Raw genomic sequence first — 56,898 nt, forward strand, 5'->3', positions numbered from 1 at the left:
GGCCCACGGCATCGACAACATCCTCGCTGCCGCCCAACTCGGGTTCGACGCGGCCCAGCAACATGTCGTAGGCCTCGAACTGTCCCAGTCGGGCGTTTTCGGCGCGGCGCCGTTCGCCGCGGGTCCGGTCGCGAGGCGCGATGTGGATGAGCGGCTCGGCCCAGACAAATCTGCATGCCGGATCGACCTCGCGCATTGCACGAACACCGGCGATGGCAGCCTTGACGAGATGCCGCTTGAACCATCCCCGCTTGTTCAGCCCTACGCGCGGGAAATAGCCGACCTCGACGGCCCAGGCGAAGAAGGAGATTTCGTTGATCGGACATAACAGAGGCGATGTGCCGGTAATCGAGCGGTGCACCCTCACGGCTTCCGCCGCGAACGAGGCATAGGCATCGATGAAATGGATGGACCCCTGATCGACATGGTCCGGGGATCCATAGTGGAAGATATCCCAGATGACCTGGACACCTGCCGATCGGGCTGCCTCGACCATAGGCATCCAACTTGACCAGTCATAGGTTCCGGGAGCGGTTTCGATCAGGTGCCAGCGTAGCCCATCGCGAATGGTGCGCAGGCCGAGGTCGGCGCAGGCCCGGTAGTCGCCGAGGGCATGCAAATTGTGCGAGGTCGCACGAATAAGGTCGAGGCGGACGCCGTCCTTGCGCCGGTGCGAGGAGCACTCAAAGCCCGCCATGAAAAAACTGGCGAAGCGCGAAGCTCCCGGAGCCGGCTCACCCACTTCGTGCCCGTCCGTGAGTCCCACTTCGTCCATTCGGAGTCTCCTTTGGGCAGTTTCAAACTCGGCCGCCCTGTTCGGACCGCGAATTAGATCGGAAGAGCACACGTCNCCGAACCGACGGGCCGAGCCTTTGTTCCGGTGGTCGACCGCCTGGGAGCTGGGTGGCGATTGGCGACGTCAGGAACAAGGAGGCTTGAGCCAAGTTCGGGGCAATGTAGCACCGGCGTGGCTTAACTCGACCGGCTGCTCGGCAAACAACAGAGGCACGGGATCATATGACCGTTCAAATTCGACTTTCAGATATCGACCATGCCAGGCGCGAGGATCGTGGCGACGGTGCTTGGAGCATCGCACCGGATCTTGGCTATTTGCGGTTTGCAATCGTCAATGTCGTGTTGTTCGGCGCACCGGGCAGCGGAGACCGGAAATGGGTGCTGATCGATACCGGTTTGCCGACGTCCCGGAGCAGCATCCTTGCTGTGGCGGAAAAGCGCTTCGGGACTGACGCGCGGCCGGCTGCGATCATCTTGACGCACGGCCATTTCGACCATGTGGGAACGGTTCTGGACCTCGCGAATACGTGGGACGTGCCTGTCTTCGCACACCCGCTCGAGCGCCCCTATTTGGACGGGACCACATCCTATCCGCCGCCGGACCCCTGGGTTGGAGGTGGACTGATGGCGCTGCTTTCGCCGCTCTTTCCACGCGGGCCGATCGATCTTGGCAACCGCCTGGAACCCTTGCCGAGCGACGGATCGATCCCCGGAATGCCCGGATGGCAATGGCTGCACACACCAGGACACGCCCCGGGGCATATCTCGCTCTGGCGCGAGGAGGACCGCTCGCTGATCGTAGGGGACGCCTTCATCACCACAGGGCAGGAGTCGGTCTATGAGGTCGCCGTTCAGGATCTCGAGATGCACGGTCCGCCACGCTATTTCACGCCGGACTGGGATGCGGCGGAAAGATCGGTGAAGCGCTTGGCCGCGCTGAAGCCCCAGATGATCATCAGTGGACATGGGGCGCCGGCGGCTGGCGTGGGCATGCGTCAAGCTCTTGACAGCCTGGCTGATCGGTTCACGGAGTTTGCCGTGCCGCCGAAAATGAAATTCGTGCGCGAGCCGGCGACGGTTCCAAATAGCTGAGCCTCCGAGCGCAGCGCTCTGCCGCGGTTCTCAAGATCTGTCAAAACCGGGCCAGCTTTGCCGCTCGGCTGCCCAAGACGGGCGGCGGCGGAACAAACGTCACAGGCGCCAGTTAGGGCGTTCGTTGGGCGGCAGGCGACACCGGGCGTATCTCGAATTCTGCGTCAGGGAAGACTTAGATGGAAAACGCGAAGAACGCGTGCCCTCACGACGCGTCCTCCCCGAGATGCGTGGCGCAGCCGCTGTTTTTGCCACCCACCTTCAAGCCGGCGCACTCGCTGCTCGGGATACCCGCGGCCGCATTCTTGCCCGGCTGCGCGGGAGGCGTGCTCGACCCGCAAGGGCCAATTGGCGCGGGCAATCGCACGATCCTTTTGAACTCGCTGGCGGTGATGCTGGTGATCGTCATTCCGACGCTGATCGCACTGCTGGCCTTCGCTTGGAAATTCCGCGCCTCCAACAGCAGTGCCCGTTACGACCCGGAATTCACCTATTCAGGTCGGATCGAGTTGATCGTCTGGTCGATCCCGACGCTCACCATCCTCTTCCTTGGCGGACTGATCTACTACGGTTCCTATCACCTCGATCCGCGCAAACCGATCGCCTCGGCGCAGCCACCGCTCGACATCCAAGTGGTGGCGCTCGATTGGAAATGGCTGTTCCTCTATCCCGAGCAGGGAATTGGAGCGGTCAACCAGCTGGTCATCCCGGCCGGCGTTCCCGTGCATTTCAAGCTGACCTCGGCCAGCGTGATGAACACGTTCTTCGTGCCTCAGCTTGGCAGCATGGTCTATGTCATGAACGGCATGCAGACCGAGTTGCATCTGCAAGCCGACCGCGAGGGCAGCTATTTCGGTCAGTCGGCGCATTTCAGCGGCGACGGCTTCTCGGACATGAACTTCAGCGTGATCGCGGTTTCGGCCGATGCGTTCACCCGCTGGGCGTCATCGTTGCGTGGCGGCGGCGGCGTGCTCAACGCCGACGGGTACCGCGAACTCGCCCGGCAAAGCACAAACCTGCCACCGGCTTCGTTCGGCCATGTGCAGCCCGGGCTGTTCGAAGCGGTTGTCCAGCAGACGCTGCCGCCCGGCCCCGGCCCCGCTGAAAGTACCGGTAGCGGCGAGCCACAGGTCAGTCCGAAGGCGTTACGAGCGGCGGCCATGGCGCACCACCAGCAGGCAGAAGGGGAAGAATGACAATGCTCGGCAAGCTGGATTGGTCGGCGATTCCGTTCGACCAACCTATCCCCCTCGGTGCGGCCTTCGCGGTGTTCCTCGCTGCGGCAGCGGTGCTCTGCTGGATAAGTCTCAAGGGATATTGGCCCTATCTGTGGAGCGAGTGGATAACTTCGGTCGACCACAAACGCATCGGCGTGATGTACATCGTGCTCGCGATGCTCATGCTTTTGCGTGGCTTCGTCGATGCCATCATGATGCGCACGCAACAGGTTCTGGCCATCCACGGTCCAGGCTATCTTCCGCCCGAGCATTACGACCAGATCTTTTCGGCGCACGGCACGATAATGATCTTCTTCGCGGCAATGCCCTTCATCATCGGCCTGATGAATTTCGTCGTGCCGCTGCAGCTTGGCGTCCGCGATGTCGCCTTTCCGACGCTCAACTCAGTCAGCTTCTGGTTGACGGCCACCGGAGCCCTGCTGGTCAACATCTCGCTTGTCATCGGCGAGTTCGCGCGCACCGGCTGGTTGCCCTATGCGCCCTTGTCGGAAACCACCTACTCGCCGGGCGTCGGTGTCGACTACTATCTGTGGTCGATCCAGATCTCCGGCGTCGGCACTCTGCTGACCGGGGTGAACCTGGTGACGACGATCCTTAAGATGCGTGCGCCGGGAATGGGGTATCTGCGCATGCCGATGTTCTGCTGGACATCGCTGGCCTCCAACCTGCTCATCGTCGCGGCCTTCCCGATCCTCACCGCCACGCTCGCGATGCTGACGCTGGACCGCTATCTCGGCTTCCATTTCTTCACCAACGAAGCCGGCGGAAATCAGATGATGTTCGTCAACCTGATCTGGGCCTGGGGCCATCCCGAGGTTTACATCCTGGTACTTCCAGCCTTCGGGATTTTTTCCGAGATCTTCTCGACCTTCTCGTCAAAACCGCTGTTCGGATATCGTTCAATGGTCGCGGCGACGATGTTCATCTGCATCGTCTCGTTCATGGTCTGGCTGCACCATTTCTTCACCATGGGCGCCGGTGCCGACGTCAATGCCGCGTTTGGGATCGCCACCTCGGTCATCGCCGTCGGCACCGGCGTAAAAATCTACAATTGGCTCTTCACCATGTATGGCGGGCGCGTTCGTTTCGACACGCCCATGCTTTGGGCGCTGGCTTTCGTCACCACCTTCACCGTCGGCGGCATGACCGGCGTCCTGCTTGCCGTCCCGCCCGCCGACTTCGTGCTGCACAACTCGCTTTTCCTCGTGGCACATTTCCACAACGTCATCATCTCGGGCGTGCTGTTCGGCGCCTTCGCCGGCTTCACCTACTGGTTCCCCAAGGCATTCGGCTTCCGGTTGCACGAAGGTTGGGGGAAAGCGGCATTTTGGGTCACCTTGGTCGGCTACATGCTGGTCTTCGTGCCACTCTATATCGTCGGCCTGCTTGGCATGACGCGGCGCCTTCAGCACATCGACATGGATCTCTGGGCGCCGTGGCTGGTGGTGGCCGCGTTCGGCGTGCTGGTGATGATCATCGGCGCCGCACTGCAGATCATGCAGCTGGTGGTTTCGGTCCGGCATCGCGACAGGCTTCGCGACGAGACCGGCGACCCGTGGGACGGGCGTTCGCTGGAATGGTCGACATCCTCCCCTCCGCCCGCCTTCAACTTTGCGCGGCTGCCACACGTCGAGAACGAAGAACCCTACTGGAGCATCAAGCAACGGGGGATCGAGGAGCAGAGCGCGGAGACGGAGGCCGCGTACGAGCCTATCGAGATCCCGCGCAACAGCCCGACAGGCTTCGTCACTGCTTTTTTCAGCACGCTGATCGGTTTCGCGCTGATCTGGCACATCTGGTGGCTGGCGATCGTCGGCTTCATCGGCGCCTACGCCACCTTCGTCGTCTTCGCCTGGCGCGATCATGGCGACTACGAGATTCCCGCCGATGAGGTCGCGCGAATAGACCGAAACGGCCGAGCCGCGCAGCTTGCCTTCCTGCGCAGCTGGGAGCGTCCGGTATGAGCGATCACGCCTTCACCAGCGACATCAGCGCCGACCGCCAGACACGCGACCCATACCGGCTCAATCGCACCGGCAGCCATGGTGCAAGATCCGCGACAGGCCACGGACAGGGCGGTCCGGCGTCGAAGTTCGTCACCGTTGCCTACGGGTTCTGGATCTTTCTGCTGTCCGACATCATCATGTTCTCGGCTTTCTTCGCCGCCTATGCCGTGCTCGCCAAGGCAACCGCCGGCGGGCCGACCGGCAAGGATCTGTTCGAACCCACGCGCGTTGCGGTACAAACGGGCCTTCTGCTCAGTTCGAGCTTCACCGGCGGCTTGGCAACGCTCGCGAGCCACCGCAGATCGATGGCTGCCACCCAGTTCTGGCTGCTGATTACGGGCCTGCTCGGGGCAGCCTTCCTGCTCCTGGAGGTGCAGGAGTTCGCGGCGATGGCCGGCGAGCAGGCAGGCCCGTCTCGAAGTGCATTTCTTTCAGCCTTTTTCGCACTCGTTGGTTGCCACGGGACCCACGTCGCACTCGGCCTGCTCTGGCTAGGCACCATGATGGCGCAGCTGTGGGTCAAGGGTTTTCGACCCGATATTTTGCGGCGGCTCCACTGCTTCGGGCTCTTCTGGCACGCGCTCGACATCATCTGGGTTGCCATCTTCACGCTGGTTTATCTGTTGGGAGCATCGCCATGACCGAGATCGGGGGCGGGAGCGGGACCGGCGAGACGCCAGACCGCCGCGATTCAGCGCCGGGCGAGGAACGCATAACCGAGCACGAAATGGCGGGGGGCCTCTCTGGCTACCTGCTCGGCTTCGGCTTGGCCATCCTGCTTACGATTGCTTCGTTCCTGGCGGCTCAGACCAACCTGATCTACCAGCCGGCGGTGATTTCGGCCCTGGTGGTGCTCGCTGTCGCGCAGATGGGCGTGCATCTTGTCTTCTTTCTCCACCTGACGACCGGACGGGACAACACCAATAACGTTCTGGCCCTGGCCTTCGGCGTGCTGATCGTGGCGCTGGTGGTTCTGGGCTCAGTCTGGATCATGGCCCATCTGGATCAGAACATGGCTGCCATGACGGCCCATCAAGCCGGAGTGATGCCTTGAGCGAAGCGCGCGCCGGGCACGGTGTTAGCGGACTTTCATTCGCCTCGTCACGCGTTTCAGGCGGAACTTTGGTTCGGGCAGCAAGTTCGGACGCCATCGGAGACAACAGGCTCGCGGTAGATGGGCGCCCAGATCAATCACTTCGTCAAGGATATCCTCGTTGAGGTCGCTGAAATGCTTCCGGCGGTGACTCAGAGGGAAAGAACGCCGGCTGACGAACTGCCCATCGAAGCGCCGAACTTTCCCCACGATCTGGAACCGGTGATCCGAGCGAACCCATCATGGGCGGCGCCGGGCCAACCGGCCCGCACGCAAGGCAGCGAGCACCGAGCGAACGGCATCGATATCTGAGCCGCGAGACTGGATCGAGGGCCTGAAAATAAGCCGACCGTTGCGGAACTCGAAGCCCTGTGCGTTTTTAAAGCGCCATTTTGATGCCACCGGTTTCTTGCGGAAGGTGATCGCGATCCCTTCTGGTCCCACATCGACTTTGCTGATGTCCAGGTCCGCCGCGGCTATGCGCAACCTGGTCAGTTCCAGTAAATCCGCCACTTCGCCGGGCATGTCTCCAAAGCGGTCCTCAAGCTCTTCGCCGAATGCATCGAGGTCCGTCTCGGCAGCCATACGAGACAGCCTCGCATAGAGGCTGACGCGCACCGTCGGCTCGTTGACGTAACTATCGGGAAAGGCCCCGTTTCCGGCGCCGTTAATGTCGGCAAGCTGCTTGTCGGTATCGGCTCCTCCCGCAGCCAGCGAAACCGCCCGCTGCAGAAAATGTTGGTAAAGGCCTGCTCCGATCAGCTTCATGTGCCCGGCTTGATCTTCGCCGAAAAGGTCTCCTGCCCCGCGCAGGTCGAGGTCCCTTTGGCTGATCGCAAGGCCGGAGCCAAGCCGATCGAGCGCAATCACGGTCGACAGTCGGGCTCTTGTGCCTTCGGCCAGTTCGACGCCAGGTTCGGTCAGAAGAAGGGCAATAGCCTGCACCGCTCCCCTTCCCACCCGGCCGCGAAGCTGGTGCAGCTGTGCCAGACCGAACCTGTCCGCTCGCCAGATCAGTATGGTGTTGGCCCGCGGCACGTCGAGGCCGCTCTCGATGATGTCAGTGCTCAACAGGACGTCGCCGTCACCGTCAGCGAACCCGACCATGATCTCGTCCAGTTGTCTCCCTTTCATTTCGCCATGAGCCGTCTTGACCGCGAGTTCCGGCACCATTCTGTTTAGCTGCAGGCGAACCGGGTCGATGTCTTCAATGCGCGGAACCACCAGGAAGCTCTGTCCGCCCCGGCGAAATTCGCGCAAAAGGGCGGCTCTTGCCGAAGCTGGATCGAAGGACGCCAGAATGGTACGAACGGGACGTCTTTTGGCCGGCGGAGAGTTGAGTACGCTGACCTCCTGGATGCCCGACATTGCCGATTGCAGCGTCCGCGGTATCGGCGTGGCGCTCATGGTCAGCGTATGAAGACGGGGCGCCATGTTTCGCAACGCCTGCTTCAGCTTGACACCGAACCGGTGCTCCTCGTCGATCACCAGCAGTCCGAGATTGGCGAAGCTGACGCTCTTGGCCGCCAGGGCCTGGGTACCCACAATCACCGCGACCTGACCACTCCGCAGCCGCTCCTTCACCGCTCTCGCCTCCGCCGCTCCGACCATTCTCGAGAGGTGGGCGACCTCGAGGCCGGTTCCCGCGAATCTTCGGCTGAACGTCTCATAGTGTTGGCGTGCCAACACCGTCGTCGGCGCTATCACCGCCACCTGCTTCCCGCAGAGGGCCGCGGCGGCGCAGGCCCGCAGGGCCACCTCTGTCTTGCCGAAGCCGACGTCGCCGCAGACAAGGCGATTCATTGTTCTCCCCGACGACAGGTCGTCAAGCACGTCGCGGATGGCGGCAGCCTGGTCGGGCGTCTCCGTATAGGGAAACCGCGCCGCGAACCGGGCAAGGTCGGCGCGAGAGGGTTTTATGATGGCGGCAGGCTGGCTGGACCTGGCATTGGCAAGGTCCCTCAAGCGTTTGGCCAGCCTGTCGATATCGCGCAGCGCAGCCTTGCGTCGGTTGAGCCACCCATCGCTGTTCAAGCGATCGAGCGGCACCGCACCGGGTTCCGAGCCGTAGCGCCATATCCGCCCAAACTCATCGACCGGAACCAGCAAGGAAGCTCCGTCCCGATATTCCAGCCTGACGACATCCTGCTGCTGACCGGCCAACTCGACCTGTTCGACCGCCACCAGCATGGACAGGCCATGGTCCTCATGGACGACGACGTCGCCAATGCGCAACTCGGGTTCGAGTATGCTGGTGGCCGCACCGCCATTTGCTTTCAAGGCGTGGCCAAACAGGTCGGCCGCGGCCACCACCGCGATGCCTGATTGCTCGTCGACAAAGCCTTCGTCGAGAACGATCTCGACCCTGAGAAGAGAGCCCCTTGGGGCCGAACGGATCCGCGGCCAGTCAGCCACCTCCCTCATTCGCCGACCAAGCTTCCGATCGAGCAGACGATCGGCTCGCTGCAGTGCGGAGGCCTCGCCCGCGAATGCCACGGTGAGACCCGACCTTGTCTGCCTTTCCACAAATTCGGCGAACTGATGCCCGGATCGCGCGCGCTGGAAGAATTTGGGAACTCGCGCGGCAGAAACGGCGAGACTCGTTCCGTGGCGATTACGGACTGCGAAGTCCCATTCTTGACGCGATAGGTAAAACTGTTCCGGCAAGGGTTTGGCGGCCGCGGCAACCTCCTGCCTCGCACCACGAGCATCTTCGATCAGGTCCAGGAAGCGGTCGAGCGGCGCGCCTTCGAGACCTTCCGCGATGGAGACACAGGCGCTGGATGCCACATCGAAGACCGACGGCATGCTGCCGTACAACGCGACGAGCCGTTCTTCCATCGACGTCGCGCGCATGGCTGCCAACTCGGGATGATCCCCAGTTGCGAAAATCAGCTCGGATGCCGGCCCAACCGTGACCGACTCTCGCGACTGTTCGCTAAGCTGGCTGATGGGGTCATAGATCTTGAGTTCCCGGATGCAGCTATCTGGACCGATGACGACGCGAACCGGATGATCGGCGCCAGCGGGGAATATGTCCATGAGGTCGCCCCGAAAAGCTATCTCGCCCGGTTCGTCGACTCTTTCGTCGACACCGTATCCAATCGACTCGGCTCTCGTTCGGAAACCATCCGGGTCGAACCTTTGTCCGAGTTCCAGAGTTGTGAAACCGCCAGCAATGACTGGCGCAGGAGGCACCCGCTGGAGAGTGGTCTCGATCGACACAACCACGATGCGCGGACGTTTGGGCTCGCTTGCGATCTCACGCAGAGCGCTAAGCCTCCGCCCCATATTGGCGCGTGTCGGCCATACCCTGTCGTAAGGCAGGCAATCCCAGGACGGCAGCAAGATGACGTCCACGTTCGGCAGAAACCGACGCAAAGCCGCAGCGGTCTCTTCGGCACCGCGTTCCGAGGCGGCTATATGGACAATATGCTTGTTTGGACCGCTCTCCAGCGAGTCGGCCAGCGCCGCCGCGATTGCGGCGGAAGGCAAGACTTCTCTCGCGAGGTCCCCGTCATTCGACGAGTGATCGACTTCTTCGATGATTTCCGTCCGCGAAATGGGTCTGTTCACTGAGGTCTCACCTTGCCACCGTCGGAGAACGTCAGTGGGACCACCCCGTTCCTGAGGCGCGGATTAAAGTGTTGCGGGCAGTGGCAGCGCGTGCGGTCTTGCGTTCCTATGGAGCAACGCACCAACGATGCGGCTCTCGATGAGCCGCTTCTGTTGGCAGCGGTGCCGCCGCGGACGATGGCCGTTTACCCGGCCATGCTCCAGATCTCCCCTATGGCTTGAACGAACTCGTAATAGCGCGGGCGCTACGTGTCAGCCTTGCCGACCAGCGGGCTAGAATGGCCGCCTTGCTCGGAGACCTGGCTGGAACCTGTATGGAAGTCAGAGACGCCGCTGCCGTCCGGGCTCACATAAGAAGTACCGTGGGTGTGTGGCTTCAGGAGCTTCGCTTCCCGGACCAAGGACGGCCAATTGAGCCCTAGGAGCGCTACCAGTTCGCGGGCGTCTTTTTCGCTGATGCTGGTCTCCTTGATCAGGCGATCAATGAAAGCTGCCTTAGGCTCATCCATAGCGAACTCCCCGAAGAGTCCGAGGTAACCGCGAATGCCTGCCCTACGTTCCGGCGGAGCGGCGTTAGGTATGAAAACGTACAAAGCCGTGGGTGCGTTTGCTCCATAGACCGCGGTTTTGATCGCGTCTTTGGCAAACCAGGCCTGCTTACTCGGATTTCACCGCCATCCGGAACTTTTAGCTGGGATAAAAGTTCGGTGGGCAAAATCAGCTAGGTAGCCATTTTGTCCCCCTCTTCATCCTCGGATATACTTATCCGCAAGCTTCAGACCATCTCGGACATTCGAGAAGCTGAAATCGCGGTTTTGAAAAGCATACCCATTCAGGAGAAAGATTTTTCGGCCAACCACGACCTGGTGCGTGAGGGTGACCATCCTGTTTACTCGTTTGTCGTCCTGGATGGTTTGATCGGCTCCACCAAATACACAAGCGAAGGAAAGCGACAGATCACGTCTTTCTTCGTGGGCGGAGACATCCCCGATCTGCACGGGCTGCATCTGTCGGTCATGGACTGTAATTTCTCGACCCTGACGCCGGCCCGAGTGGGCTTCATGCGACACGACGTTCTACGCAGCATTTGTGACCAGCACCCTCGCATCGCCACCGCTTTCTGGCGGTCGACGCTGATCGACGCCGCGATGTACAGGGAGTGGGTCACCAACGTTGGAAGACGTGAGGCTTACACCCGCATGGCTCACATTTTGTGCGAACTCATATTTCGCTTGCGGGCGGTGGGACGCATTCAGGATCACATTGCTGATATTCCCATAACCCAAGCCGCACTTGGCGATGCATTGGGTTTGTCGACGGTCCACGTCAACCGAATGCTTCAGGAACTACGACGTGAAGGCCTAATCGCCACCACGGGGTCGAGAATGCATGCAATCGACTGGCCCGGCCTCACTCACGCAGGGGATTTCGACACGACTTACCTGCATCAAAAGAACCCGGCAGATTAGTGGTGACGGAAGCTCTCCCATGGCACGATTTTTCTTTGACACCGGCGATCGCGATTTGGTCTTGCAGGATGAGATAGGTGTCGAATGCGCTGGCCTAGAAGAGGTGCGCCGAGTCGGATTCGAAGGCCTCATTGACCTCACGAGAGACGCACTGAAAGGCGTTGACGGGCAGAAATTGTTTGTCGAGGTGCGTGATGAAAATGGGGACAAAGTTCTGCGGCTGAGCCTCTCGCTTCAGATCAAATTGATGAGATGAATCCGGCCGATTTTCGCGCCAGTACTGGATCAGCCCCACCCAACCAGCTTCAACATGCCCATCGGACGGCATTGAGCCAGAAGACGTATCTCGAAAGCCCCGGGCCATAGGATCACTCGGTGCTCGGTCATGGAGTAGATCAATCGGTGCAAGTGGCGGGCGCTTTAATCTATGTAAGTGCGCCTAGTCGGCGACCGGATTAATTGGGTCTGTGCGTGCCGGGGACAATGCATCCTTGCTTGCACGCAGGACCCTGCAGACGACGGGTCCGAGTGTCAGCCTGGAGCAAAACATGACAATTGTCGCTTCTTGGACCCTTCGCCCCACCAGATCAGACCGACACGAAAGAGGTCCCATGTCCCTGGAGGATCGGTGTGATGGCTGAACACCGTCGCAAGCTCACCGCGTCCGATCCGGCGCTTGCGGAGCAGACACAGCCCATTACCTACCCAGGAGGCTCGTCCTTACCAAGTTCTGGCGAACAGACGAACCTAGTCGACCTTGTTCCCGCATTGCGGGCATTCGCACGTTCGCTTTGCGGCAGCATCGACGAAGCTGACAATCTTGTCCGAGAAACACTGGTCAAAGGCATTGCAGATCTCGATGGTCTTGACGGAAGCCGGGTAAAGCCCTGGATCTTCGCCACCATGCGCAGGGCTTCCTTGGCCAGGCTTGAAGGCGCAGCCCCCCAGCCTCGAGGACCGGCGAGTTGCTTGTCGGAGCCTTTTGCCACCGACACACAGGAACAGATGGAAACCGGCCCAAGGATAGCGCGTGCCATTGACCTCCTGGCGGATCCGGAGCGGCAGGCCATCGTTCTGGTTTGCATGCTCGGACTATCCTACGAAGACGCCGCCGACATCTGCGATTGCGACACAGCCACCATCAAGGGTCGGATACAGAATGCAAGGACAAGAATGGCTGTCCTGTCGGGTGTCCCGACGGAAGCCACGCCTGAAAAATCGAATTGATGGTGAGCGCGGCAGTGTTCAAAGCAAAAATTCGCGATGCCTGTCAGGCAGCCACGCATCGCTTGCCCTAAAGTAGCCCAAGCTCAACCGCAGGTTTGTTATGCATGACAGGGAACCATGAGGGGATCCGCCGAGTTCGACCTCGGACAAGCTCGGGTTCCCAACATGGAAGAAATCGGCAAGGCGCAACAGAAGGCCATAGCCCGTCTCATTCGTCAGTGGATTGCATCGGACGCCAGCCGTCGCCAGCTTCGCCAGTTGCTGGACCTACCGACTGACACGGACGTGCCACGCCAGCATCGGTCGTTGCTCGACGAACTCGACCGAAAGCTCGACGAATAAGTGCATGCTTGCTTGGGACAAATCCCACAGGTATCCGATAGCGGCGAAGTTTATTCCCCGAAAGGCCATGAAACCGCAGCTTCTCAGAAACCTCCCAACACGGAAGATCAGTCGTCATCTTCCCAGCGGCTGCCGGGATAACTGTTCAAGCTCGTTCTCGTCCGTGATCCCGGCCTGGTAGTAAGCAAGAATGCGCGAGGCGCGCCGTTCTCTCTCGGCTTCAGTCTCGTTCTTGAGATTGCTGCGTGCAAGGACACGGCTCAATATGGCAAGTTCCGATGGGGTATAGGCATCCCTATGCATTTTATCCCGCCCATGCGCTGCAAGAAACCTACAATAAGGATTCCCCGGCACGCCCTAACGCCGGTCGGGACTGAATGTTCCATGGGTTTTCGTGGAGGGAGAAAAAGCTCATCAGCGCTAGATGTGAGTTTCTGGGGCTTGCTGTGCGTTTAAAAGCTGCGAAACGGCGGTTATGATTTGCGGCAGAAAGAAGGGCTTGGTGATGATGATGCTGTTGGGCACTCCTTCCGCTCCCCAGTGTACCGCGCTGTCGCCGCTCATATAGACAACTGGGATGGTCGAGTTGGACCTACGCAAATGCCGGGCGATCTCCCACCCGGATTGTCCCGGCCCCAAACGGATGTCGGTGAGCACGGCCTTGAACCTGGTGGGATCGCGGTCGAAGGCGGCCAGCGCCTCGGCAGCATTTCGAACGCCGACGACCTGGGAGCCAGCCTCCTCCAAAGCTGACTCGAGGTCGAGCAGTATCATCGTCTCGTCTTCGACGATCAGAACAACGCCATCGCTCATCCGGGATATCCCCAAGTCGCCACCGCCACTACGATCTCGGCGTCAACTTGGTTCCATATGACACGCATCGGCCTGTTGTCGGCTGAGTCCCGCCGCGACCTCGCGGCGGAGTCATGAGAAGCCCGCCTCGGAAAGCCGAGACGGGCTGAAGCTGCTTCGACAGCCTCGAAGGCCAAGACAGGGGAGGATTGTAGGCCCGCGACCGAACCTTGAAGTGCAGCGAATGTTCCTCCGGATGTAGGCTCTTATTGGATTAGCCTCTGCGGCAGCCCGCCTCCAATGCGGTCATTTTCGTTTTTGCTCAAGGTTTCTACTGATCTCCAGACGCTTGCTGGATTTCCGTCATCACCTGCCGGGGATCGACATTCTCGGCCAGTTGCGGCAACTCCTCATCGGCCGGTGTCGAGACATTGAGGCGTGCCGTCAAAGCAGCCACCATTTCGATGAGCCGCGTGGTTTCGTGTTCGTTGAGAAGGCTGATCTGCAGATCCAGCTCCGCTCTGCGCTCGCTGTGTTCGGCCATTCTGTTTTGGTTGATCAGTACGAAAGTGGACAGGAAGATCGCCTCGACAGAGGCCACCATGGCCAGGATCACAAAAGTTGGGTCCCAAGCCGGGACGGCCGGTATCAGGCCAAGGTTCGCAAGGATCCAGGCGACCAGAATTGCGAGATGCAAATAGACAAAGGGCATGCTTCCCGCGAAGCGCGAAACGGCGCCGGCAATTCGCACCTGAACGCCTTGGTGCTCCTCCTGTTGTCGCCTGTGGTCGACGAGAGCCTGTATGTTCTCCTGAAGGACCGACTGCATGTCGGCGGGATGCTGATCGTTCATACTTGAAAGCCCGGTTTGGCGGCCAATGTTACGAGCGTTGCTCATCGCCCGCCTGGGACGTCCGGCGAGGCTGCACCGCCTGAACTAGCCGGCTCATAGCCGCTGGTCTCTTTAGACGAGGAGTGCCGTCCTGCAATCGCGTCCACCATGGCGATCACCGCCTCAGGGGCGCTCTGATGAACCATATGGCCGGCGCCCTCAACGACATCGAGGAGGGACCCACCGACCTCCGCATGCAGGCGTCGTGCCTCCCCCTCGGCGTCGAACAGCCGGTCTCCAGAACCTGCCAGGATCCCGGTCGGGACGGCAATGTCCGTGTAGCTGGCCTTCGTCAGCAGGGCCGCCGTCAGCATCGATGCGGATTCCAAACACACCGCCCGCAGTTGGGAAGGGCGGCTGGCGACATCTTTTGCGAGAACGGCGAAGTCGACAGCGACATCCGCTGGGTGGAAGATCTTCTGCATCGTCCAAGGCCAGGCAAGCCTCACAAGCAACGGCAGCAAGGTGTGGCGAAAAGCGGTGCCGACGACTGGCAGAGCCGGGAGGGCGGCCAGCGCAAGATCAAGCCGCGGCGGCGGATAGTAATAGCCGGAGACCAGCACGACGCCGGCAACCCAAGGAGAATGCCTGCGCGCCAATTCGAGGGCTACCCAAGCGCCCCACGAATGTCCAAGCACGATGTAGTTCTCGATACCCAGCCTGCCGGCGGCGGCATGTATGAGATCGGCTTGGTCGCGGGCAGACCACCGCCGGCCGCGCGACCGCGTGCTTCGCCCGAAGCCCGGCCGATCAAATGCGAGTACCCGGTAGGTTTTTGCCGCCTGATCGAAGATGCCGCTCGACTTGAAATCCTGCGCCATGGATCCGTTTCCATGCAGCAGAATGAGCGGCATGCCGGTGCCGGCTTCGATAAAATGCAGGCGAAGACCGTCAACCTCCATGACATGGCCGTGCGCCCGGCCAGCAAGCGCACGTTTGGCGCGGGCGTGATTGTACCCGGCAAGTGCCGACAATGCGGCGACGAACAGCACGGTCGATAGCTTCGGTCCATCCCTGTCGAACGCCATGCCAATGCCTGCCAGCAACTGTCCTGCCCGGTGCCCTCCGTGCCAAACCTTCGGAGTGGCGGCTTGTTCCGCTGGACAACGACGTTGCTTTGTAGCCGGCTCAAACAGCCTAGGCGGTAAGCTCTCTATGGGCATGGGATGCGGCGATGGCAGCTTGTCCAAACGCGACCGCTATCTGATTTAGCGCTTTCACAACGTCACCGATGGCGTACATGCCGTCGACGGAAGTCTGCTGGTGCTCATCGACCGTGATGTAGCCCTCCGCGCAACATCTCGCGCCGACGGCCAGGGCGAGTTGCGAGCTCACCTTGCATCCCAGGGCCGCGTAGACTGCATCGAAGCGGCAGGTCGCTCCATCTTGCAAAATCGCCGCACAACCGTCAGCAGCCGGGCTGAGCCTGTCGAGAGTGTGACGGATGGCTATCCCTCTTTCGCCGGCCGCGCGACGCGTGCTGGTTGGAAAGTCCGATGCGTGGGTGCCCAGCATCGTTACATGCGGTGTGAATCGACTGAGGAAAATGGCCTCGTGCAAGGCTCTGTCACCCTGCCCCACGACCGCTATCTTCCGGTCGATCACCTCATACCCGTCGCACACCGGACAAAGCCGAACGACACCTGCCGCAATCGCCTCCGCCAAGCGAGGCAATTCGGGTGTCGTGTCGACAATCCCGGTCGACAGGAAGACCTTACGCGCGCGGATTGCGCCGATCGAGGTCTCAGCATCAAAGCCTCCCTCGCCAGCGGCCAGCGAAAACACCTGCCCCCGTATCAAGGTTGCTCCGTACAAGCTCGCGTGACGTCGAAGCCGATCGAGAAGGTCAGGGCCACTTATCCCTTCGGGAAAGCCCGGACAGTTATGGCTTTTCGGGATCAGAGCGGCACGGGGATGGCCGGCATCGACCACCAGCACGCGATGGCGAAAGCGGGCGAGATACTGGGCCGCTGTCAGCCCCGCTGGCCCGCCACCGACGATCAGCACATCTTCGGCGTCGGCGAGCGGGTGGCCGGCATGGCTTTCATCGAAGGTTTGCTCCATCAGCGGCGAACTATCTGGTTCGTTCGATGTTCCAGCACGACACGCCGAGGGACCGCATTAGCCCGCCGGCATCAGCCGCAACCAGAGAGCTTCGATCTCGTTGTCACACCGCTTCCTACTCGGGGTCGAAACCTTCTTGCCGCTTCGCGGTTAATCCTAACGGACAAGGTGAGCACCTGCGAAACACAACCGAAGACTCATCCTCGAACGACGTCGGGCGGCTGGCAGGCGATAAATGATATGAGTGAAGAGCTGAGGCAGCCGACAAAAGGCACTGCCGAACTCGCTCAAACGGGGAGCGCCATTTTATGAATAGATGCCTCAAGGCTTCAGATGATCCGGGTCGCTACCTTTAACGTAAACGGCGTCAACGGTCGATTGCCGGTTCTGCTCAAATGGCTAGGTGAGACGCACTACGACATCGTTTGTCTCCAGGAATTGAAGACATCGGACGAAAAGTTTCCTGCCGATGCCATCAGCAACGCCGGCTACGGGGCGATATGGCACGGACAGAAGTCGTACAACGGCGTAGCCATTCTCGCTCGAGGCAAGCAGCCGCACGAGCGTCGGCGCGGGTTGCCCGGTGACGCCGATGACACGCATAGCCGTTACATCGAGGCGGAGATCGACGGTCTCGTTGTTGGTTGCCTATACCTGCCCAACGGCAACCCGGCGCCTGGTCCGAAGTTCGACTATAAGCTCCGCTGGTTCGAGCGGCTGATCGACTACGGACGGCTCCTGATCAAGGACGCGCCCGCCAGCCTGCTTTGCGGCGACTACAACGTGGTGCCGGCGCCGATCGACGCCGCGGTTCCGGCACGATGGCTGGGCGACGCCGTCTACTTCCCGGAGAGCCGACAGGCTTACGCCGACCTGCTTGCCGATGGCTGGACCGACGCCGTCAGGCTGATCCGTCCCGAGAGAGGCGTCTATACCTACTGGAATTTTTCCTACCGGGGCGGTTACGACCGCAGCTCCGGCCTCCGAATGGACCATCTTCTCGTGAGCCCCTCGCTCACGGACAGGCTGGGCGGCGCGGGCGTGGATGAGTCGGTACGAGGATGGGACAAGCCAAGCGATCACGCGCCGGCCTGGATCGAACTCGACTGGCCCCGGTGAACTGAGAATTCGGGCTTCAGCCGGACCGCATGACGCCAGGTTCGTCCGCCTCTTTTAATCGCTGCGAATCCTCGGGGGCGGCGACCAGATCCTGGAATCCAAGTGTGACGACGAGATAACCCGCCTCGTCGTAGACTTTCGTCACCCAACTGGTCGGGTCCGCGCCATCGATAATTCCGTCAAGCATGGCCTCCTTGGCTGCGCGCTTCGCCTCTTTGATAGCCTCATCCCGATCAGCCATGTCGGCGAAGATTGCAGGCTGGGACATGCCCTCGATAAACTCGAAACGAAATTTCGGCATCGATCCCTCCTGTCGGTGGTGATAACGGATCGGCCATTGCTGGCAGGGTGACGGTCAACGCCACCGTTTCGAAAAGGATGCACCGATTGTGCGCCTGCACCGGTCAGGCAGCGTTGCTGGCTTCCTTTTGCCAGTCGTCCTGCCAACGCGCGCGCACGGCAATCATCAGCATGGCCGATTCCGTGATCCCGGTCTGGAAAAGCCTGATCAGCTCTCTCGCGATGGAGTGAGCCGCCGCGGTGTCCGGCAAAATGGCAAACTCCTGGCACATCGCGTCGAAGACCGCGCGAAGCGTGTCCAGGTCATTCGGGTAGAGGGTATCCGTGCGAATGGGTCGGTCAAGCATCAAGCGTCTCCAAACGAGCGAGAGTGCGATGGTCTCCCAAGCAGCGGAGCGTTACATGCCCGCTGACCTCTCGCTTATGCGGCACAGCGCACGACGTGTCGCTAACCTATGATGGACCGAGGCAAGTTCGCGCACAAAGATCCAATTGCGTATAGCGACGCGGCTAGCGCTACGCGTCCATGGTCCGCCGGAGCGCCCAACGGAACCCGCACGACCGTCGAACCGCGGCACTGTAGAGGTTTCTAAAGCTAAACACGACCAAGGAACATCGTGGATGTTTCTCGCCGTTCAAGCCGCGTCTCATCGTGTATCACCCAAGGTGTTCGCGCGAACCGCCGACCTGCCCGTCAAAGAAGCGTCCTGCCCGCAATGGAACTCTTGGCCGTCAATCGCATTATCCAGTCCGGGCAAAACGGGGGCGATATGGGGGTCACTGCAGGCGATCGTCAATCTGAACTGCAACGCTTCGAGCTGTTGGCGGCGCTGGGCGACCGGATTCGCGAGATTACTGATCCTGCCGAATTGGCCCACGCAGCCGCGGAACTGGTAGGGAGACATTTCGATGTCAGCCGAGCCGGATACGGCACGATCGATCTTGAGAAAGAAACCATCACGATCGAGAGGGACTGGAACGCGCCAGGCATCAAAAGCCTGGCTGGGACCCTGAATTTCAGGAACTACGGCTCGTATATCGAGGACTTGAAGCGGGGCGACACCGTTGTCTTCGAAAATGCCGAGACAGACCCGCGAACAAGGGATCATGCAGAGGCTCTCAAAGCCATCAGCGCCCAATCCGTCATCAACATGCCGGTTACCGAGCATGGCGGTTTGGTGGCGCTGCTGTACCTGAACCACTCCGCGCCCAGACGCTGGGCCAAGGAGGAGGTGGCGCTTATTTCGGAAGTGGCGGATCGGACGCGTACCGCCATAGAGCGGCTTCGCGCTGAGCGAGCGCTGCGTGAGAACGCCGAACGCCTGGCTTTTCTCGACCGTCTTGGAAGGGAGATTGCGCTCGCGGCCGACGCCGACGCCGTCATGGCGATCACCACTCGTCTGTTGGGCGAACATCTTGGCGTCTCGATTTGCGCCTACGCCGACATGGAGCAGGACCAGGACCATTTCACCATCCGTGGCGACTGGAGCGCACCCGGCTCGCCCAGCATCAGAGGGTATTACAGTCTTGCCGATTTTGGCCGCCTGGCGGTCACCAATCTCAGCGCCAATCGGCCGCTCATCATCAACAACAACCTCGAGGAAATTGCGCCCGAGGAGGCAAAGACCTTTCAGAACATCGGCATAACGGCAACCATCTGCATGCCCTTGGTAAAACAGGGCCGTCTGACCGCCCTGATGGCCATTCACGACAAGCAGCCCCGCGTCTGGTCACAGCGCGAACTGTCCTTGCTGACGGAGGTGACGGAGCGGTCCTGGGCTCACATCGAGCGCGTTCGCTCGGAACAGGCGGCCCGGGCCAGTGAGGAGCGCCTCCGGCTTGCCACGGACGCAGCCGCTATCGGGACCTGGGACTACGATCCCGTCACCAAGGCTCTGCGGTGGGATGACCGGTGCAAAGCCCTTTTCGGCCTCCCGCCAGATGCGGAGGTAACATATGAAAGCGCGTTCCTGGCGGGTATTCATCCAGAAGATCGGGCCCGCGCCGACGAGGCCGTACGCCAGGCGCTCGCGCCGGGCACGACTTCCCGCTACGACATCGAATATCGGACGGTCGGCTTGCACGACGGCAAGGAACGCTGGATTGCGGCAGCGGGCGAGTCGCTTTTCCAGTCAGGGCGCGCGGTCCGCTTCATCGGTACCGTCATGGATATCACCGCGCGAAAGCGGGTGGAGCATCAGCTTCAGATGATGAACGTCACCGCTGCCGCGGTAGCGGCCGAGCTCGACGTGGAGCGGATTGTTCAGACGGTAACTGACGCCGGCGTAGCGCTGTCCGGCGCACAATTCGGAGCTTTCTTCTACAATGTAATCGACGACAAGGGCGACAGCTACATGCTCTACGCCCTGTCGGGCGCACCTCGCTCCGCGTTCGAAAATTTTCCAATGCCTCGCAACACGGCGGTGTTCGACCCCACTTTCCGCGGGACAAGCGTGATTCGCTCCGACGACATCCTCGCCGACCCGCGCTACGGCAAGAACTGGCCCCGCAAGGGAATGCCGGAGGGCCATCTGCCAGTACGTTCCTATCTTGCGGTACCGGTTGTCTCGCGTTCGGGCGAGGTGCTGGGCGGCCTCTTCTTTGGTCATGCAGAGATCGGCGTCTTCGCCGAACAGCAAGAGAAGGCCTTGCTGGGGCTTGCGGGCCATGCCGCGACGGCAATCGACAATTCTCGACTATTCAAGGCGCTGCAGACGCTCAATGGCACCCTTGAACAACGTGTCATGGACGAAGTCGCCGAACGCACCAGAGCAGAAGAGCACCTGCGGCAGGCCCAGAAAATGGAAGCTGTCGGACAGCTGACCGGTGGCATCGCGCACGACTTCAACAATATGCTGGCTGTCATCATCGGCGGGCTGAACCTTGTGCAGCGCAAGCTCAGAAACGGCGATACCAACGTCCACCAGTTCGTGACCGGCGCGATCGATGGAGCCCAACGTGCTGCGGAACTTACCAAGCGGCTGCTTGCCTTCTCCCGCCAGCAACCCCTGGCGCCCAAGCGCCTGAATCCAAATCGCCTCGTCTCGGATATGAGTGAATTGCTGAGCCGGACGCTTGGGGAGCCCATCCAAATCGAGACCGTGCTCGCCGCGGGACTATGGCATGTGGAAGTCGACGCAGGGCAGCTGGAAAGCGCGTTGCTCAACCTTTGCGTCAACGCGCGGGATGCCATGCCCGCTGGCGGAAGGCTGACCATCGAGACATCCAATGCCCATGTCGACGACCGGTATGCGAGAGAAAACGCAATACCCTCCGGCCAGTATGTGATGATAGCTGTCACGGACACCGGAACCGGAATGACTGCCGACGTGTTGGCCAGAGCCTTCGATCCGTTCTTCACCACAAAGGGGGTTGGCAAAGGCACCGGGCTGGGGCTCAGCCAGGTTTATGGATTTGTTCGCCAGTCCGGCGGCAGCGTCAAGATCTATTCCGAGCAAGGTATCGGAACCACTTTGAAAATCTACCTGCCGCGCTCGCACGGCGACGTGGTCGACAGCCAGGCCGAGTCCGTCGCGGGCGAGCACCCCGGCAGTGAGGACGAGATCATCATGGTTGTCGAGGATGAAGATCGCGTCCGGCTGATGGCTGCGGAGGCGCTGCGGGAACTGGGCTATTCCGTGTTGGAAATGCAAGGGCCGCGAGACGCGCTGGCGGCCGTCGCAAGCGGGCAAGTGCCGTCGCTTCTGTTCACTGACGTGGTCATGCCGGAGATGTCAGGGCGGGAACTGGTCGATCATGTCAAGAGCATGCACCCGTTGCTAAAAGTGCTCTACACCACCGGCTACACGCGAAACGCGATTGTTCACAACGGCACGCTTGATTTTGGAACGGAGCTTTTGACCAAGCCCTACACGATTGACGAATTGGCGGAAAAGATCCGTAAAGTGCTGGATCGCAAGTGAACGCTCACGGCCCGAGGCACACCTATCCCTCTCCGCTTCAGTTGCTTTACGGAACGCCGCGCTTGGCGGAATTGGCGCATTCGCCAAGACAACTGCCGTACCGCGGACGCTATCGGGGCTTCATGCACCCATCAGTGAAACCTTTTCCCCACTCGCAGCTTGTTCGCGACACCGGAGGAATCGATCGTGTCAAGGCGAGATGGAGAGATGGGGGATCAACCGACCAAGAGGCGTCGTACACGTCCCTTGAAAGGCGAGGACGCGGAGGTCCGGCATGTCGTGGAAACGCACGACCTGTCGCCCGCTCAGGCAAGAGAGCTGGTACGTCGCCACGGCAACGATTGGCGCAAGATCGATGAGGCGGCGAAGTCATACAAGGACAGCACCTGACGGGAGCCTCCAAGTCTCCCGGGAAGACGCTAAATCCTGAAAAGCCTATTTACAGCACGGCTGGTCTCGCCTGACAGGCTTGTTCGCGAGAGGCCGCGATTTCCAAGTGAAAACAAGAAAGCCCGCTGCCTCGGGGAGTGCAGCGGGCTATCGGCTAGGAGTTGAGGGGACATCTCCACGCTGGGGAAACAACAGTTCAACAGCGGATTGGTTCCAACGATGCTCTCTGTTCATTAGCTTCGCAATACGCGCCCGTGGCAAGGGAAGCCGACGCCTAATCTCTTTCCGTGCCTTGTTCATCATCAGAATGATCGATGAATTCCCCCTCTTGCAAGCTCATAACCGGGTATCAACCGCAAACTCAGGCAAGCCATGCTCCCGGCGTATTTGAATGCACCAGCAGCGGATCAGGACCATCACCAGGATTCTCGGCCCTCCCGCAGATGGATAGACGTCCCGGCCTACGCCCTGGATCAAGGTGGCCCGGCGCTGCGCCTTCATCAGAAGTTGGGTCCGGCATTTGCGGATGTCGGGATTGCCGATCAGCTGAAGAAAGTCGCGGCCCAATATTCCGAAAAAGCCGCCGTGCATGACGGCGTGAATCAACTGTCGTACTTCGAGCTTGCAACTGCCGTCGAAGTCCTGTCCCGCCGGATCGCTGCCGTCGTTCCCGAAGGGCAGCCGATCGGAATTTATCAGCCAAACTCCGTCTGGTACATCGTTGCTGTCCTGGCGAGCATGGCGGCGGGAAGGATTTCGGTCCCGCTCAACGCCCGGGACCCAATCGCCCGTGTCAACGAGATCGTGGGCGTCGCGCGGCTCCGCGCCATTGTTGGCGTTGGAAACCGGCATGCGGGTTTGCCCGAGGACATCCGGTGGATCGATGTGACTGTCAGCCCCGCGTCGACGGAGCGGCTGTCGTCAACGCAATTGCCTGCCGTATCGGTCGACGCACCGGCGATGGTTCTTTACACGTCTGGCAGCACCGGATCTCCGAAGGGCATAGTCAACAGCCAGCGCAGCCTGCTCTGGCGGGTGCACCAATATGCCGATGCGTGTCACATCAATTCCGACGATGTCTTCCTCCCCTTGACAGGGCCCGCCACCATAGCCGGATGTCGAGAAATCCTGACTTCGGTCCTGTGCGGCGCCACTTTGCATATGGTCGACGTGGAAGCGATCGGTCTGCGTGCGGTTCGCGAGCGAATGCAGCAGGTTGGCGCGACGCTTACTTACCTCGTGCCCGCGCTGCTTCGCGCCCTCATGGCCAATGCTCCCGCCGATGCGTTCGGATCGCTCAGGGTGGTCCGCGTCGGCGGCGAGAAAGTGCTTTGGACCGACATTGCCCTTTTGCGAAAGGCGATTCCTGCTCATTGCCTCGTACAGATCGGCTACTCGTCAACCGAGACGACCGGGTCACAATGGTTTCTGCCTCGCGTTCAACCAAAGCACCAAACGTCCGTGCCGGTCGGCCGGCTCTTGCCAGGAATAGCGTTTGCGATCGTCAACGAGGACGGTGACAGCGTACCGCGGGGTGGAAGCGGGGAACTCGTCATCAAGAGCCCCTACGTCTTGCTCGGCCACTGGGAAAACGGCACCGTCATTCCTGCCGAGGCGGATCCCGATGATCCACGTCAACGGATATTCGCTACCGGCGATCTCGTCCAATTGGACAATCGGGGCCTGCTGAGGATCGTCGGCCGCAAGGGGCGGCAGATAAAGATCAACGGTCGGCGCATCGAGCCGGCCGAAGTCGAAAGGATCCTGCGCTCCGCCTCGTCGGTCGAGGATGCGGTGACGATCGTGACCGAGGCCAACGAACTGGTCGCTTTCGCGATCCCCAGGAATTCCGCCGGTCCGGCCTTCGCCGACGACCTTCGCCAGCTGCTTGCAAAGACGCTACCGCCGCCACTGCGCCCGCTTCGGCTCCACAGGGTAGAGGATATTCCGCGCCTGGCGGGCGGAAAAATAGATGTGGCGAAACTCGGGAAAATGGATCTTCTGGCCAAGAAGCCTACCCAAGTTGCCGATCCACCGATTTCAGGCAGCGATCTCAAAGCCCATCAAGCAGTACAGAATGCCTGGACCAGGGTCCTCAACACGCGGGCAGCCGTCGGGCGATGGGATGAAGCGGGAGGGGACTCGCTGAAGCTGCTCCACTGCGTCATGGAGATCGAGAACGAAATCGGCCAGGAACTGGATCTTGAGGCATTTACCGTCGGGATGAGCGCCGAGGCGATGGTCAACGCGGTCGCGTCCGCACAAGGCGGCAATGCGCCCGGCCATGTGCTGGAGCATGATCGGCCTTTTCTCTTTCTGTTTCCGGGCTCCGTGGGCTATGGGCCTAGTCTTGCAGCCTTCGCCTCAGCCATGGGCAAAGTCGCGACGGTCCGGCCGATAAGATATCCCAGCCTCGCGACCATTCTCAGCGGCCAGAACGATCTTGCCGCCATGGTGGACGCCGCGCTTGAACAGATCAGCCGCATCCAGCCGTCGGGGCATGTAAGGCTTCTCGGCCACTCCCTCGGCGGAGCCGTCGCGTTCGAAGTTGCCGTGCGCCTGCTGAAAGAGGGAAGGTCCGTGAAGTTTGTCGGCATCCTCGACACCAGCCTGGCTGGCGAGCGGAGCCGTCCCTGGGAGACAATCACCCGCACCTTGCGTCGGGTCCGGTCCAACCGCATGTCACCCTATAGAATGGCTTGCCGTGTTTTGGCGAAGCTCACGGTCAAGGTCGGCCAGGAAGCTCGTCTTGCCCACGCCATCGACCACTTTTCCCGGGGACAATTCAATGCAACCAGCTTTCGCATCAAGCTGGAGTTGCAGGAAGTCTTGCGTGCGCAGGCCTTCTTCCGTTGGTTGGAGCAGCCAAGAACGGTGCTCCCGATCACCGGAACACTGTTCCGTTGCGCGCGACCGGGAATGCCTCTTGCCATCGGGTGGGATCGGGTGTTCGCGGACCTGCAGGTCATCCCGATTGCTGGCAACCACATTGATCTGGTCGTCGAGCCTCACATCGGAGTCAATCGTCCGCTGATCGAGGAGGCGGTCGCTCGCACTTATTCGCCGGCCGAGTCTTCGACCATGAAAGGCAGCTTCGCGTGACTTCGCGGTTCGGCAAGGATGTTCTGGCACTGGATGCGGCCGCGGAGGTCGACCGCATCGTAGCATCCGTGCGCGAGCAGGTATTGGTCACGCTTCGCCGGCGCGGAGTGGTGGTCGGGCTCTCAGGCGGCATCGACAGTTCGGTGGTCGCATCCTTGTGCGTGGCTGCCTTCGGCAAGGACAAAGTGTTCGGGATCTTCATGCCGGAACGTGACTCGTCCGGGGACTCGCTGAGGCTGGGGCGCGTTATCGCCGGTCAGCTGGGCATCGACACCATCGCCGAGGACATTGCGCCGGCGCTCGACGCCATCGGTGCCTACAGCCGGCAGATGGAGGCCATTCGCACCGTTGTTCCGGACTACGGCGAAGGGTGGAAATGCAAGCTGGTGCTGACCTCGGTGCTGGAGAGCAAAGGCCTCAATATCACCCGTCTCACCGTTCAGGATCCCGAGGGGAAGATCGATACCGTGCGCCTGTCAGGAGCGGCCTATCTGCAGATAGTGGCCGCGACCAATTACAAGCAGCGCATTCGCAAGATGACTGAGTACTATCACGCGGACCGTCTCGGCTATGCGGTGGCGGGCACGCCTAACCGGCTCGAATATGATCAGGGTTTTTTCGTCAAGCAAGGCGACGGAATCGCTGACCTGATGCCCATCGTCCATCTCTACAAGACGCAGGTCTATCAACTGGCGGAATATCTCGGTGTGGACGGGGAGATCCGGCGCAGGCCGCCGACGACCGACACCTTCTCCATGGCGCAGAGCCAGGAGGAGTTCTATTTCGCCCTGCCCTATCATCAGACGGACCTATGCCTCTACGGCGTGAACCATGGCATCTGCGCCGATGATGTCGCGGATGTTGCCGGGCTGTCACCAGATGAGGTCCAGAAGGTCTTCAAGGATATCGAAGCCAAGCGTCGAGCGGCACGCTATCTGCACGCCCTGCCTTTGCCTTCGGTGCCAATGACGGTGGACTGACGGATGTGCGGGATCGCCGGAATTGTCGCGCTGAGCGCCACTGCCCCACCTCCTTCGCGGGAAGCGCTGTTGCATATGGTAGGCGCGCTCGCGCACCGCGGACCCGACGAGCGGGGGCTGTACCGCGACCGACGCGCGGGTTTGGCGCATGCCCGCCTGTCCGTCGTCGACCTGCTGCACGGCCAGCAGCCACTCGCCGACGTCAGCGGCCTGACATGGATCGTCTTCAACGGCGAAATCTTCAACTACGTCGAATTGCGCGACAAGTTGATCGCGCTTGGTCACCGCTTCCGTACGCGTAGCGACACGGAAGTCGTGCTCCATGCTTACCAGGCCTGGGGCCAGGCCGCCTTTGAGCGGATGAATGGTCAATGGGCAGTCGCGATATGGGACTCTGCTGCCGGCCGACTGATGCTGTCGCGTGACCGCTACGGGATCTGCCCGCTGTATTATTGCGAGCACGCCGGCCGCGTCTTCTTTGCAAGCGAAGTCAAAGCCATTTTCGCCGCGGAAACAGCGATACCTCGCGCCTTTGATCCGGCAGGGATCGATCAGGCGTTCACATTCTGGACGGTAATCCCGCCCCAGAGCGTCTTCGAAGGCGTCAAGGAACTGCAGCCTGGACATATCCGGCTCTATGAGGGTGGCGTGGCGCGGGAGACGGCCTTCTGGGAGCCGCATTATCCGCGGATTTCCGGTTCGGACCCTGAGTGGTTCACCGGCTCGTGCGACGATGCCGTCGAGGCGGTCCGCGGTGCGCTCGAAGCCGCGACGGCGCTGCGGATGGTGCAGGCCGACGTGCCGGTGGGCTGCTATTTGTCCGGTGGGCTCGACAGCTCACTTGTCGCGGCGCTTGGGAGACGTTTCGCGGGGGAGCGCTTCCAGACATTCTCCTTGCGTTTTGCCGACGCCGAATACGACGAGACCTATTTCCAGCGCCTGGTCGCCGCCGCGACTGCGAGCGAGCACCACGAGGTGGTGATTTCCCGCCGCGACATTGCAGCGGTTTTTCCCGAGGTCGTCTACCACGCCGAGCGGCCAATCCTGAGGACGGCCCCGGCACCGCTCTTCCTCCTGTCCAAGTTGGTCCGCGAGCGCGGCATCAAGGTTGTGCTGACAGGGGAAGGCGCCGACGAGATGTTCGCCGGCTACGACCTTTTCCGCGAAGGCAAGGTTCGCCGCTTCTGGGGGCGCCAACCTGCTTCGAGCCGGCGTGCGCGACTGCTCGAGCGACTCTACCCCTATCTGTCGCGCTCACCGGTGCACCAACAGGCCATGGCGCGACAGTTCTTCGGACGCGATCTTCATGCCTGCGACATGCCCGGCTTTGCACACGACACGCGCTGGCGCACCACGAGCGCCATTAAGCGCCTATTCTGCCCCGACATGCGCGGCGCCTCGCAGCACCGCAATGCGGTCTCCGAACTGCTCACCCCCCTCCCCGCCGAATTTTCGCGATGGAGCTTCCTTGCCCAGGACCAATATCTCGAAATCCGAACGCTGATGTCGGGCTACCTGCTCTCCTCGCAGGGCGACAGGATGCTGATGGCACACTCGGTCGAGGGGCGCTTCCCCTATCTCGACGACGATGTCGTGGCGCTCGCGAATTCGCTTCCTGACGCATACAAGCTGCGTGTCCTCGATGAAAAGCATGTGCTCAAGCGAGCGGCACAGCCGATCGTACCACCGCAGGTCGTTGCCCGCACGAAGCAGCCCTACAGGGCGCCAAACGCGCTTAGCTTCGTTGGCCATGATGCACCAGATTACATTCGCGAGGCACTGTCGGACACGGCATTGCGCGCGGCAAATGTCTTCGATCCGAAATCGGTGGCTATCCTGCTCGGCAAGTGCCGGTCCAAGGCCGGCGACGGCGATCTCTCCAACTCCGACAACATGGCACTGGTCGGCGTGCTGTCGACCCAGATTCTGCATCAGCAGTTCATCGCAAGCCGCCCGGGCGGAGCGGACAAAGCCGAGCTCAGGATCGACGTCGATCACGAGCAGCGGGAAAGGGTCCTGGCATGATCCACGGCGCCATACCACTTCTGCAGGACTACCTCATCCATTCCGCCGGCCGGCTTGGCGGCAAGATCGCGTTGGTGGCCGGCAAGCAACGCGTCACCTACGCGGAGATCGATGAGCGCTCCGACAGGATCGCGCATTTCCTGGCTGCGGCGGGCGTCGAGCGTGGTGACCGCGTCATGATCTTTGCCGACAACACGGTCGAAACCGTCGTCAGCTTCTGGGCGGTGCTCAAGGCGAGCGCCGTGGTCTGCATCGTCAACCCGCTTACGAAAAGCGAGAAGCTTGATTACCTGCTCAACGATTGCCTGCCAACGGCGCTGATCACGGACAGCCATCTGCACTCGATATTCTGCCAACCGTCGCGCGACTGTCACTCACTGCGCGCGGTGATCGTTTCTGGGCCGATCGACGAGGCCGAGTTCAACCGATTGCCGCACGCCGTGCGCTGGGACACGATCGTCGAAAGACCTTCTGTTGCGCCGCCGCGTAAATCGATCGACATCGATCTCGCCGCTATCGTCTACACCTCCGGATCCACCGGCGAACCCAAGGGGGTCATGTTGACGCACGGCAACATGACTGCCGCGTGCACATCGATTGCCTCTTATCTGGAGCTGCGTGAAGATGAGGTGATCCTGAATGTCCTGCCCCTCGCCTTCGACTACGGGCTCTATCAGATGATCATGGCCTTTCGCACCGGCGCACGGCTCGTCCTCGAACGCTCCTTCGCTTTTCCGGCGCAGATCCTTCAGGTCATCAAGGACGAGCAGATCACAGGTTTTCCCGGCGTGCCCACAATCTTCGCGGCGCTTGCGGAGCTCAGATCGCTGAAGAGCACCGATTTCTCGAGCATTCGGTATGTCACCAATACGGCGGCCGCCCTGCCGCTCAAGCAGATTGCCATGCTCAGGGAGCTGTTTTCGGGCGCACGCATCTATTCCATGTACGGTCTCACCGAATGCAAACGCTGCAGCTATCTGCCGCCCGACGATCTCGGGCGAAAGCCCCTGAGCGTAGGCATTGCCATTCCCAATACAGAAGTGTGGATCGTCGACGAGGGTGGCAGGCGGGTCGGTCCGGGCGTCGTTGGCCAACTGGTAGTTCGCGGCGCAACGGTGATGAAAGGCTATTGGGGCAAGCCCGAGGCAACTGCAAGGAAGCTGAAGCCGGGGCCGCTGCCGGGCGAGCAGGTCCTCTACACGGGCGACTACTGCCGGATGGATGCGGAAGGCTATTTGTACTTCGTCGGCCGTGGTGACGAGATCATAAAATCACGAGGCGAAAAGGTCGCTCCCAAAGAGGTGGAAAGCGTGCTGATGGACGTCCCTGGCGTGAAAGAAGCCGCGGTCATCGGTGTCCCCGACGACCTCCTCGGACAAGCGGTCAAGGCATTCGTGGTCATCGAGCAGGGAAGAATTGTCGGCGAAAGGCAGCTCCTGATGGAGTGCCGGAAACGGCTGGAGAATTTCATGGTGCCAAAGACCATCGTAATCGTGCCCAGCCTGCCGATGACCGATACCGGAAAACTCAAGAAAGCGGCCCTGTCGTAGATTGTTTCAGATGCGCGATCGCAAGTCGCCTTTGCAATGGAGGATGGATTAGATGGATTCCATGATATCGGCCGCGGAAAGCGACGACATCCATATCAACCAGATCCGCAGCTTCCTGGCCTCTAATTTCTACATCGCGGACGTCAAGGCGCTATCCCTCACCGCATCATTGCTCGATCAGGGGATCGTCGACTCGACCGGAGTGCTCGAGGTGATCGGGTTCATCGAAGAGACTTTCGGCATCACGGTGGAAGACAGTGAACTCCTGCCGGAAAACCTCGATTCAATTCAAGGAATCGCGCGGTTCATCGTTCGCAAGAAGAAATGATCTGGAGCAAGAAGAAATGATCTGGCGCAACAAGCAATGATCTGGACGGTCGGCCCGGTAACGGCCGAATGCAATCATGCCTGCCGCCTGGCCTCTGCCAGGACCACCCGCACTTCACCGGCTTGGTTGGCGAAAGTGCGTATCTGCGCGTAGCCCTTGCTGCGCTCCAGAAGACTTATGACTTGGCGGTCCTGACCAAGCCCCACCTCGAACAGCAGGACGCCGCCTGGTCGGAGGTAGCGCAGCGCGTCCTTGACGACCCGCATATGAATGCTGAGCCCATAGGGACCGGCCGCGAATGCCTCTCGCGGCTCGAGCACAACCAGATGGCGGCGGTCACCCTCGAGGCGCTTCTCCGAAATGTAGGGCGGATTGCAGACGATGGCATGAAGCGTGCCGTCGAGCTCCAGTCTGGACACCCCTTCGAACAAATCACCCTGATGCACTGAAATCCGGTCGGTCAGGCCATGATGAACGACATTTCGCCGCGCCGCGTCGATACAGCCGTCGGTAAGGTCGCAGGCCCAAACTCGCGCGGATGGGATATGGCTAGCGATCGCGCAGGCCAGGTTGCCGGCGCCGCAGCACATATCGACCACACGCGGCGCCGGCAGGTCCATTGCGCGCAGAACATCTACTGCAATGGAGCCGAGCAGCTCTGTTTCCGGCCGCGGCACCAGCGCACCGGGCGCAACCAGGATCTCCATTCCCATGAAGATAATGCTGCCTTTGTTGTAGGCGCCGGCGACGCTGATCTCTTCGCTCACGACCGTTCTCGCAACGACATCGAAGATATTGCCGCTGCCGGCGGCGCCGGCAGGGATTGTTTATTGCACCGCCGCGCTTTCGAGCGCGCTGCTGAACTTGACCTCGATCGTATCACCCGGCGCCACCGCCGTATCCAGGTCGGCCGGCTGCTTGCGCCATTGCGCATCGACGGAGCGGATGATCGTCACCTGGGCCCGCACGGTTTCGCCGCCGATCGGCTGCGGCAACGCGGATGCTCCCTGCGGCTGCAATTTCTGGCTGACCGCGTGCAGCCTTGCAGTGATGTCGGCCAGGCGCGCGTGTGTATCCCGCAACTCGTTCAACAAACCGGCACGCCTCTGGTTGTCATTGCGCTCGATCTGCCTTGCAAGATCATCCTGCTGGCGCCGAGCCCTCATGAGTTCGACCGATGTTTCAAGCGCACGGCTCGAGGACAGAAGCACCGCGCGCCGGACATCGGCGAGCCGGTTGTTGGTCAGGTTGCCAGCCTTGAAGAGCTTGGTCACCTGCGCCAAATCCTCTTCATCGGCCTTGACTCCATCGGCTTCGTCCTGCTCGCGCTGGAGCAATGCCTGGACCTGGGTCGCTGCATCCTTGGCGCCCTTCTCCAGAAAGCTCTGCTCCTGCTCGAAATTGTCCAGCGAGAGCTTCAGCCCTTCTGCCTCCGCCTGCGCAATTTCGGTTGCAAGGGAAGAAGAGAGCGGAAAGCCCTGGGGGGCCTTCATGTCGAAATCGGGCTGTTTTTGAAGTTCGGCACGTATGCGCGCACTGTGGAAATAGTCCTTGATGTATTCTCCCCAGATCGTCTCATAATCGCGCTGCAAGTCCGTTGGGTCCGGCCCAGCCTGGTTCGCCCGTGCGCGCAAGAGGCTGAAGCCGCCGGCGACGGCTATCGCCTGCCGAACCGTCATGAGCGGACGAAAGGCTTGCTGCCCAGGAGCGAGCACTTCGCCAGTCACGTAGATTGGACGGTATTCAGCGACGATCGCCGTCACGTCGCCGGGTCTGACGACCGCCACCTGCTCACGGCCGTCCGGCATGCGTATGTGGTAGATCTTGGTCGGCAGGATCGCCTGCAAGCGCGTCTGAAGTTCGGACGGGGTCAGGCCGGCGACAGGCACCGTGCCCGCCTCGGCGAGAACGATGGTGCCGTCCATCTGCACCACCGCACGTTGCGTCCGCTCGGGAAGCGAGGTGATTGCGATCTCGATGGTGTCTCCGGGCGAAATTCGATAGATCGTCGCATCGGCTGCCGCAGCCATCGGCAGGGCGCAAAGCATCGCAAGTGTCGCAAGGAAGAATCGGCTAAGGTTGACCATTCGCGACAATCTCCTTCTTATTCTGGTTTTCGGGCCAGTCGACGCGGGTGACGAAGTCGTAAACCGGTCCACCGGCCACGCCCCAATTGCTGGACCAGATCACCTGTGTGCCGTCCGGCGAAGGTGACGCGTGCGTTTCGCTCCAGTAGTCGGAGGGCGCGTTGCGTGTCTGCACGATGCGCCGAACTTCGCCGCTGCCGTCGATGCGCAAGGCGATGACTTCCCGTGCATATGGTGCCCAGCCTGGGTTGGCCGATATCTCCTCAGGGTTGCCGCCATAGGTCAGGAAGACCCAGCCGGGCCGCTTCAGAGCACGCGACGATGCATGCTCTGCTTCGCCGTATCCGGTCAGGGAGGTCACCTTCCCATCGGACAGTCTTCGCTTGATTACGTGATACTTGTCGGGGCTGGATTTGCTGATGCCAACATAGACCTCGCTGCCGTCGTCATCGAGCGTAAGGTCTCCGTGGCCGGGGCGGTGATGGTCCGTCCACCTCTGTCGCAAGGTGCCATCGACACTAAGAATGGCCCTCTGCTCCGTGCCATCTGCTAGGTTTTGAAAGCAAAGGATGTTCGTGCCGAGCGGGGAGATAGTGCAGGAGCTGGTGGTTCCAGGAACCTGAGCGAGATCGATGTCCGGGAATTTGAATCGATCCGCGAGATCGAAGGCGAACACCACCGCTTTTCCATCGTCGCGGACAGCGCGGACGGCTATACGTTTGCCGTCACGGCTTGGATTGCCCTTCGACGGCCCGAATTGCAGATCGTGGTATTGAGCCGTGACGAAGACAACGTCTTCGTGGTCTGTCCTTGGCGCCCATATCGAGATCTTTCGATCCTCCACGCAGATCATCACGTCTGCGTCTCGAGGATGCCATTCGCATTCACCGCCTTTGTCGCGGTGGAATAGCGGAGCATATGTCTTGCCGTCGAGGAAGCACAGCCCGTTGCAGCCATTGGCCAGCACGAGCAGGCTCTGGTCCGCATTCCAGGCTTGAGCGCTCGAATAGCGATGGCTGCAATATTTCGTCCCACACACGACACCTCCCCCAAGTGCGCCTGGTTTGGTGATGCGCATGAAATTCGTGCCGAATGCCGGGTCTGTCGCGGGACGCAGATAATCTGGGAGATCCATCGGCATTGGGGCGACGAACGTCGTGGACATGCTGTTTCCTTGGCTGTCGGCCGCCCGCAGCAGGACAGCAAAGGCGATCAGGAGCAGCGCCAATGGAAACGGGTAAAACCTCATGTCATGTAGCTCATTTCGCGGCGTACCCGACCTTCGCCGAGGCGCGCCCGCCACCAATCGATGGTTCTGGCCAAGCCGTGGCGCAAACTCGTTTGCGCAGTCCATCCGGTTTCACGTTCGAGCCGTGATGAATCGGCCAGCAGAGCGCGAACCTCGGAGTTTTGCGGCCGCAATCGACTCTCGTCGCGGTGGACGGGCTTCTTACAGTCGCTCAGCTCGAGCACGAGATCGAGCACGTCCGATATGGTCACGGCACGCTGGCTTCCAGCATTGTAGGCATGGCCGAATTCGAGTGTGGCTGAACCCGCCCTCAGGAAGGCAGCCGCTGTGTCCTCGACGAAGGTCAGGTCGCGGACCGGGCTGGTATCTCCCACCATGATCGAAACACATTTTGGATCGAGCGCCTGCCGGATGATTGTCGGTATTATGGCTCGTTCGCTTTGCCGCGGCCCGAATGTATTGAACGGCCGGAGGATCACGACGGGCAGGTCGAAGGATTTGGCATAGGACTGCGCCATCATGTCGGCGCCGATCTTGGACGCCGAATATGGCGATTGCCCCTGAAGAGGATGGGACTCGCTGATCGGCATGCTGAGCGCCGTGCCGTAAACCTCACTTGTCGAAGTGTGAATGATCCGTTCCGTCTCCCACTGGCGGGCCGCTTCAAGGACATTCAGCGTCCCCATGATATTGGTTTCCACATAGGACTGGGCGGCCGCGTATGAGTACGGGATCGCGATAAGCGCAGCGAGATGAAACACGACGGCTTGGCCGCGCAAGATGCGGTTCAGGAATGCACCGTCGCGTACATCGCCTCGAACGAGTTTCAAATGACCCCGGATGTCGTCTGGCAGATCATCCAGCCACCCATGGCTGTCGAACGAATTATAGAGGGCCAATGCGGTCACCTCGGCACCGTTGCGGACGAGTGCCTCGGTCAGATGCGATCCTATGAATCCATCCGCGCCAGTGACCAGAACTCTCTTGCCATTGTAACTCATAACCAGGTGTTCCTTCTTTCACCTGAAGCGCTCCGGTTGCCGAGCGCGCAAACAGAAACAGCCTTCAACGCCTGAGCAGCCCGACAGGCATCCAGCCGATTACCGCCAGAAAGCCGAGGATCATCCACACAACATCCGAAGCGATGGTTCGTCGGGGATAATAGGAAAGATCGAACTTGGCTTTGATCGGAAACAGCGCTTCCCTGTAGAAGGACGACAGGTCTCCTGAGGCAGGGTAGAGAGAGGCTTCGTGACGGAAAAGAACTTGCGTCGGGCCGACCAAGCCGGGTTTATATCTTAGGACCGCCTCGAAGCCGCCATGGAAGCAGTCAGCAAAGGCGAGGCTTTCCGGTCGTGGCCCGACGATGGCCATGTCGCCTCTGAGCACATTCCAGAGTTGCGGCAACTCATCCAGTTTGGTGCTGGCCAAAATGCGCCCGATCTTCGTCAGCCGACGGTCGCCTATGCTGGTCAACGCAGGGCCCTGAGGATCACACAGAACCTCGAATTTGCGGAATTTATAGATATGAAACATGCGGCCCCCTGCACCGAGGCGAGGCTGCCGGAAAAGCACGGGGCGTCCGCCCTCGAGAAATAGCCCAAATGCAATCAGCAACATCAGCGGCGCGAAAACCATCGCGGCCAAGGATGCGGCCACTACATCCATCGCGCGTCTGCCAAAACCATGGCTCACGCCTGACACGACGGGCGGGTGGATGGATAGATCAAACGCGTTCATGCGGCGGTTCCCGCGTGGATGCCGCTGTTGAGCGCGGTCGCCAGCACGTCCACCACGGCTTCAACCGCGGGCGCCGTAATCTGAGGATGCAGCGGAATGGTCAACTCTCGTTCCGCGAAATCCTCGGTGCGCGGCAGATGGGTACCCGGGTAAAGCTCACGGTAGAGGGTCATCTGATGAACGGGCGGGTAATGGACCGTGGTTTGTATGTCCTGCGCCCGCAGTTCATCGACGACATGCTGCCTGTTGACGTAGCGCGGCAAGAGGATCGGCATGATGTGGTAAGCCGAGGCTCGCGGTTCTTCGAACGGTATTGTGATTGCCGGACAACGCAACGCGATGAGGCGCCGGTACAACACGACAAGAATGCGCCGTATCTCGTTCCACTCCTGCAGGTTCTGGAGCTGAACCAAACCGATCGCGGCCCGCATTTCGTCCATTCGGTAGTTGAAGCCGAGCATGGTCACATCGTAATGAGCGGTGCGGCTGTTTAGTCGCTGGCGTGTTCCGGTGGTCATGCCGTGCGCGCGAGCCTGGCGAATCCTGTCCAGCAGTTGGGGATCCCGGGCAATTACGGCTCCCCCCTCCGCCGTCGTCATGTTCTTGTTGCCATAGAAGCTGAAGGCGGCGCCCGCTCCAAAGGTGCCAACCGCTTTTAGGCCGGGAGCATGTGCCGCATCCTCGATGATCGAGAGCCCGCGTGCGCTGGCGAATGCTTGCCAGGCCTCCTTGTCGGCGAGATAGCCGGCGAAATGGACCAGGATCACGGCCCTGGTGCGAGAGCTGCAACGTGCTTCTGCTTCTTTGAGCGACATCAGAGGGACGTCTGCCGACTCTATGTCGACAAAGACAGGAGTGGCGCCGACATAGAGCACTGCGTTCGCGGTAGCCACGAAGGTCAGCGAAGGAACCAGGACCTCGTCCCCCGGACCGATCCCCAATCCGTGAAGGATAAGATGAAGGGCCGCGGTGCAGGAACTAACCGCTACGCAGTCCTCTGCCTCGTGCATCAAGGCAAACGCCTCTTCGAAGGCCCGGACCCGTTCACCCATCGTCAGCCAACAGCTGTCGATCACTTTCGCCAAAGCCGCTTTTTCTGGCACTCCCAGGACCGGGGAACTTACCAAGAGCATCGTCACCTCCTCGATGATCCTCGCGCCTGGCCGTTACGCTGCCGCGGCGGCGACTTCGATGGACGCCGACCGCTCTTCCCAAGAAACTGTCTGCGCGTTCTGGAAGTCCTCGACGCGTCCGATGTCGAGCCAAAGACCTTCGTGTTTGTAGACATGCACGACGCGTCCAGCCTGAAGCATCTGCAGCATGAGGTCATCGAACCCAAACGGTATACCGGATGGGATGAAGTCGAGGACGTCCGGGTTCATGCAGTAGATGCCCATGCTTACCAAGTGCGACAGTGCAGGCTTCTCGCGGAAGACCTGGACGGTGTTGTCAACCTCGTCGATGACGCCGAAATCCATCTTGGTAAGCCGCAGCGAAGTCGCTATCGTGACGGAGTCCTTGTGCAGGCGGTGCGCCGCGGTAAACCGGCTGATGCTCAGGTCGGTCAGCACATCGCCGTTCAGGACGATAAAGGGCTCATTCAATTCGTCTCTGATCAAGGAAAGCGGCCCGATCGTTCCGAGCGGTTCCATTTCCTGCGTGTAGCGGATCCTCAGATTCCACTGCGAGCCGTCGCCGCACACGCTCCGGATCAGGTGCCCGAGATAGCCGGTGGTGACGTAGACGTCTTCGATTCCGCTACGCCGCAGCCATTTCAACAGCAACTCGAGGACCGGCCGCGCGCCAATTGGCATCAGCGGCTTGGGCAAAACCGATGTAAATGGCCGAAGGCGCGTTCCCATGCCACCGCATTGAATTACCGCTTTCATTCGATCCTCCCTACGCACATGGCCAGAGTTGGCCTTGACGGCTGAAACCGCATCCGGAGCCAAGAGGCGAACCGCCTCATGCCAGCAGGGTTTCAGTTGTCCGAACCTGCGAGAGATTAGGGAGCCAACCGGGATATTGTCGTCGTGCGTTTGAATGGCACGGGCGAATTTCTCTGATCCCTGAACCGTAGGGACGAAACATTTCCGGCGGATCTGACGGGAGTGGTCGAGACGCACAACAGACCAAGGTCCCACTTGAATTGCGATTGAAGGTAAACATTTTCCTAAGACCGAGCTATATTAGCCTACGGTAATCAGCAGGACGGGGTTGTAGGACGTCAGAGTCCACCTTTCTGGACATACTGGCGCTCCTGCAAGACGCGGCCAGGTAGTGCGGGTTGTTAGTGCGTGGGGATGTTTATGTACAAGATCGTCATAGCCGATGATCATGGCCTTTATCGACGTGGCTTGCGTATGGCGCTGACGGCCGGAATCCCTGGCGCCGAAATAATCGAGGCGACCTGTTTTGATGCCGTGGTTGGGCTCCTGGCCGAACATGAAACAATTGATCTTGCGATCCTGGACCTGAACATGCCCGGGCTGCTCAGCCAGGAAGTGCTCGGCGATGTTCTCGCCGCCTATCCCAAAAGCAGGTTTGCGATTGTGTCAGGAAACGATTCACGATCGGAAATTTTGTTGGCCCTTTCGGTTGGCCTCCACGGCTACATCGTAAAATCGCAGCCGGATGAGGAGGTGGTGCTGGCCGTCAAAGAGATCTTGTCAGGTCGCATCTATGTACCAGCCCTCCTGTCGCGAAGCTCTGGCGCAGCCGCGCCTCAGACGCATCGACCTCCCGTGGAGGCTTCACACCAGGCCTTGGCCAACCCAGGTTCACTGGGAAGGCTCACGTCAAGGCAAAAGGAGGTGCTCAAGCTTATGGCCGAAGGTTACTCGAACAAGGAGATCGCCCGCGATCTCGACATCGCCGAGGCCACAACGAAGATCCATGCCGCCGCTATCTTGCGCGAACTGGGAGTCCGAAACCGCACCGAGGTCGCCGTTTTGATGAGGACTTGGCTTGGAACGATCTGAGTTAAGGCTGAATCTCGCTCTGGGATAGGCGTAGCTGGTATCGCAATCCGCCAGCCGACATTTCCAGTTTGGAAGAATGACCGACCAAGGGCGTTCCATCAGCGCCAAGGACGATCGACCCAAAACCTTTCCGCAGAACAGGCTTGGCATCTCGGCCGCCTCGTTCGATCCAGTCGAACACGATGTCGCCGTCCGAGCTCTCGGGTGCAACGCCCCACCTTACCTCCACCTGGCCTCGGGAGTTCCCGAGCACCCCGTGCTTGACCGAATTTGTCGTGAGTTCGTGGACGATCATCGCGAAACTTTCCGCGGCGCCCCCGACGATTCTGACGTGGGGCCCTGTGATCGTTGCTCTGTGTGCCTCGGCGTAGGGGCGAAGCGCATGTGCGACAATATCGCGGATCGAAGATGATAACTCTGCATTGTTGATCAACAGCAGGTGCGTGGATTCGAGCGCCCGAATTCGCTCTAAAAGGTCTCCTCTGTACTTGGAAATATCCTGGTCTGAAGCAGGGATCATTTTCACGACAGCCGTGATCACGGCAAACAAGTTACTGAGCCGGTGCCGCTGTTCAAGTATAAGCCGCTCCTGTCTTCTCACCGCGACCCGCAACAGTGTCGTCTGCCGCCGCTCGGTAAGGTCAGCCGCGATCCCGAACCGCTGATGATAGCGATCGCGGATATCCTCACGGCCGCGCAAGGCAATCCAGCGGAACTGTCCGTCCGACCGCCGAACCCGAACCTCGGCGTCGTAGTTGGCGGTTGCCGCGATCGATTCTGAAGGGACCCCGAGTTTTGGCCAGTCCGCCGTATGAACGATCGCCGACAGCTCGTCCAGGGGACGGGAAGCGGCTGGCGGCAAACCAAGAATTTCCCAAAATTGATCTGAACCGGAGACAATTCTCTCCTTGTAGTCCACGCGCCATGTGCCAAGCCTTCCGGCGAGCAGCGCAAGGTCCAGCCATTCCTTTTGGCCCAAGAGGGCTTCGCTTGCAGCCCTGCGTTCAGTGATATCCTCGAAGACGACAAATATGCCCATCGGCAGTTGTTTCTCCGGACCGGACCAGGAGAGGGTCACGCGAGCCCAGAAAACAGTGCCATCCTTCTTTCTCAAACGCATTTCCAAGCCAAACGACGGCGCCTCGGCGCTTAGACCACGTCCAAGCCTGGCGAACAGATCGCGTTCGTCAGGATGAACGAGTGTTTCGATATGCTGGCCGACGAGCTCTTCCTGTGCGTAGCCGGACATACTGCACATACACATGTTGACCTGCAGCAGCTCACCACGGTCATTTGCGGTCGCAAACCCCAAGGCGGCCCGCTCGAAAGCCCTGCGATATCGCGCTTCGGTCGTCTCGATGGCAGCAAGCCTGTTCTCGGCGACATCGAGCGCGCCCCTCAACTCCTGCCTTGAACGGTGGAAAAGAAAGGCGATCATCCCGCCGGACAGGGCGAGGAGAATGGCCCCGGAAAGATCATCCCCGACCAACTGACCGTTCGCCCCAAGGCGAACTGCCAAGCCGACAGCCACCATGGCAAACGTGGCAGCCATCGCAGGCCAGCGGTCCTCCAGGAAGGCGATGATGACAATCGCCGGGACACATTCCAGAAAGGCCGCACTGCCGCCACCTGTCAGCAACGACTTCATCTCGAGCGAAAGGGTAGCCAGCAGGACGGCCGACGAAACCAGATGTTGTCGTAGCCTGTCCGACAGTACGGGACCGCCTATCCGCAATCTCATCCTGATTACCTACAACTTTTGGCTTAGCCAATGCGGCTTAGAGCCTTTGGTTATCGGACCTAGTGCTGCTGCTCGCTTTCGCGCGCCAAAATGTCAGTCTATCAGAATCATCAGAAGAAAGTTCCAACACTTAGCCCATGCGCTGGCGCCTATCTGGCAGCAAACCGGAAAGTGGTGACGACAATGAACCTGGTCGAACGGCCGAGAAGTACTGTTTTCCAAGCGCAACGTGCGATGGCAGCCATGGGGCCTGGCAGCAGGCCGTCTCCCTTGCGCCATGCCCAAAGCCCGGACCGGCAAGTTGAAAGGCCTGCTGCCGCCACCGAGGGTGACCAGCCGCCGCTGCATTCTTTCCCGGGTATGCTTGATCGCCTTGGCTACGGATGTCTCGTGCTGAGCGAAACCAAGAAAGTCCTGAAGTGGAACGCCACCGCGCGCGTCATTCTCAGCGGGTACGGCAGTCAGGTGAACAACGCGGACGGCCTTTCGGGAGCGCTCAGAAGCCTGATCGCGAACGTGCCGTGCCACCTCAATCCCGGATCGTTTGCATGGATTGTGGTCCGCAGCAGCGGAGATCGTCCCGTTGTCATCAACGAGCGCGGCCTCTTCGCAGCCGACAACACGATCGTCGTCGCCCTGTTGGACCGCGAGACGAAATCGGCGCCCAACCCTCAAACCCTGCAGCGAATGTTCGGTTTGACCGGAGCCGAGACACATCTCGCTGTGCGGTTGGCAAAGGGCTACACCCCGTTGGAAATCGCTGAAAGCTGTGCGCTCAGCCGGACGACCATCCGAACCCAGCTCGCATCACTGTTCGCCAAAACTGAAACCAGGCGTCAGGCAGAATTGGTCACGCTTCTCGCACGCGTCTCGGTGTTGCCCTAGTTCCCTGAACATTCGGGGATGATCGTGTCCAGCCTTGCGGCCACCGCAGGGGCGGCTGCCGTGAATCCGTATTCCATAAATCGGTTCGGCGCGTGCCGCGTCCCGTGCGCGGCCTTGAAGGATGCGCGAACGGTGCCCAACAGGCCAGATCCATCACTGTCTTCGGGTATACCAAGGCCCTAGTACCGGGCGGATCCTGAACAGGTATTCCACGAGGTACTGGCTTGCGATCTTCATCACTGATGGGCGAAGAATTTGCAGCGTGTCGCGGATAGTCACGGGCAAGGACTGGTGATGAAATCTGGCGGGTACGCGTGCAACCCGCAATGCTCGCAAGAGGCTCTCGGGGTCAGGAAGATTCCTTCTGTTTTCGAGCAGCTGCCAATTAAGCTGCTTAACGGCAAGCGTAACTTCGTCCACTTCCGTGTAGCTCTTCGATGTGGTGATGCTCGGATGGTTCGTCGCGTCGTAAAAAATCAGACCCTCATTGATCGCAACCATGTCTCCGTGACCGGCCAAGTCCACGAAGAACAGTTGGTCAACGCCGGCGGGGATCGATTTGTGTGCACGCATTCGGCATCCAGCCTGAAGAACCTTGCTGTTGATCAACAGTGTCGAGGGAATGATGCCGAGGCTCCTCGTCGTCCGGACAAGGTAAAGATCCCTGAGGCATTGCTGGCTCGAATAGACTGAAACGCGGTTTTGCTCCGATGGCGTCGAGCGGAGCATGATCCTGCCGTCTTCCACGATATTGGCTGCACAGGTCATGAATGCGGCCGAGGGATGCTCCTTGGAGACCTCGGCAAATCGCTTGAGCGCGCTGGGCGCGAGCCAGTCGTCGTCATGCAGCAACTTGATCCAGGTGCCGGTGCAAGCCAGCATGGCATTGTTGGTATTCTCGACCTGGCCTCGCCCCCTGCCGTTCTCGACAATCCGGATGCGACCGTCGGCACGCGCATATTCGTCGACGATCCTCCAGGACAGCCCTCCTTGCCCCTCGTCGTCGCTAACCACCAGTTCCCAATTCGCAAAATCCTGCTGGAGGATACTGTCGATTGTCCTTCGAATGGTATCTGGCCTGCGAAAGGTCGGGATGGCCACTGAAATGAACGGCCGGAGTGTCACCAACTCCGCCGACCCCTCATCTTGCGAAGGTCCGACCCCTATTGACAAGGCTGCGGAAGGAAGCGCGTCGCGACTGTCGATCTGCGTCATGTTATCTTTCCTCCAAGGCGATGCACCGGCCGCGAGGCGACGACTCGTCCGGTTGAACACTTCGCTTCAACAGATAGAGAGAGGCTGCTGTCTTGATGAAGAAGCCCCCGGCGCCGCCGGCAGCCATGAGATAGATGACCGTGAGAGGTTCCCAGCCAGCCCTGGCGCCGGCTAGAAGCGGACCAAACACGAGCACCGTCCTTACGGCATCGACAACCAGGCGCACCTCCTGCCGTCGTAGCAGAGCCGGCACATCCTGAAGCGGCGTCGACAAAGCTTGCACCGCGCCCATGAACGCCAGCGCCGTCATGATTTCGGCGGCGGGCAGCCATGGCCGTCCCAGGAGGGGCACGACGAGCTGCGGTGCGGCGAGGCCAAGAGCCAGAATGGGCAGCGAAGTGAGCCCGCCGGCAAGGATCAGCAGGCCTCGTGCGAGGCCGAGCAGGTGCCCGCGGCCGCCGCCCTTATTGGCTTCGGCGACAAAGACATTGCTGAGCGGCGTCGCTATGAGCGTGACGGGGCCGGTGACGAGCCGCGACGCGACGCCCAGATAGCCCGCATAGGCGGTCCCGAACATCGAGCCGACGAGTATCGCCGGAAGGTTGTTGATGGCGAAACTTGCGACGGTTGCCGGGATATCGAACAGTGGAAATTTGTATTCGCGCCTAGCCTTTTCAAAGACCGTTTGCCACGGCGCGCGGGCGACACCGCACACGTCCTCCCAACTGAAAATCCTAACGCCAAGGAACCCAATGAAGATGAACTGGCTAAGAATGTGAGCGTGCACCATCGCCTCTCCTCCGAGATGGACAATGCCGAACATCAGCTGCAACAACGCCATCGTCGCAGGCAAGATCAAGCGGCCGAGCGCGAAGTCGCGTAGCAGGCCGGCACGCAGACTCCAGCAATTCATGGTCTCCACAAGACCTGCGCCTGCCATGCCGATCGGAACCAGCCACACAAGGTCAACAGCTCGGACCGGAACGGTGCTCGACAACACCATCCCCGCCGTCAAGGCAATAACGCCGGTTGCCGACACGGCCAAAAGAATGAGCTTAACCGTGACGTATGCCTGCGCATTGCTCTTGACGCCATACAGCGAGGCCTCAAAGCGCAGTGCCGCGACCGCTCCCAGTATGTTCACGGTCGAAAGATAGATCGTGAACAAGCCGAAATCGGCAGGAGAATAGAGCCTGGCCAACACCGGAATGGTCGCGACAAGAATGAGCTGACCGGCAATCGCCATGGCCGACACACCACCGGCCGCTCGAAGGACCTTGCCGATCGGGCTTTGAGGAAGTCGGATCATGGCGAGCCTTGCTCACGGCGGATGCCGGTCGAATTCATGAGATCCTCTCGCGCAAAAGATCGGCACTGTCGCCAAACCGATACCTGCCGTACCGGGTGAGGTTCACACGGGTGAGGACGCTCGCCACCGGCACCGACAGCGTTCCGTCGCTCAGGAGCTGCTCCACCACCCCGCGCGCGACATGCCGCGAGGTTCTTGCCCAGCGAACCGTAACGAGAACCGCGTCCGCCCAGCTCTTGAGGAACATGGCTTCTGGCCCAGCCAGCCCCGATGGCCCATTTATGATGACGAGGTTGTACGCCGAGTGCAGATCTTCCCTGCACTTGGCGGTGTCGACACGCGCCAAGAGAGCCAGAAGATCTTCCGCAGGTGCCATGGTCGTCAAATCGATACCAATTTCGGGAATGCTGGCGACCGCGTCATCCAAGGCACAACGACTGCTGACGTAATCCGCGAAGGAATGACGAGCCTTGGGTCCGTTGAACTGGCGCAGAAACTCGGCCGTAAGTTGGGAGCCCGCCCGCTGGAGGTCGACCAGAAGAACACGATTGCCCAGACGGGTGGCCGCCAAGGCCAAGCCCCATGCAAGCTCGGTCGCTCCGTCAGCCCGGACGCTTGGCGTGAGCAGGATCGTGTGCGGACCACGACCTCTTGCCTGATTTGGCGCGGCCGCGACCAGCAGCGACGTCACCGCACGGCTGTAGGCCGACCTGGGCTGGCCCAGAACCAGGTCGCGCAGCTGTTTGGCGTGCATCCTGCCCGGTTCGGGCACAAGTCCCACGCACGGTATCCTGAGCACGGCTTCCGCCTCCGTTTCACCGCGCAAGGTGCGATCGAAGCGATTTCGCATGAGGACCAAAACGGCGCCAAGGAGGCCAAACGCAATCATTCCCGGTGGAACCAAAAAAACCGGTGGCAATGTCTGCGGAATCGTCGGCGGCCATGCAACAGAAAGAACCGAGACTCCGGCGGACGGAGCTCCGATGCGCCGCTTCAGGTCCTGCTGGCGGCCGAGAAGTTCGTTGTAGCGTTGTGTCAGGAGGCTGACTTGAGGCTCGAGTGCCCGCAAACCTGCGAGCCGGCTGGCCGTGTCGGCCGCGACCGCATCGAGCACACGCATTCGATTTCCCAGAGCCTCGACCTGGGCACGATAGATATCCGCTTCAGCGACGATATCAGCGATTGCCTTTTCGACCGCGACGGAAAAGGCATTGGCCAGATCCTTGTCCGCTGGCGCCCCGGCCACGCGAGCCGAAAGGTCGGCCAACTCCTGCGTGCCGGCGGCCTCGGCCAGGGTCGCGGCCGCCGCGCCCTGCTTTCGAAGCTCCTGGATACGCTGGAGCCGGGACTCCAGCGCCGCCAGATCCGCTTTGGACATCGATATCTGCTGGCTGAGATCCGCCCTCTCCCCGGCCACCTTGTCAGCCGAGCCTTGATCGACCGCGCCATGGCTCAGCCGATACTCCTCGAGCCGATTGGATGCATCCACCAGTTCATTCTGCAGTTTGGGCAAACTGGCGACGACGGCGTCGAGCTCCTGCATGTCCGACGCCTGACTTTTCTGCGCGAGGTCGTCGACATAGGTCTTGGTGAATGTATTGGCCACCAGCGCCGCGCGCGCCGGGTCGTCGTCTGAGAAGCCAACGGAAATGACCCGGGACCGGAGCTCTTGTCCGACCCTTACCCCTTTGCGCAACGCTTTCACTTCGGCGGCCTCTGCCGCTTGCGGCGCATTCGTGGATACAACATCCCGGGGCCAAAGCCGCTTCAGCAAATCGCCAGCGAAGGAGTGCAATGTCGGCGGATCGGCGAGCGCAGGCCCATGGCTGGAGCTTCCCTTCCCGGCTTGCGTTTGTGCGGTCGCGCTGGCCGGGCTCGGTTGACGCAACGCTGCAGCGACCCGACGAAGGTGGCTCTCCGACGACAGTATCGTGATGTGATCGTCAATGCTTGAATCGATCATGTCCTGCGCCGAGCCCGGGCTGGCGGGTAGGGCCGCCCTGGCAGGAGCGTCTATGATCAGCTGACTGCTGGCTTCGTACATGATAGGGCGGGTTATTCCCGCCAACGCCGCCAAGATGCCGCCGACAACCGCGAAGAGCAGAATGATCCATTTGCTGCTCGCCAATGTCACCAGCAGTTGGCGAGACGGGGTTGCTGAATTCGGGGCACTTCTGGGAGGCCTTACGCGGGCCCTGTTTTCAGGAGCCGGGGCAGCCACCGGGGTGGCTCGCGGCACTTCAATTCGGCTGATTGCGGAACCCGCCATTTCATACTCCTGCCAGATCGAGTTCACGGGATGAGTTCGACGCCGACGCCTGCCGCTTGGCCTCGTTGCACCAGGCCTGAAACATCAGCACCGACCACAGTTCACGGGAGCGGTCCTGTCCTGCAACGTGATCGCGCCAGCAGGCGTCCACCCTTGTGCTGTCCAGCAAGCCTTCGCGCTGGTTGCGAACATCGGACAGAATATCGGTGGCCCAGCTGCGCAACGGGCCCCGCAGCCAAGCCGCGATCGGCACGTCGAAGCCCTGCTTCGGCCGGTCGATCAGCCGTTGCGGAAGATAACGACGCAGCACATTTCGAAGGATCCACTTGCCTCCGCCGTTGCGAACCTTCATGTCAGCCCGAAGGCGCCAAGCAAATTCGACGACGCGGTGGTCCAACAGGGGACAACGCGCCTCGAGGCTGTTGGCCATGCTGGCTCGATCCAGTTTGACGAGAATGTCACCAGCGAGGTAGCCGGACATGTCGTCGTACAAAAGGCGAGACAGCAGCCCGTCGAGCCGCGGTGCGGAGACTATGGATGCAGGAGTTCCGTGTCGGGTGAGGTTTTCGGCCGATGATCCCGTCAGCCGCCAGTGCAGTTCGTCTTCATCCTTGGCGGCGAGAAGCCAGGCAAAGCGAGTGAGCCGATCGCTGCGCAACGCATGCCGCACATGCGACGGAAGTGGCAGGTTGCCAATGAAATCGTGACGAGCCGCCCTGGACAGCATCCCTGCGCCGGCCGCCAGGGACCTCCGTGCGGTTGCGGGTAGTCCTTGGTACCGTTTCAGCCGGTCCGCCATGAAGTGGCGGCCATAGCCTGCAAAGCACTCGTCTCCGCCGTCCCCCGACAGTGCCACGGTCACGTGCTGGCGGGCCAGCCGCGCCACGAGCAGAGTTGGTATCTGCGATTCGTCGGCAAATGGCTCGTCCCACACCTTTGGCAGTTCGGGGATCGCGTCACGCGCGGCGGCGGGCGAAAGGTGTAGCTCCGTGTGGTCGGTGCCCAGATGACGCGCTACCTCGGCGGCGTAAGGGGCCTCGTCAAAGCCGCTCTCCGCGAAGGCGATGGTGAAAGTGCGCACGGGATTTGGAGATTGAGCCTGCATCAAGGCTGCAACGGTAGAGCTGTCGACGCCTCCCGACAGGAAACCACCCAACGGAACGTCGGCGATCATGCGCTCGCGGACGGCAAGCCGGAGCAGATCATCCAGTTGATTGGTCAGATCGTCGTCACTGCCGGCGATCTGTTGTTCTCGCCCGTTCTTGGCGACTTCGGCCAGCGACCACCAGCGACTTGCGTCCTGCGAAAGGGAAGCGGACCCGCGCCCCTCCGCCACAGTCGCGGCCGTGAGGGTCAGGACCGAGCCGGGTGGCAGCTTGAAGACACCTCGCCAGATGCAACTCTGATCCGGGACCCACCCCTTGGAAAGCATTGCGGTGGCGGCATCCAGGTCGATCTCCGGGGAGTAGCCTGAAAAGCGGCTGATTGCTTTCAGTTCGGAAGCAAAGACCAGCGCATGCCTGGCTGAAGCGATGTAGAGGGGCTTCTTGCCCAACCGATCCCGCGCGAGATGGAGGGTCCTCGTCTTCAGGTCCCACAAGGCGAATGCGAACATGCCAGCAAAGCGCTGGAGTGCGGCCTCGAGGCCCCAGCTCTCGATCGCACACAACATGACTTCGGTGTCGCTGGTGCCGCGGAAATGGTGCCCGGCGCCTTCAAGCTCGAGACGCAGGTCACGGAAATTATATATCTCGCCGTTGAAGGTGATCGCATACCGACCGCTTGTGGACAGCATGGGCTGTTGCCCCGTTTCCGACAAATCGACGATGGCCAGCCGCCTGTGGCCCAAGGCGATGCCTGCTTCGCGGTCCGTCCAGAGTCCTTCGCCATCCGGACCGCGGTGACGAAGCGCCATCATCATTTGCCCTATCTGATCGAGCGAATTGGGATCGGCAGCATTGGACGCGAGAAGTATCCCGGCTATCCCGCACATCACATCACCTCTGAAGGCTCAAGCTCGCGCCGGAAAACGCTTGGCGTTCCCGCGACGAGGCAGAAAGTCAATGCAAACCACACGATCGGATGACGGATGATGAGGTGCGGTATGCTGAACACGGCTGCGGACGCCACGAGCACCAAAAGCGCGTCGTAGCGGGCACGCCAGGCGGACATGGCCGCCGATCCAACGATCCACAGCAAGGCGATGACCGCGACCAGCCCGCCCTGTAGATAGAGATCGAGAATTGTATTGTGCGCTTCGAATGGCCGCTCCAGAAACTGCATGTCGGCGGTCGGCGGGCGCTCCAGGTGAGGGCCAGGACCGAGGCCGAGCGATGCCGATTGCAGCCCCTTCTGGAGCGCCTCATCCCACAGATAAACCCGAAGTTCGAATGTCTCAGCCGTGGCCTCGCCGCCTCCGTCCTTGGTGAGGCTCTTGGCAAAATTGGCCGCAAAGCTTTCCTCGCTGAGAAGATAGGGGGTCATCGCTATCACCAGGGGGACAGCGCCGACCATCAGCAGAAGTGCGATCTGCCTGGGCAGGCTGGTTCGATTGCCATCGGATGCCAACCACGCCTTCAACCGCAATCCGAGGAAGGCGACGCCACTTACAATCGTGGTGTAGAGATAAGCGTCGCTCCTCGTCAGGCGGCCGACAAAAAAGATGAACACAAGGCTTGAGAGCGCAAGGACCTGACCCCATCGATTGTGAGTCGTGGTTGCAAGGTGCAGCGCCAGCGGACCAAGAAGCGCGCAATAGAGCGCGAGCTGGTTCGGGTTTTCAGACCAGCCGCGGAAGCGGTCCCAATACCAGGGATCGACGCCGGGCTGATGGAGCCAGCCCCACGCGATGGCGAGTTGGATAGCAAATATTGCGTCGGCCAATGCGATTGCCCACCAACCACTGCGTCGAAGACGACGCCCCGCGTCGGGCTCAACACTGGCCAGGCAAGTGATGCTGGCCAACAGCACGTAGGCCAATGTGTCGTGCAGCAACCCTGTCGGGTAGAGCAGGGTGGTCAAGTAGCCGATGATCGTGCCGATCCCCAATGCGAGAGAAAGGAGCAGCCAAAAAGTCGCGAGTTGCGCAAAGGCCGGTGTCGCTTCGACGCGTCCGCCGACCAACATTCGTCCGGCCGACAGCATGATCCAAAGCGCCAGGAGCAGTTCGCCATAGCCGAATGGCATGCCGGGGACGGAGAGCTGCGACGCGGCTGACAGGATGACACCGCCGGCAAGCAACGCGTCGCGCATCATTGCCGCGCCCCGTCCAACCGGCGGTTCGCGATGCCGCTCTCCAGAGTCGATGGAGCAAGCAAGCCGCGAGATTTGGCCCTGAGATTGCTCTTATAGACATCGCAGTACTGGTCGACGATGCCCGGCAGGGCAAAACGCTCCCTGATAAGCGAGGCGGAGCGCTGCCCCATGGCCGCTCCCAAGGTGCGGTCCGACAGTATGTCGATTATCCGGTCCGCAAGCGCGCGAGCATCGCGCGGCGCGACCAGATAACCGTTCCATCCATCTTCGACGACGTCGCTGCAACCGGGCATTCGCGATGCAACTATCGGCAATCCAGCCAGTCCGGCTTCCAGCAAGACGCGCGGAACGCCCTCGCGATATTGCGTTGGGAAGGCGAACAGATCAGCCATGCCAAGCAGACTGGGGACATCATGCCGTTTGCCCAGCACGGTCACATGAGAGGCAAATCGTTGGATTTCGGATTTTGCGACGGCGAATGGTCCTTCCGATTCCCGTGGGCCAACGAGCACGAAACGCGCATGAGGTCTTTTGGAGAGAATGTGCGGAATCGCCTCAAGAAGGGTCGGAACGCCCTTAAGGCGGGTGAGCCGGCCGACAAAAATGACGATCTCGGCCGATTCCAGTCCGAATTCCCGCCGCATTGTCGCTGGTGGCGAGGCAAGACGTCTTGCCACCGCGAATGCATTGACGTCGATGCCAGACCCCTGAATTAGACGTCCGCTGCCGCGTGGGATCAGCCGATACCGCTCGAAAAAGGCTTGATCGTCGCGGTTTTGGAAGACCGTGGCAGCGGTCCAGAAGGAAGCAATCCATTGCAGACCGCAGAAGGCGGGCCGCATAGCCAAGGCTCGCGGCTCCAGCGATGAGAAGGTCCAGCCCAAGCCGTTGATCGTGCGCACGACCGGGACTTCTCCCCGCACCGCCAGCGGGGTCAGCAAATTGGGTTTCGTATCGAAGCTTTGAACGATGTCGGGGCGAAGTTCCCGCACCAACCTTCGCAATGTTCTGATGGTCCCGGCTTTGCCGCTGCCATTGGCAAAGCGATTGAACTCGTAGCGGCGGTGCGGAATGCCATGCCGTAAAAACAGAGCTTCATCGCCCGTCGAGACCGCGGTGACCCGAAAACCCCGCTCGCGGAGTTCCATCAGAAACGAGATCCTCAGGGCGTGATCCTCGCCGCCGATGCAAACCAGGTGCGGGTTCATACTGCCGCTCCCGAAACCCAGCGGGCCTTCGGCTCCCATAAACGGCTCGAACTTGGATCGTTTCCCATGGCCCGATTTCGTTGCGATTTACACCAGCAATTCAGGCTACGGGCAGGGCTGGCCGTTGTCCTCGTCCGTTCGAATGACGCAACTAGGACCGCGCTTGCGCGCTAACGGCGCAAGGATCAGACCGCGGGCTGTACTGTTTGGATCGAGACGCCGTGCGCTATGGGATTAGCCGCGCGAATGCGCATTCATCGCGAACGGGTGATCGGACTATCAAGACTGCTCATTGGGGCGGGTTGAGGTCGATCCGAGAACGTATATTCATAGGCTCGGCGGCGGCCGTCTTGCTCGAATACCCGGATCCAGCGGACCTCGGAAGCACGAAGCGTGATTTCCCGGTTTGTCGCGAGCTTGGCTGCTCGAAACGGAGTTGGTGCGACTACCTTGTGGGTCACCACGACTTGGCCGGCAAAAATCTCCTCGACTTCGTAGCTTGGCACGTCATCCATCCCCTGCGCGATGGCACCAAACCACGATCAAGGCAGAATGTTCCCGCCGATGTCTCGGACGGCGGCCGTTTCCAGCCAAAATCCAGCCAAAAAGCGGCGTGCGCGCTCACCTCGGCGGAAAACAGATGCGACCTGTGCTGAATAGACGCCGGACGGAGAAGCCGAACCGGCAGGAGCGCTCAGCTCCTGCCGGAACCACAATTGCGTGCGTCAAACCACGAAAAAGGAGCTCGCGCCAAGGGAGAGATGCGGAGCAACCGTCGCAAACTGCGTCTGAGCATGGCCGCCGATTCCGTCACTGTCGAAAGAGAGCGCCCCGGTCGAACTGTTATAGATGACGTGGTCGCTTCCATCATGCGCACCTTTGCCGATATGGAAGTTCGCGGCCGAAAGGGCGCCCTGCTGAAGCCCGGTGAATACGCTGTGATCAAGTTGGATTTTGTCCTGGGAAACCTTGAAGTCGGTTATCTTGTCGACATTTCCAGAGCCGAGCGCGGTGTTGAACACGAAGGCGTCCTTACCGCCAAAGCCCGTCAGCGTATCGGAACCACCCCCGCCATTGATCTTGTTGGCGCCGGCATTTCCTTGGATCGTTTGGCCAAACTCGTTGCCAGTCAGGTTGATTTGCCCCGTTCCCGAAGCCTGCGTGGTCGCAAGTTTCTCGACGGATGAGCCCGCCGAGAGAGCATAACTCACCGAAGCGAACACCGCGTCCTTGCCGTTGCCTAGCTGCTCCACCACCTTGTCATGCACGTTATCGACAAAATAGGTGTCGTTGCCGCCATAGCCTTTCATTGTATCGGCGCCGCCTCGACCATCGATCTTGTTGGCGCCGTAATTGCCATTGATCGCCTGGTCGAACTCGTTGCCCGTCAAGTTAATCGCATGTGTGCCGCCCGTCTTGTCGGTCGAGAGTTGCTCGGCGTGCGAACCAGCTGACAATGCGTAGCTGACCGAGGCAACTACTTTGTCGAAGCCGCCGCCTGATGCCTCCATCACCTTATCATGTGCATTGTTGACATAGTAAACGTCGTTCCCGCTGGTCGAATGAAATACGTCCGCGCCAGGGCCGCCATGGAAGATGTGATGGGTCGACTGCGTGGGATCCGGGACAGTGGGCGTGGTGGGCGTAGGCGTTGTCGGCTCGGAACTCGGAGGCGGTGTCGAAGGACTAGGGCTGGCGACGTTGTGCTGACGAAAAACGGCCTGCAACTCAGGGGAGTTCTCCAGGGCGGTGTCGCCATTCTGCGAACCCCAGGCATACGCATAGTCGAAGGCTGGGGACGGAACCAGCTTTGCCCAGTGATCGATCATCGTTTGCATTTGAGTCGACGTCGGCATGACGTGCTTGCCGCCGGTGTCCGTCTGCCAACCGCCGCCGCCAAATGTCTGATATACAGGAACGATCTTGTCAGCCGGAATGCCTGATTTCACGGCCGCGGCCACGGCTCTGTCGATCATGTTGTAGTCGACGCTGCTTATCCCCGTACGAACCGGGTATGGGTCCAGTCCATAATAATCGATCCCGGTGTTGGCGGGGTTATAGGTGTTGGAAAAGTCGGGATTGGTGGACGACCCCATATTCATCATGGTGATGAAGGTCTTGGCGCCCGGAAAGTGGGAGTGGATCCAGTCGGATTCAGCCTTCAGATTTGCCGCACTGGCGTAGGTGCCCCATCTGCCGGTAGGGTCCGGCTCGTCCATCAGGAAAAATCCAAACACTTTTGAATTGTTGAGGAAGGGCGTGACTTTTTCGATGAACGAAGAGGTCACCCCGTCATGAGCGCTTAGATAGACAAGCCCCTTCATTCCGCTGGGCAGCTCATTGACCTGCGAAAGATACTGAACGTCCGCCAGGTTAAATCCGGCGCCCGCAACTTCGGCAGCTGAACCGCCTGATGCATAATGGAGAGTCGCCATGCGTTTTCCTTCTTGTTTGGCAACACCCCGCCCTGGATGGGGGTTAGACCGAAAGCTACGTTAGATGAAAATCACATACCAACATCTTTGAACGAAGTTGTTGATCACTGTGGAGATGGCCACATTGGCGGGTCGATGCAATTCACTGTAAAGTCAGTGACTTGCAGCAACATTTGTGCGTTTTCCACTGGCGGCCGCCTGCACAGTTCTCCACTGTTTTCACAGGCACCCCTCTCCCCACCGCGACTCCCGGCCACGATTTCGCTTCATTTTGCATAAAGTTCGCCCTATGTTAGCTAGCCATCATGTCGGGGGGCGCATGTGATATGGTGGAATCAGAGAAGGTTACCCCATCGGATGAACAAAGCAAGACACGCGACAACGTCGCGTCATAGCAATAAGCTATGAATAAAGAAGCACAAAGCGCCTCACCGCTACGCCCCGCAATACTGGACTGTCTGCCTGGAATAGCTGGCATCGGACTCTTTTCCGCAATGATAAACATCCTTGCGTTGACCGGATCCGTTTACATGCTACAGGTCTATGATCGCGTCCTGCCGTCGCAAAGCGTTCCGACCTTGGTCGGGTTTACCATCGGAATGCTAGGCCTCTACGCGGCCTACGGTCTGCTCGATTTCGTGCGGCTTCGTCTGCTGGTCCGAATCGCCAGTCGATTCTACTGCGGTTTGCAGCAGAGAGCGTTCGCGATTTCGTTGCTTCTTCCGCTCAGGGCCGGTCGAGATGCGGACCGGGTACTTCCGTTGCGGGACCTCGATCAGTTGCGCGGATTCCTTTCGGGAACGGGGCCGACCGTTCTTTTCGACGCGCCGTGGATCCCGTTTTATCTGCTCATTATCTACATGTTGCATCCGTCGCTCGGCGTGCTTGCGACCCTCGGTTCCGTTGCCGTCGTCGTGCTGACCATCGTGGCTGAGATCATCAGCCGCCGCCCTGCGGCGCTGGCGTCTGAAGCGATCCTGACACAGCGCGGGCTTGCTGATTCCGGCCGTCGGAACGCCGAGGTGGTCCACGCGATGGGCCTCTCAGAACGGCTGGCGGGGCGCTGGGGGGAAGTCACTCATGCTTATCTCTCCTATCAGGAGCGGCTCTCCGACATCGTGGGCGGAATCAGCTCGCTGTCGAAGGCGCTTAGGATGGTGCTGCAATCTTCGGTGCTAGGGCTCGGCGCGTATCTCGTCATCGGAGGCGAAGCATCTCCTGGCGTGATCATCGCGTCGTCGATATTGCTGGGTCGCGCGCTAGCCCCGGTCGATGCGGCGATCGCGAACTGGCGGGGTTTCCTTTCCACCCGGCAGAGCTATTCCCAGTTGAAGGCGGCGCTCCGTGCGTTCGAGAGTCCAATCGAATCCATGAAGTTGCCGCCGCCAGAGGCCCGCCTGGCGGTCGATAGTTTGGCGGTAGCGCCTCCGGGTATACAAAGACCGACGCTCATCGATGTAAGCTTCCAGCTTTCGAGCGGCGCGGGAATGGCGGTTATCGGCCCAAGCGGCTCGGGAAAGACCACATTGGTGCGCGCGCTGGTGGGAGTTTGGAGCCCTCTGCACGGCACGGTACGGCTGGACGGGGCCTCTCTCGACCAATGGGACGCGCAACGGCTCGGCGCCCACATTGGCTATCTGCCGCAGGATGTTGAACTGTTCGACGGGACGGTGGCGGACAATATTTCGAGATTTGGCGGCAAGAGCGACCCCCAGGGCGTGCTCGCCGCGGCGAAAGCCGCGGGCGTCCACTCGATGATCATGCATCTGCCGGCAGGCTTCCAGACGCGCATCGGCGAGGGAGGAAGAGCGCTGTCGGCAGGGCAGAGGCAGCTTATCGGCCTTGCCCGGGCGCTCTACGGCAACCCGTTCCTGGTCGTGCTGGACGAGCCAAACTCAAATCTCGACGTTGAAGGTGACGCCGCCCTGGCCGGAGCCATCATGGCTGTCCGGAAGCGTGGGGGTATCGTGATCGTTGTTGCACATAGGCCGTCTGCCCTCACCAACATCGATCAGGTCATGGTCCTGGCGGATGGCAGGCTGCGCACCTTCGGCTCGCGCGAGGAAGTGCTTGCCGGCATGCGGCGGCCGCCCTCGCCTGCCGCGCAACGTCCATCTTCGATCGCGCCGATCCACTCGGGAGTGACCGGACATGCGTGACGTCTTGCCCCGCGTACTTGCGTTCATGCCGACACTTGCCCGGTTCGGAACTCGAGACCAGCCTGTCGAAACCGACTTGCCCAAGGCGCCAGGCAGCATCCCCGCGCCAGGGACCCTTTGGCCAAGCATGACGCTGGGGCTCGTTGTGACCGGCCTGCTGGTGGTCGGCGGCGGAGCATGGCTTGGCTTGACCAAGATAGCTGGCGCCGTGATCGCGCCCGCCACGGTGGTGGTCGAAAGCAACATCAAGAAGGTCCAACACCAGACCGGCGGCACGATCGGGGGCATCTTTGCGCAAGACGGCGACCACGTTCGGGCCGGTGACATATTGGTCCGGCTGGACGGCACGCTTCCACGGGCCAATCTGCAGATCATCAGCGAAGATCTCGACCGCACCACGGTGCGGCTTGCGCGACTGGAGGCCGAACGCGGCGGTTTGCGTGAAATGCAGCTTCCAGCCGGCCTTGAGGCCGGGATGCGAAAGCCGGAGCTGGCTGCCCTTGTCAGCGGCGAGCGCGCGCTGTTCGAAACCCGTGCCTCGGCATTGGCCGGGCAGAAGGCGCTCCTGTCGAGCCAAACAAAGCAACTCGAGCGTCAGATCGATGGCCTGAAGGCCCAGCAGGTCGCAGCCGATGAATCAGTGGCGCTGCTGAGCACTGACCTTACGGATGTCGATGCCCTCTATTCGAAGAAACTGGTGTCCAAAGAGAGGATTAGCAACGTCAGGCTGGATGCGACGCGAGCCAAGGGCGAGTCGGGGCGACTGGCAGCCGCGGTAGCAGAGGCACAGGCCAAGATCAGCGAGATCGAGTTGCAGATCCTGCAGCTCGACGAGCAACGCCGAAGCGATGTGACCGGTGAACTGCGCGAGACTGAAGCCAAGCGCACCGAACTCAACGAACGCAGGATCGTAGCGCGAGACGAACTGACCAAAACCGAGATCCGCGCTCCGCAATCCGGCACAGTTCAGCAGTCCTCCGTTCACACTGTCGGCGGCGTGGTCGCCCCGGGCGAACTGCTGATGACAATCATTCCCGAGGCCGACAACCTTGTCGTGGACGCGTTGATCCCTCCTTCCCGCATAGACGACGTCAACCCGGGACAGAGCGTTTCTATCCGGTTTCCAGCTTTCGATGCTGGGACTACCCCTGTTTGCAACGGCTCCGTCAAGTACATCTCGGCGGACCTGATCAAAGATCCGCAACGCCAGCTTTCGTACTTTTCGGCCCGTATCAAGGTCGACAGTCAGTCGGAGTGCTTGAAGGAAGCCAGGCAACTCAGACCGGGCATGCCCGCGGAAGTTCACATCCGCACGGATGAACGCAATGTCTGGTCGTACATGCTGAAACCTCTCACGGACCAGATTTCCAGGGCTTTCCGCTAAGCAGGCCTGGAATTCGCATGCCGGCGGTCCAGCCCGAGAGCCATGGGCTGGACATATCATGCGTCCGCAGGATGCCGGCTTCACAGCGCAACCTATAATGCCTTCTGATGAAGGTATTGGTCACCGGCGCTGCCGGCTTCATAGGCTATCATGTCGCCAGGCGGCTCCTGGAGCGCGNGTGATCCATCTCGCCGCCCAGGCCGGCGTGCGCTACAGCCTGGAAAACCCGCGCGCCTATGTCGAGAGCAACATTGTCGCCTATACCAACATGCTCGAGGCCTGCCGCGGCAGCCGTGTCGGGCACCTGACCTATGCCAGCACCTCGAGCGTCTACGGCGCCAACACCGACATGCCGTTTTCCGAGCATCGGCCGGCCGACCATCCGCTGCAGTTCTACGCCGCCACCAAGCGCGCCAACGAACTGATGGCGCACAGCTACAGCCACCTGTTCGGCCTGCCGACCACGGGGCTGCGCTTCTTCACCGTGTACGGCCCCTGGGGACGCCCTGACATGGCGCTGTTCCTGTTCACCAGGAGCATCCTGGCCGGTGAGCCGATCAAGCTGTTCAACAACGGCAACCACACGCGCGACTTCACCTATGTCGAGGACATCGCCGAGGGCGTGATCCGTGCCAGCGACAGCCCCGCCGCGGCCAACCCGGCCTGGGATTCCGGCCG

The 56,898-nt window shown here is 60.7% G+C and carries 44 protein-coding genes and 1 pseudogene (1 of these 45 only partly in view); 21 read left to right on the forward strand and 24 right to left on the reverse strand.

The features are described 5' to 3' along the window. On the reverse strand, nucleotides 1–775 hold the 5' portion of the coding sequence (locus X739_RS151525) for a hypothetical protein (protein ID WP_023771420.1). The gene continues 395 nt to the left of window position 1, outside the view; 775 of the gene's 1,170 nt are visible here — the first part of the coding sequence; the start codon lies at nucleotides 773–775; the stop codon falls past the left edge of the window. Between the two features lie 242 nt (nucleotides 776–1,017). Between X739_RS151525 and X739_RS151520 the strand changes: the two genes are divergently transcribed. The 5 genes from X739_RS151520 (at nucleotide 1,018) to cyoD (ending at nucleotide 6,185) form a co-directional block, all read left to right on the forward strand. Further along, nucleotides 1,018–1,887 carry an MBL fold metallo-hydrolase gene (locus X739_RS151520; protein WP_023771421.1) on the forward strand — a complete coding sequence of 290 codons (870 nt, stop codon included), beginning with the start codon at nucleotides 1,018–1,020 and terminating at the stop codon, nucleotides 1,885–1,887. 179 nt (nucleotides 1,888–2,066) lie between these two features. Further along, the gene (cyoA, locus tag X739_RS01000000166110) at nucleotides 2,067–3,083 is read left to right on the forward strand and encodes a ubiquinol oxidase subunit II (protein ID WP_023771422.1); all 1,017 of its coding nucleotides are present in this window, start codon (nucleotides 2,067–2,069) and stop codon (nucleotides 3,081–3,083) included. Between the two features lie 2 nt (nucleotides 3,084–3,085). Then, nucleotides 3,086–5,089 (forward strand): cytochrome o ubiquinol oxidase subunit I, encoded by a 2,004-nt coding sequence (cyoB, locus tag X739_RS151515; RefSeq protein WP_023771423.1) that lies wholly within the window; start codon nucleotides 3,086–3,088, stop codon nucleotides 5,087–5,089. Continuing rightward, complete coding sequence (locus tag X739_RS151510) at nucleotides 5,086–5,772, forward strand: cytochrome (ubi)quinol oxidase subunit III (RefSeq protein WP_023771424.1); 687 nt, start codon at nucleotides 5,086–5,088, stop codon at nucleotides 5,770–5,772. The genes cyoB and X739_RS151510 overlap by 4 nt, the downstream gene beginning before the upstream one ends. Continuing rightward, nucleotides 5,769–6,185: a cytochrome o ubiquinol oxidase subunit IV gene (gene cyoD, locus X739_RS151505; RefSeq protein ID WP_023771425.1), complete on the forward strand. Its 417-nt coding sequence runs from the start codon at nucleotides 5,769–5,771 to the stop codon at nucleotides 6,183–6,185. Before X739_RS151510 ends, cyoD begins: the two co-directional genes overlap by 4 nt. Nucleotides 6,186–6,464: 279 nt before the next feature. Here cyoD and X739_RS151500 read toward each other — a convergent pair whose 3' ends face one another. Both X739_RS151500 and X739_RS1000000169960 read right to left on the reverse strand, forming a co-directional pair. After that, the gene (locus tag X739_RS151500; RefSeq protein ID WP_023794764.1) at nucleotides 6,465–9,800 is read right to left on the reverse strand and encodes a DEAD/DEAH box helicase; all 3,336 of its coding nucleotides are present in this window, start codon (nucleotides 9,798–9,800) and stop codon (nucleotides 6,465–6,467) included. A 245-nt stretch (nucleotides 9,801–10,045) separates the two neighbouring features. Continuing rightward, complete coding sequence (locus X739_RS1000000169960) at nucleotides 10,046–10,309, reverse strand: hypothetical protein (protein WP_023771428.1); 264 nt, start codon at nucleotides 10,307–10,309, stop codon at nucleotides 10,046–10,048. Between the two features lie 225 nt (nucleotides 10,310–10,534). Here X739_RS1000000169960 and X739_RS151495 point away from each other — a divergent pair, with 225 nt between their 5' ends. The 4 genes from X739_RS151495 to X739_RS151485 all read left to right on the forward strand — a co-directional run bounded on the left by X739_RS151495 (nucleotide 10,535) and on the right by X739_RS151485 (nucleotide 12,838). Further along, complete coding sequence (locus X739_RS151495; RefSeq protein ID WP_023771429.1) at nucleotides 10,535–11,269, forward strand: Crp/Fnr family transcriptional regulator; 735 nt, start codon at nucleotides 10,535–10,537, stop codon at nucleotides 11,267–11,269. 19 nt (nucleotides 11,270–11,288) lie between these two features. After that, nucleotides 11,289–11,525 carry a hypothetical protein gene (locus X739_RS151490; RefSeq protein ID WP_023771430.1) on the forward strand — a complete coding sequence of 79 codons (237 nt, stop codon included), beginning with the start codon at nucleotides 11,289–11,291 and terminating at the stop codon, nucleotides 11,523–11,525. A 377-nt stretch (nucleotides 11,526–11,902) separates the two neighbouring features. Further along, nucleotides 11,903–12,496: a sigma factor-like helix-turn-helix DNA-binding protein gene (locus X739_RS0134365; RefSeq protein ID WP_023771431.1), complete on the forward strand. Its 594-nt coding sequence runs from the start codon at nucleotides 11,903–11,905 to the stop codon at nucleotides 12,494–12,496. Nucleotides 12,497–12,661: 165 nt separating this feature from the next. Then, entirely contained in the window at nucleotides 12,662–12,838 is a 177-nt protein-coding gene (locus tag X739_RS151485; protein ID WP_156939363.1) for a hypothetical protein, read from the forward strand. A 420-nt stretch (nucleotides 12,839–13,258) separates the two neighbouring features. On the opposite strand, the gene X739_RS151475 is transcribed toward X739_RS151485, so the two are convergent. The 4 genes from X739_RS151475 to X739_RS151460 all read right to left on the reverse strand — a co-directional run bounded on the left by X739_RS151475 (nucleotide 13,259) and on the right by X739_RS151460 (nucleotide 16,586). Then, the gene (locus X739_RS151475) at nucleotides 13,259–13,651 is read right to left on the reverse strand and encodes a response regulator (RefSeq protein ID WP_023771434.1); all 393 of its coding nucleotides are present in this window, start codon (nucleotides 13,649–13,651) and stop codon (nucleotides 13,259–13,261) included. 310 nt (nucleotides 13,652–13,961) lie between these two features. Next, nucleotides 13,962–14,483: a DUF1003 domain-containing protein gene (locus X739_RS151470; protein ID WP_023771435.1), complete on the reverse strand. Its 522-nt coding sequence runs from the start codon at nucleotides 14,481–14,483 to the stop codon at nucleotides 13,962–13,964. 41 nt (nucleotides 14,484–14,524) lie between these two features. Then, entirely contained in the window at nucleotides 14,525–15,514 is a 990-nt protein-coding gene (locus tag X739_RS151465; protein WP_245273855.1) for an alpha/beta hydrolase, read from the reverse strand. 145 nt (nucleotides 15,515–15,659) lie between these two features. Next, nucleotides 15,660–16,586: an NAD(P)/FAD-dependent oxidoreductase gene (locus X739_RS151460; protein WP_023771437.1), complete on the reverse strand. Its 927-nt coding sequence runs from the start codon at nucleotides 16,584–16,586 to the stop codon at nucleotides 15,660–15,662. Between the two features lie 333 nt (nucleotides 16,587–16,919). Here X739_RS151460 and xth point away from each other — a divergent pair, with 333 nt between their 5' ends. After that, nucleotides 16,920–17,705, forward strand: coding sequence for an exodeoxyribonuclease III (xth, locus tag X739_RS151455; RefSeq protein WP_031247779.1), 786 nt, complete (start codon nucleotides 16,920–16,922; stop codon nucleotides 17,703–17,705). Between the two features lie 16 nt (nucleotides 17,706–17,721). On the opposite strand, the gene X739_RS151450 is transcribed toward xth, so the two are convergent. Together X739_RS151450 and X739_RS151445 are read right to left on the reverse strand one after the other, a co-directional pair. Then, complete coding sequence (locus tag X739_RS151450) at nucleotides 17,722–18,006, reverse strand: hypothetical protein (RefSeq protein ID WP_023771439.1); 285 nt, start codon at nucleotides 18,004–18,006, stop codon at nucleotides 17,722–17,724. A gap of 103 nt (nucleotides 18,007–18,109) precedes the next feature. Continuing rightward, nucleotides 18,110–18,352: a hypothetical protein gene (locus tag X739_RS151445; RefSeq protein ID WP_023771440.1), complete on the reverse strand. Its 243-nt coding sequence runs from the start codon at nucleotides 18,350–18,352 to the stop codon at nucleotides 18,110–18,112. A gap of 423 nt (nucleotides 18,353–18,775) precedes the next feature. On the opposite strand from X739_RS151445, the gene X739_RS151440 reads away from it, so the two are divergent. From X739_RS151440 to X739_RS151410, 6 genes are all read left to right on the forward strand, one after another. Next, complete coding sequence (locus tag X739_RS151440) at nucleotides 18,776–21,928, forward strand: GAF domain-containing protein (protein ID WP_023782485.1); 3,153 nt, start codon at nucleotides 18,776–18,778, stop codon at nucleotides 21,926–21,928. Between the two features lie 762 nt (nucleotides 21,929–22,690). Then, nucleotides 22,691–25,420 carry an AMP-binding protein gene (locus X739_RS151430; RefSeq protein ID WP_023794765.1) on the forward strand — a complete coding sequence of 910 codons (2,730 nt, stop codon included), beginning with the start codon at nucleotides 22,691–22,693 and terminating at the stop codon, nucleotides 25,418–25,420. After that, the gene (nadE, locus tag X739_RS151425) at nucleotides 25,417–26,400 is read left to right on the forward strand and encodes an NAD(+) synthase (RefSeq protein WP_023771444.1); all 984 of its coding nucleotides are present in this window, start codon (nucleotides 25,417–25,419) and stop codon (nucleotides 26,398–26,400) included. Before X739_RS151430 ends, nadE begins: the two co-directional genes overlap by 4 nt. Nucleotides 26,401–26,403: 3 nt before the next feature. Further along, nucleotides 26,404–28,425, forward strand: a complete 2,022-nt coding sequence (asnB, locus tag X739_RS151420) for an asparagine synthase (glutamine-hydrolyzing) (RefSeq protein WP_023794766.1) — start codon at nucleotides 26,404–26,406, stop codon at nucleotides 28,423–28,425. Further along, nucleotides 28,422–29,975 carry an AMP-binding protein gene (locus tag X739_RS151415; RefSeq protein ID WP_023794767.1) on the forward strand — a complete coding sequence of 518 codons (1,554 nt, stop codon included), beginning with the start codon at nucleotides 28,422–28,424 and terminating at the stop codon, nucleotides 29,973–29,975. The genes asnB (X739_RS151420) and X739_RS151415 overlap by 4 nt, the downstream gene beginning before the upstream one ends. Nucleotides 29,976–30,036: 61 nt before the next feature. Next, nucleotides 30,037–30,303 carry an acyl carrier protein gene (locus X739_RS151410; RefSeq protein ID WP_023771446.1) on the forward strand — a complete coding sequence of 89 codons (267 nt, stop codon included), beginning with the start codon at nucleotides 30,037–30,039 and terminating at the stop codon, nucleotides 30,301–30,303. 74 nt (nucleotides 30,304–30,377) lie between these two features. On the opposite strand, the gene X739_RS151405 is transcribed toward X739_RS151410, so the two are convergent. The 7 genes from X739_RS151405 to X739_RS151375 all read right to left on the reverse strand — a co-directional run bounded on the left by X739_RS151405 (nucleotide 30,378) and on the right by X739_RS151375 (nucleotide 37,268). Further along, entirely contained in the window at nucleotides 30,378–31,070 is a 693-nt protein-coding gene (locus X739_RS151405) for a class I SAM-dependent methyltransferase (protein WP_023794768.1), read from the reverse strand. A gap of 60 nt (nucleotides 31,071–31,130) precedes the next feature. Then, the gene (locus tag X739_RS151400) at nucleotides 31,131–32,390 is read right to left on the reverse strand and encodes a polysaccharide biosynthesis/export family protein (protein WP_023782489.1); all 1,260 of its coding nucleotides are present in this window, start codon (nucleotides 32,388–32,390) and stop codon (nucleotides 31,131–31,133) included. Next, a complete protein-coding gene (locus X739_RS151395; protein WP_023794769.1) occupies nucleotides 32,377–33,639 on the reverse strand; it encodes a hypothetical protein in 1,263 nt (420 codons plus the stop codon). Before X739_RS151395 ends, X739_RS151400 begins: the two co-directional genes overlap by 14 nt. Then, nucleotides 33,636–34,640, reverse strand: coding sequence for an SDR family NAD(P)-dependent oxidoreductase (locus tag X739_RS151390; RefSeq protein ID WP_023771450.1), 1,005 nt, complete (start codon nucleotides 34,638–34,640; stop codon nucleotides 33,636–33,638). Before X739_RS151390 ends, X739_RS151395 begins: the two co-directional genes overlap by 4 nt. Before the next feature lie 64 nt (nucleotides 34,641–34,704). Continuing rightward, nucleotides 34,705–35,379: a sugar transferase gene (locus tag X739_RS151385; RefSeq protein WP_023771451.1), complete on the reverse strand. Its 675-nt coding sequence runs from the start codon at nucleotides 35,377–35,379 to the stop codon at nucleotides 34,705–34,707. Further along, nucleotides 35,376–36,512, reverse strand: a complete 1,137-nt coding sequence (locus X739_RS151380; protein ID WP_023771452.1) for a DegT/DnrJ/EryC1/StrS aminotransferase family protein — start codon at nucleotides 36,510–36,512, stop codon at nucleotides 35,376–35,378. The genes X739_RS151385 and X739_RS151380 overlap by 4 nt, the downstream gene beginning before the upstream one ends. 33 nt (nucleotides 36,513–36,545) lie before the next feature. After that, nucleotides 36,546–37,268, reverse strand: coding sequence for an NDP-sugar synthase (locus X739_RS151375; RefSeq protein ID WP_023771453.1), 723 nt, complete (start codon nucleotides 37,266–37,268; stop codon nucleotides 36,546–36,548). A 420-nt stretch (nucleotides 37,269–37,688) separates the two neighbouring features. Between X739_RS151375 and X739_RS151370 the strand changes: the two genes are divergently transcribed. Continuing rightward, on the forward strand, nucleotides 37,689–38,360 hold the full coding sequence (locus X739_RS151370) for a response regulator transcription factor (protein ID WP_023771454.1): 672 nt from the start codon (nucleotides 37,689–37,691) through the stop codon (nucleotides 38,358–38,360). 1 nt (nucleotide 38,361) lies between these two features. Here X739_RS151370 and X739_RS151365 read toward each other — a convergent pair whose 3' ends face one another. After that, on the reverse strand, nucleotides 38,362–40,101 hold the full coding sequence (locus X739_RS151365) for a PAS domain S-box protein (protein ID WP_023771455.1): 1,740 nt from the start codon (nucleotides 40,099–40,101) through the stop codon (nucleotides 38,362–38,364). Between the two features lie 183 nt (nucleotides 40,102–40,284). Here X739_RS151365 and X739_RS151360 point away from each other — a divergent pair, with 183 nt between their 5' ends. Then, entirely contained in the window at nucleotides 40,285–40,986 is a 702-nt protein-coding gene (locus X739_RS151360) for a helix-turn-helix transcriptional regulator (RefSeq protein ID WP_023794770.1), read from the forward strand. A gap of 153 nt (nucleotides 40,987–41,139) precedes the next feature. Here the strand turns inward: X739_RS151360 and X739_RS151355 are convergent, their stop codons facing one another. The 7 genes from X739_RS151355 to X739_RS151325 all read right to left on the reverse strand — a co-directional run bounded on the left by X739_RS151355 (nucleotide 41,140) and on the right by X739_RS151325 (nucleotide 52,677). Then, on the reverse strand, nucleotides 41,140–42,201 hold the full coding sequence (locus X739_RS151355; RefSeq protein ID WP_023771457.1) for a glycosyltransferase family 2 protein: 1,062 nt from the start codon (nucleotides 42,199–42,201) through the stop codon (nucleotides 41,140–41,142). Nucleotide 42,202: 1 nt separating this feature from the next. Further along, nucleotides 42,203–43,447, reverse strand: coding sequence for a lipopolysaccharide biosynthesis protein (locus X739_RS151350; protein WP_245273856.1), 1,245 nt, complete (start codon nucleotides 43,445–43,447; stop codon nucleotides 42,203–42,205). Nucleotides 43,448–43,544: 97 nt separating this feature from the next. Beyond that, nucleotides 43,545–45,779, reverse strand: coding sequence for an exopolysaccharide transport family protein (locus X739_RS151345; RefSeq protein ID WP_023794772.1), 2,235 nt, complete (start codon nucleotides 45,777–45,779; stop codon nucleotides 43,545–43,547). 1 nt (nucleotide 45,780) lies between these two features. Continuing rightward, complete coding sequence (gene asnB / locus X739_RS151340; RefSeq protein ID WP_023794773.1) at nucleotides 45,781–47,772, reverse strand: asparagine synthase (glutamine-hydrolyzing); 1,992 nt, start codon at nucleotides 47,770–47,772, stop codon at nucleotides 45,781–45,783. After that, nucleotides 47,772–49,034: an O-antigen ligase family protein gene (locus X739_RS151335; RefSeq protein WP_023794774.1), complete on the reverse strand. Its 1,263-nt coding sequence runs from the start codon at nucleotides 49,032–49,034 to the stop codon at nucleotides 47,772–47,774. The genes asnB (X739_RS151340) and X739_RS151335 overlap by 1 nt, the downstream gene beginning before the upstream one ends. Then, entirely contained in the window at nucleotides 49,031–50,281 is a 1,251-nt protein-coding gene (locus X739_RS151330) for a glycosyltransferase (protein WP_031252049.1), read from the reverse strand. Before X739_RS151330 ends, X739_RS151335 begins: the two co-directional genes overlap by 4 nt. A 686-nt stretch (nucleotides 50,282–50,967) precedes the next feature. After that, complete coding sequence (locus X739_RS151325; protein ID WP_023771463.1) at nucleotides 50,968–52,677, reverse strand: calcium-binding protein; 1,710 nt, start codon at nucleotides 52,675–52,677, stop codon at nucleotides 50,968–50,970. 404 nt (nucleotides 52,678–53,081) lie between these two features. Between X739_RS151325 and X739_RS151320 the strand changes: the two genes are divergently transcribed. The 3 genes and pseudogenes from X739_RS151320 to X739_RS01000000166115 all read left to right on the forward strand — a co-directional run. Further along, nucleotides 53,082–54,836, forward strand: coding sequence for a type I secretion system permease/ATPase (locus X739_RS151320; RefSeq protein ID WP_023794776.1), 1,755 nt, complete (start codon nucleotides 53,082–53,084; stop codon nucleotides 54,834–54,836). 127 nt (nucleotides 54,837–54,963) lie between these two features. Continuing rightward, nucleotides 54,964–56,220: an HlyD family type I secretion periplasmic adaptor subunit gene (locus X739_RS151315; protein WP_245273857.1), complete on the forward strand. Its 1,257-nt coding sequence runs from the start codon at nucleotides 54,964–54,966 to the stop codon at nucleotides 56,218–56,220. A gap of 107 nt (nucleotides 56,221–56,327) precedes the next feature. Next, nucleotides 56,328–56,898: pseudogene (locus X739_RS01000000166115) on the forward strand (NAD-dependent epimerase/dehydratase family protein); the annotation flags it as partial.

The sequence above is a fragment of the Mesorhizobium sp. LNHC209A00 genome, from assembly GCF_000502915.1.
GTDB lineage: Bacteria > Pseudomonadota > Alphaproteobacteria > Rhizobiales > Rhizobiaceae > Mesorhizobium.

What these genes read in the sequence shown, in the direction of transcription:
- X739_RS151520 (WP_023771421.1), top strand. Translation starts at nt 1,018, where the DNA reads ATGACCGTTCAAATTCGACTTTCAGATATCGACCATGCCAGGCGCGAG.
- cyoA (WP_023771422.1), top strand. Translation starts at nt 2,067, where the DNA reads ATGGAAAACGCGAAGAACGCGTGCCCTCACGACGCGTCCTCCCCGAGA.
- cyoB (WP_023771423.1), top strand. Translation starts at nt 3,086, where the DNA reads ATGCTCGGCAAGCTGGATTGGTCGGCGATTCCGTTCGACCAACCTATC.
- X739_RS151510 (WP_023771424.1), top strand. Translation starts at nt 5,086, where the DNA reads ATGAGCGATCACGCCTTCACCAGCGACATCAGCGCCGACCGCCAGACA.
- cyoD (WP_023771425.1), top strand. Translation starts at nt 5,769, where the DNA reads ATGACCGAGATCGGGGGCGGGAGCGGGACCGGCGAGACGCCAGACCGC.
- X739_RS1000000169960 (WP_023771428.1), bottom strand. Translation starts at nt 10,309, where the DNA reads ATGGATGAGCCTAAGGCAGCTTTCATTGATCGCCTGATCAAGGAGACC.
- X739_RS151490 (WP_023771430.1), top strand. Translation starts at nt 11,289, where the DNA reads ATGGCACGATTTTTCTTTGACACCGGCGATCGCGATTTGGTCTTGCAG.
- X739_RS0134365 (WP_023771431.1), top strand. Translation starts at nt 11,903, where the DNA reads ATGGCTGAACACCGTCGCAAGCTCACCGCGTCCGATCCGGCGCTTGCG.
- X739_RS151485 (WP_156939363.1), top strand. Translation starts at nt 12,662, where the DNA reads ATGGAAGAAATCGGCAAGGCGCAACAGAAGGCCATAGCCCGTCTCATT.
- X739_RS151475 (WP_023771434.1), bottom strand. Translation starts at nt 13,651, where the DNA reads ATGAGCGATGGCGTTGTTCTGATCGTCGAAGACGAGACGATGATACTG.
- X739_RS151470 (WP_023771435.1), bottom strand. Translation starts at nt 14,483, where the DNA reads ATGAACGATCAGCATCCCGCCGACATGCAGTCGGTCCTTCAGGAGAAC.
- X739_RS151460 (WP_023771437.1), bottom strand. Translation starts at nt 16,586, where the DNA reads ATGGAGCAAACCTTCGATGAAAGCCATGCCGGCCACCCGCTCGCCGAC.
- xth (WP_031247779.1), top strand. Translation starts at nt 16,920, where the DNA reads ATGATCCGGGTCGCTACCTTTAACGTAAACGGCGTCAACGGTCGATTG.
- X739_RS151450 (WP_023771439.1), bottom strand. Translation starts at nt 18,006, where the DNA reads ATGCCGAAATTTCGTTTCGAGTTTATCGAGGGCATGTCCCAGCCTGCA.
- X739_RS151445 (WP_023771440.1), bottom strand. Translation starts at nt 18,352, where the DNA reads ATGCTTGACCGACCCATTCGCACGGATACCCTCTACCCGAATGACCTG.
- X739_RS151440 (WP_023782485.1), top strand. Translation starts at nt 18,776, where the DNA reads ATGGGGGTCACTGCAGGCGATCGTCAATCTGAACTGCAACGCTTCGAG.
- X739_RS151430 (WP_023794765.1), top strand. Translation starts at nt 22,691, where the DNA reads ATGCTCCCGGCGTATTTGAATGCACCAGCAGCGGATCAGGACCATCAC.
- asnB (WP_023794766.1), top strand. Translation starts at nt 26,404, where the DNA reads ATGTGCGGGATCGCCGGAATTGTCGCGCTGAGCGCCACTGCCCCACCT.
- X739_RS151415 (WP_023794767.1), top strand. Translation starts at nt 28,422, where the DNA reads ATGATCCACGGCGCCATACCACTTCTGCAGGACTACCTCATCCATTCC.
- X739_RS151410 (WP_023771446.1), top strand. Translation starts at nt 30,037, where the DNA reads ATGATATCGGCCGCGGAAAGCGACGACATCCATATCAACCAGATCCGC.
- X739_RS151400 (WP_023782489.1), bottom strand. Translation starts at nt 32,390, where the DNA reads ATGGTCAACCTTAGCCGATTCTTCCTTGCGACACTTGCGATGCTTTGC.
- X739_RS151395 (WP_023794769.1), bottom strand. Translation starts at nt 33,639, where the DNA reads ATGAGGTTTTACCCGTTTCCATTGGCGCTGCTCCTGATCGCCTTTGCT.
- X739_RS151390 (WP_023771450.1), bottom strand. Translation starts at nt 34,640, where the DNA reads ATGAGTTACAATGGCAAGAGAGTTCTGGTCACTGGCGCGGATGGATTC.
- X739_RS151385 (WP_023771451.1), bottom strand. Translation starts at nt 35,379, where the DNA reads ATGAACGCGTTTGATCTATCCATCCACCCGCCCGTCGTGTCAGGCGTG.
- X739_RS151380 (WP_023771452.1), bottom strand. Translation starts at nt 36,512, where the DNA reads ATGCTCTTGGTAAGTTCCCCGGTCCTGGGAGTGCCAGAAAAAGCGGCT.
- X739_RS151375 (WP_023771453.1), bottom strand. Translation starts at nt 37,268, where the DNA reads ATGAAAGCGGTAATTCAATGCGGTGGCATGGGAACGCGCCTTCGGCCA.
- X739_RS151370 (WP_023771454.1), top strand. Translation starts at nt 37,689, where the DNA reads ATGTACAAGATCGTCATAGCCGATGATCATGGCCTTTATCGACGTGGC.
- X739_RS151365 (WP_023771455.1), bottom strand. Translation starts at nt 40,101, where the DNA reads ATGAGATTGCGGATAGGCGGTCCCGTACTGTCGGACAGGCTACGACAA.
- X739_RS151360 (WP_023794770.1), top strand. Translation starts at nt 40,285, where the DNA reads ATGAACCTGGTCGAACGGCCGAGAAGTACTGTTTTCCAAGCGCAACGT.
- X739_RS151355 (WP_023771457.1), bottom strand. Translation starts at nt 42,201, where the DNA reads ATGACGCAGATCGACAGTCGCGACGCGCTTCCTTCCGCAGCCTTGTCA.
- X739_RS151350 (WP_245273856.1), bottom strand. Translation starts at nt 43,447, where the DNA reads ATGGCGATTGCCGGTCAGCTCATTCTTGTCGCGACCATTCCGGTGTTG.
- X739_RS151345 (WP_023794772.1), bottom strand. Translation starts at nt 45,779, where the DNA reads ATGGCGGGTTCCGCAATCAGCCGAATTGAAGTGCCGCGAGCCACCCCG.
- asnB (WP_023794773.1), bottom strand. Translation starts at nt 47,772, where the DNA reads ATGTGCGGGATAGCCGGGATACTTCTCGCGTCCAATGCTGCCGATCCC.
- X739_RS151335 (WP_023794774.1), bottom strand. Translation starts at nt 49,034, where the DNA reads ATGATGCGCGACGCGTTGCTTGCCGGCGGTGTCATCCTGTCAGCCGCG.
- X739_RS151330 (WP_031252049.1), bottom strand. Translation starts at nt 50,281, where the DNA reads ATGGGAGCCGAAGGCCCGCTGGGTTTCGGGAGCGGCAGTATGAACCCG.
- X739_RS151325 (WP_023771463.1), bottom strand. Translation starts at nt 52,677, where the DNA reads ATGGCGACTCTCCATTATGCATCAGGCGGTTCAGCTGCCGAAGTTGCG.
- X739_RS151320 (WP_023794776.1), top strand. Translation starts at nt 53,082, where the DNA reads ATGAATAAAGAAGCACAAAGCGCCTCACCGCTACGCCCCGCAATACTG.
- X739_RS151315 (WP_245273857.1), top strand. Translation starts at nt 54,964, where the DNA reads ATGACGCTGGGGCTCGTTGTGACCGGCCTGCTGGTGGTCGGCGGCGGA.